The following is a 56,075-nucleotide window of genomic DNA, read 5'->3' on the forward strand; positions in this document are numbered from 1 at the left end:
AGCCCGAAGAGGTCGGGCTGCAGCGTGTCGGCCTCGCCGATGACCTCGAGCTGGACCAGCGTCGTGCCGAAGATCTCTCGGCCCATCCGCGCGGTCGTCACGGCTTCCTTCACCGTATGGCAGCCAGCCGTATTCGGCAGCACCTGAACGCCGAGATCGCGGATCAGGTCCCAGAAACCCTGCCCAGCCTGGGCATTTGCGCTCTCTCGCCGCAGCGATACCGTGACGATCTCGGCCCCCGAGGCCCTGACGGCTTCGGCCATGACCGCCGGCGAGGGATAGAGCGCGGTGCCGAGCATCAGCCGCGAGGCGTAACTGCGTCCGTAGAACTCCATCGACAAGACTCCTAACCTCCCTGCATGGGCGCGACGATCTCGATCGCATCGCCGTCGACGACCGGCGTCGCCGGCCGGTCTTCCTTCGCCACGAAATCGCGATTGCGCGCGGTGGCGACGACCGCGTCCGCCAGCCCGAGTTCGACCAGCAGCGTCGCAAGGGTCGTCGCCGCGACCTCGCGCGCCTCGCCGTTCAGCTTGATCGTCATGCGGCTTGCCTCCCGCTCTTGCCGAGGGCGAGATCGGCGGCCCGCCCCGCGACGTCCGGCGCCAGCAGAAAGCCATGGCGGTAAAGACCGTTGACCGAGATCACCCGTCCCTGCCGCGTCACCCGCGGCAGATTGTCGGGGAAGGCCGGCCGAATCCCGACGCCGGTCTCGAGGATCTCGGCCTCAGCGAAGGCCGGGTGCAGGGCGTAGGCGGCCGACAAGAGCTCGACCGCCGAGCGCAGGGTGATCGCCCCCCGGTTTTCGCTCTCGATCATCGTCGCGCCGACCATGAAGATGCCGCCCCCGCGCGGCACGACATAGATCGGCTGGCGCGGATGCAGGAGACGGACCGGCCGCGACAGCATCACCTCCGCCGTGCGCAGCAGCACCATCTCGCCGCGCACGCCGCGCAGCTCGGGCAAGGCCTCGCGGGCGGCAAAGCCACGGCAATCGATGACCGTTTCGAAGCTCGCGGACGCAGCGCGCCCGTCCTCTCCGAAATGGAATGCGACCCCCATCCCTTCCAGCCGCCGGGCCAACGCCTTCAAGGCGCAGCGCGGGCACAGATGCGCCTCTTTGGCGAACAGCAGCCCTGCCTGGACGCGTCCTGCGAGGTCTGGCTCGAACTCGGCGATCTCTTCGGCGCCGACCCGGTCGAAATGCTCGGTGCGCCGGGCGAAGCGGTCGAGCTCCGCCCGGTCGCGCGGCGGCGCCAGGACCAGGCTGCCCTGCCGCGCCACATCGGGGACGCGGGCCGCCCACCAGTCGGCGGCGCCGGCGCCGAGCCGAACCATTTCGGCCTCGGCGCTCTCGCGTTCGCACCACGGCGCCAGCATGGCGCCGGCGAGACGCGACGCTGCGCCTTCGCCGATGGCCGCGCCGCGCTCGAAGACCGTAACCGAGGCGCCGCGCTCGGCGAGCGCCGTGGCTGAGGCGAGCCCAGCGACGCCGGCGCCGAGAACCGCGATCTCCATCGCCCTCACTCCGCCGCCTCGCCGGCCGCGTTCGCCGGCATGTAGAGATCGCCGCCCGCGCGGTACTTGCGGGCCATCTCCTCCATGCCCTCTTTCTGCGCCTCGGCGCGGATGTCGTGGGAGATTTTCATGGAGCAGAATTTCGGGCCGCACATGGAGCAGAAATGCGCCGTCTTGTGCGCCTCCTTGGGCAGCGTCTCGTCGTGCAGCGAGCGCGCCGTCTCCGGATCCAGCGAGAGGTTGAACTGATCCTCCCAGCGGAACTCGAATCTGGCTCGCGAGAGCGCGTCGTCGCGCAGCTGCGAGGCCGGGTGGCCCTTGGCGAGGTCGGCGGCGTGGGCTGCGATCTTGTAGGTGATGACCCCGATTTTGACGTCGTCGCGGTCGGGCAGGCCGAGATGCTCCTTCGGCGTCACGTAGCAGAGCATCGCCGTGCCGAACCAGCCGATCATGGCGGCACCGATGCCGCTGGTAATGTGGTCGTAGCCCGGGGCGATGTCGGTCACCAGGGGTCCGAGCGTATAGAACGGCGCCTCGCCGCAGACCTTCATCTGCAGGTCGACATTTTCCTTGATCTTGTGCATCGGCACATGGCCGGGGCCCTCGATCATCACCTGGCAGTCCTTGCCCCAGGCGATCTGCGTCAGTTCGCCCAGCGTTTCCAGTTCGGCGAACTGCGCCTTGTCGTTGGCGTCGGCGATCGACCCCGGACGCAGGCCGTCCCCGAGCGAGAACGACACGTCGTACATCCGGCAGATGTCGCAGATTTCCTCGAAATGCTCGTAGAGGAAGCTCTCCTCGTGGTGATGCAGGCACCATTTGGCCATGATCGAGCCGCCGCGCGAGACAATGCCGGTGACCCGCTCGACGGTGAGCGGGATGTGCCGCAGCCGCACGCCGGCATGGATCGTGAAATAGTCGACGCCCTGCTCGGCCTGCTCGATCAGCGTGTCGCGATAGACCTCCCAGGTGAGATTCTCGGCGATCCCGTCGACCTTCTCCAGCGCCTGGTAGAGCGGCACCGTGCCGATCGGCACCGGCGCGTTGCGGATGATCCACTCGCGGATGTCGTGGATGTTGCGCCCCGTCGACAGGTCCATGACGGTGTCGGCGCCCCAGCGGATCGACCAGACCATCTTCTCGACCTCTTCGGCCATCGAGGAGGTCACGGCCGAATTGCCGATATTGGCGTTGATCTTGACCAGGAAATTGCGCCCGATCGCCATCGGCTCGAGTTCGGGATGGTTGATGTTGGCGGGGATGATCGCCCGGCCCGAGGCGACCTCGTCGCGCACCCATTCGGGGGTGATGAAATCGGGGATCGTGGCGGAGAACGGATGGCCGTCCCGTTCCAGCTGGGCCTTGGCCTGCTCGCGGCCGAGATTCTCGCGGATCGCGACGAACTCCATTTCCGGGGTGACGATGCCGGCTCGGGCATAGGCGAGTTGGGTGACGGCCTTGCCGTCCTTCGCCCGCAGCGGCGCATGGGCAACGGGAAAGGCCGGAACGCGCTTGGCGTCGGAGGTCACGCCGTTGTCCTCCGGCCGAACGGCGCGGCCCTCATAGTCCTCGACATCTCCGGCCGCCAGCGTCCAGTCGCGCCGGGTGCGGGCAAGGCCGGCGGCGATGTCGGTCGCGACCGCCTCGTCCGTATAGGGGCCGGAGGAATCATAGACGGTGACGGGCGGCTCGCCGGCCGTCGGATGCACCGAAATTTCGCGCATCGGGACGCGGACGTCCGGGTGGCGCGTACCGGCGCGCCAGATCTTGCGGGATGCCGGCAGCGGGCCGCTGGTCACGGTGGGGGCGGTCAAGGTGGGAGTCAGGGCGTTCATAGGCTCTCCTGTTCGACGAGGAGATCCAGTTCCGCGGTTTGGGTAAGATTGGGCCTTTCACACCGGGGTTTTTCCCGATGCCTCTTCCCGATTGTCGTCACCAGAGAACGCGCCGCGATCGTGGCGGGGTCGTCAGAGGCAAGAACGGATCGGGAAGCGGCTCACTCCATCCCTACGCCAGTGTCAACTGGATCAGGTTCGTAGGGTCGCCGCGCGCTTCTTGAGCCGTCGGCCTCTCAGTTCCTTGCCGGAACTCCCCTTGGACGAGCGAACTCTATCAATTCAGCGGCCAAAGTCAACGGCGATCTGAGCCGACCTGGACACCGGATGGCCGGATGCCGTGGACCCGGCGCCAAAGCGCCGGGAGGGCGGCCTACTCCTTCACCGCGCCGGTCATCGACGAGACGTAATAGTCGACGAAGAAGGAATAGAGGATGACCACGGGGAGCGAGCCGAGCAGCGCCCCGGCCATCAGCGCCCCCCATTCGTAGATATCGCCTCTGACAAGCTCGGTCAGCACGCCGACCGGGATCGTCTTGTTCTCCGACGAGGAGATGAAGGTCAGCGCGTAGATGAACTCGTTCCAGGACAGGGTGAAGGCGAAGATGCCGGCGGAGATCAGGCCGGGCACCGCCAGCGGCAGCACGACCTTGGTCAGAATCTGCCAGCGTGTCGCCCCATCGACCAAAGCGCTTTCCTCCAGCTCGAAGGGAATCGTGCGGAAATAGCCCATCAGCAGCCAGGTGCAGAACGGGATGAGGAAGGTCGGATAGGTCAGGATCAGCGCCAGTCGCGAATCGAAGATGCCGACATTGAAAACGATGAAGGCGAGCGGAATGAACAGGATCGACGGCGGCACCAGATAGGCCAAGAAGATCAACAGACCGGTCACCCGCGCGCCGGTAAAGCGCACCCGCTCGATCGCATAGGCGGCGAAGACGGAGGCCGCCAGCGCGATCGCCGTCGAGGCGACGGAGACCAGCATCGTGTTCCACAGCCAGCCGGGATAGGAGGTCTCGAAGAGCAGGAAACGGATGTGCTCCAGCGTCGGCTGGACCACCCAGAACGGGCTGTAATCGGTGTAGTTGGTCAGCTGGTGGTTCGGTTTCACCGCCGTGATCGCCATCCAGTAGAACGGAAACAAGAGGACGAAGACGAACACCGCCAGCGGCAGATAGACCACGAGGATGCGGCGCGGCAGCGTGTTGAACTGCTGCATGCCTTCGGTGTCGTCATGCGTGGCGACGGTGCGGCCGGGAAGCGTTTCTTGACTCACGGGATCATCTCCTCAATCGGCCGCGCCCTGCTGCCATCTGCGTCGCTGCAGCCCGAAAAACGAGAACAGGATCGCGGCGAGCAGGAAGGGAATCATCGCGACCGCGATCGCCGCGCCCTCGCCCAGCTGGCCGCCGGGAATGGCGCGCTGGAACGAGAGCGTCGCCATCAAATGGGTCGCGTTGACCGGACCGCCGCGCGTCAAGACGTAGATCAGCTGGAAGTCAGTGAAGGTGAACAACACCGAGAAGGTCATCACCACGGCGATGATCGGCGTCAGCAGCGGCAGGGTGATCTTGGTGAAACGCTGCCACGACGTGGCGCCGTCGAGCGCCGCGGCCTCGTTGAGCGATTGCGGGATCGTCTGCAGGCCGGCGAGGAGCGAGATCGCCACGAACGGAATGCCGCGCCAGACATTGGCCGCGATGACCGAGGCGCGCGCCTTGTTCGGATCGCCCAGAAAATTGATCGGCGCGTCGATCCAGCCCCACTCCATCAGTACCCAGGAGATGATCGAGAACTGCGAATCGTAGATCCACCAGAAGGCCAGGGCAGACAGCACCGTCGGCACGACCCAGGGCAGAAGGATGACGGCGCGGAAGAAATTCTTGAACGGCAGATGCTCGTTGAGGATCAGCGCCAGCCAGAGGCCGAGCACGAATTTTAGCACCGAGGCGACGAAGGTATAAAGGATGGTGTTGTAGACCGACAGCCAGAACACGGGGTCGTCGAACAGCCAGGCGTAGTTTTCCAGACCGATAAAGACGCCGTTGCGCCCGATGGTCGTATCGGTGAAGCCCAGCCAGACGCCGAGGCCCAGCGGATAGGTGAGAAAGAACAAGAGGAACACGCCCGCCGGCAGCATGAACAGAAGGCCGAGACCGTTCCGGCTTTCCACGAACCGGCGCAGGATGGATGGGCGCTCTACCGCCTGGACGCTCGACATCGCTTGCTGGTTCCTCTTTTGCTACCCGGCCCGTCGGGTCGGACGTATTGTCGTCCGCCGCGGCGGACTTGATGGTCGAAAAACGCCGAGGGACGCCGACAATCGCCGGCGCCCCTCGTTTCGTCAGCGGTAGTAGCGCGCGATACGCCGCTCGGCATTGGCGATCGCCTCATCGGCCGTCCGTTGACCGGTGACCGCCTCCGCGAACATGTCGACGACCACATAGTCGGCCATCACGCCGGCCGACGAGGGTCCGAGCGGCCCGGCGAAGCCGTTCGGGCGCAAGCTGGCCGACGCCTTGGAATAGGGCTCGTGGATCGGGTCCGAAGTCCAGATCGGGTTGTCGGCGAAGGCCTTCAGCGGCTGGCAGCAATAGGCGCTGGCACCCTGAATCCAGGCGTTCATCTGATCGGGCTGGTACATGAAGGCGATATAGGCCTTGGCCGCCTCCGGGTATTTGGTGTGCTTGAAGACGTTGATAGTCGAGGTCTGATGCAGCTCCACCGACTTGCCGACCGGGCCGATCGGCATGTTGGTCGTGCGCATATCCTCGGCGATCTCCGCCATCGCCGGGTCTTTCTTGGCGGCGTAGTAGAGCGAGACGCCGTTCGCCGTCAGCGAGATCTGTCCGGCCAGGAAGGCGCGGTTGTTGTTGATGTCGAGCCAGCTCTCGGTGCCGGGGATGAAGGTCGCGTAGAGTTGCTTGGCGTATTCGATCGCTGCCCTGGTCTCCGGACTGTCGATCGCCGGCTTGCCGCTTTCGTCGACGGTCATGCCGCCATGGCTCCACAACAGCCAGTGCGCGTAGTTGTTGCCGTCGCCGACGGCCTTGCCGTGCGGGAAGCCGGCGGGCGTGCCCTTGGCCTGCATCGCCTTGCAAAGCTCCAGGAAGCCGGCCGTGTCTTGCGGGAATTCGTCGAACCCGGCCGCTTTCATGTGGCTGTCACGATAGCAGATGGCGTTGCCGATCGCGGTCAGCGGCACGGCGATGAACTTGTCGCCCTGCTTGGCATAGCCTTCGAGGCCCTCGTACCAGCCGCCGCTCTGCTCGCCGAGCGCGGTGGCGACGTCGGTCACGTCGACGAGCTTGTCGGGATACTGGAACGGATCGTCGAACCAGCTCATCACCATGTCCGGTCCGGAGCCGACATTGGCGGCGACCGCCGCCTTGGGCCGCACGTCTTCCCAGCTTTCCTGGTCGATCTGGACCTCGACGCCGGTCGCCTCGGTAAACGCCTTGGTGTTGGCGTTCCAGGCTTCTTCCTCGCCGGATACGAACGGCACCCAGCGAAGCAGCCTGAGGGTGGCGCCCTCTTCCGGCTTGAAGTCCGGCATGGCCCCTTGCGCGAAGGCGCGGCTATTGCCGAGCATGCCGCCGAACGCCGCGCTGGCGGCAAAGGCGGCCGTACCCTGTAGAAGTGTTCTGCGATTGATCGTCATTGCTATCTCCTCCTCTTGAGCGGAAGCGCTCCCTGCACTCTCCGTCGGCGGCCTCCCGCTGCCGTGACGGCCTGTCTGGTTTGGCCTCTCATTGTTGGCATCGACGGGCCCCTTAGGCCAGCCGCGTGCCGATTGAGATCACTCCGAGACGCGCGCTCCGGACTTGGCATCGAACAGATGCACCGCGTTCGGGTCGATCGACACCCGCAGCTCGTCTCCCGGCCCTTCGGAAATGCGCTCACGGAAGACGCAGATCATCTCGGTCTGGCCAAGCTTGGCGATGACGTGGGTCTCGGAGCCCGTCGGTTCGACCACCTCGACCTTGAGCGGCACGTCACCGCCGAGACTCATCCCCTCCGGTCGCACGCCATAGATCGTTTCGCGCCCCGGCTCGACCTTGCCGGGCCGCGCGATCGGCAGTCGATATCCGTCTCCCGTGACGAAATGCGTCCGGTCGTCGGGATCGGTCGCGCCGGTCACCATGTTCATCGCGGGCGAGCCGATGAAGCCGGCGACGAAAAGATTGTCGGGATGGTCGTAGAGCTCGAGCGGCGTACCGACCTGCTCGACGATCCCGTCGTGCATGACGACGATCTTGTCGGCCATGGTCATCGCCTCGATCTGGTCGTGGGTGACATAGACCGTCGTGGTCTTCAGGCGCTGGTGGAGGTTCTTCATCTCGGTGCGCATCGAGACGCGCAGCTTGGCATCGAGGTTGGACAGCGGCTCGTCGAACAGGAAGACCTGCGGCTCGCGCACGATCGCCCGGCCCATGGCGACGCGCTGGCGCTGGCCGCCGGAGAGCTGGCGCGGATAGCGATCGAGCAGATGCGTGAGACCGAGAATTTCGGCGGCCGGCTTGACCCGCGCTTCGATCTCGCTCTTCGAGGCACCCTTGAGCATCAGCGAAAACGCCATGTTCTGCGCCACGGAGATGTGCGGGTAAAGCGCATAGTTCTGGAAAACCATGGCGATATCGCGGTCCTTCGGCGGCAACGCGTTGACCACGCGGTCACCGATCAGGACCTCGCCCGCGGAGATGTTTTCCAGCCCCGCGAGCATGCGCAGCAGCGTCGATTTCCCACAGCCCGACGGCCCTACCAGAACGACGAACTGCCCCTCGTCGATATCGATCGAGACGCCATGCAGCACTTCCACCGGGCCAAACGACTTGCGCACGTCCCGGAACGTCACCGATGCCATTCACTTCCCCACAATGGATTCATTTGGTCGGCGGCATACTGTCCGCTTCGTGGGCACAACGCAATCGGGGCGCATAGGGTTTTTGTATACTTTAATGCCGGCGAACCGCGATTGCGCTGCTTTCGCAAGGCTGTTCCCGGGCACCGCGTCTTTCGATCGAGGAATCCGCTGTCGATGAAGCGGCCGTCTCGTCAGGGCATCGCGTGGCTTGGCGCGCATCAGCGGACGGCGACCCGTCAGCGAAGGCGGCGACGGCAGGCGCGCCGCGAGGTTCCATGGCGCAGGAGCGGGTTTTCACGTCTTACAAAGGGACATCGCCCGATCGGCAGCGCGCCGAAGTCAGCGCTCGGCGAACCTTGCGGCGCCAAGATATTCGTCGATGAGCGCGATCACCTTGGCGTCTCGGTCTCTGCCCTTCTCGCCGCCCATGACGACGACGATGATCCGCCGCCCGCCGCGCTTGGCGGTCGCGGCGAGATGGAAGCCGGCATCGCGGATATAGCCGGTCTTCAGGCCGTCGACGCCCGCCACCTTGCCGAGGAGCTTGTTCGTCGCCTTGAAGCGCCTGCCGCCATATTCGAACTCGGTCACGCTGAACAATGGCGCATAGTGGGGAAAGCGCGACAACAGGGCGCGGCCGAGCGTCGCCATGTCGCGCGCCGTGGAGATCTGGCGCGGATCGGGCAGGCCCGAGGCGTTGGCGAACAGCGTCCGGCTCATGCCGAGGGAGCGGGCCTTCGCCGTCATCGCCGCCGCGAAACCTTCTTCCGTGCCGCCGAGATTCTCCGCGATGACCGTCGCGACATCATTGGCGGATTTCACCGCGATCGCCTGGGCGGCATCGCAGACGCGGATCGTCGTTCCGGGCTTGAGGCCGATCTTGGCCGGCGGCTTCGACGCCGCGTTCTCGCTGACGACAAGCTCGCTGTCGAGCGATAGCCGCCCCTCGCCGATCGCCTCGAACAGCAGGTACAGCGTCATCATCTTGGTCAGCGAGGCCGGATAGCGCAATCCGTCCGCCGCTTCTTCGTGGAGAGTACGCCCGCTGGCGTAGTCGAGAACCAATGTGGACTGGCCGCGGATCTCCGCTTCGCTGGCGAGGGAACTGGCCGCGCGTGGGGCGCTCGCCGACATCAAGCCGGCACTCGTCAACTCCGTCGACTGGCAGGCGACGAGCGCCAGCGCCATGATCGCCGACAGCATCGCTTTCAGGGGGGCGAGAAGTCCGGGCCGGGCGAAAAGGCGGGATGTCACGGGGGCGGGGCTCGCGATTGGGTTGCCGGGAGCTAGTTGGCCGCGGCGCTGTCTGTCAAACTAGCCCGTCGTTCTTGAATCTTGTTTAACACCCAATGTGTTGCGGCGGGCACACCGCGGCGACGAGCGCCGGAAACGTCTGGCCGGGTGTTGGCGTCGCCGTTTCGCATCGACAGAACCGGGCGAACCGGCCATGCTCGTGGTCGATCGAGGAGCCAGGACCGCCGATGACCGACGCCGATATTTCCGTCGCCCTCTATTCCGACATCGCCTGCCGGCTGGGCGAGGGCCCCACCTACGATCCGGCGACCGACACCGCCTGGTGGTTCGACATCGAGGGCCGATCGCTGCTGGAAAAGCGCGGCGACGCGGCGGAGACGACCGTCCACCCGCTGCCTTTCATGGCCAGCGCGCTGGCGGTGATCGATGGCGAGCGGCAGCTCATCGCGGCGCAGGACGGTCTCTATATTCGCGAGACGGCGACCGGCAAGCTGTCGCTGCATCGCCCGCTCGAGGCCGACAATGAAGCGACGCGCTCCAATGACGGCCGCGTTCATCCATCCGGCGCGCTGTGGATCGGCACCATGGGCAAGGCGCATGAGAAGGGCGCCGGCGCGATCTACTGGTATCGCGGCGGCGAACTGCGGACGCTCTATTCCAACGTCAGTATCCCCAACGCGATCTGCTTTTCGCCCGACGGCCGCCTCGCCTATTTCACCGACACCGCCGTCAACCGTTTGATGCGCGTCGCGGTCGATTCGCAAACCGGCTTGCCCACCGGCGAGCCGGCCCTGTTCTTCGACCAGCGCGGCGGCAAGGGCGGGCTCGACGGGGCGATCTGCGACGCCGACGGCCTCATCTGGAACGCCCGCTGGGGCAATGGCACGGTCGACGCCTATTCGCCGGACGGGACGCGCATCCGCACCATCGCGATCGATACCCGCCAGGTCACCTGCCCCTGCTTCGTCGGCCCGAAGCTGGACCGTATGATCGTCACCTCGGCCTGGTCCGGGCTGTCGGAAAAGTCCCGGATGAACGATCCGAACGCCGGCAAGACCTTCCTCATCGACCTTGCGGTTCGCGGTCGCCCCGAACCGAAACTCCTGCTGTGACGGACCGACCAATCGGCGCGGCTTCACGCCGGCAATCGGGACCGTCGGTTGATGACCTCAGATCGGATGCTCAGCGTCGTCGTCGTCGGATGGCTTTCCTCGCGCGCGGTGAAGCCGTAAGAGGACCTTGGCAATCGGTGTGCAGACGCCGACGCAGTGGCGCGCCGCCGCGAAGAGGGAGGAAACGGTGAACCGACATTTCATGTTCGAGAACGCGGCGAGCGGTTCGACCATCCAGATCGCCGGGCGATGGTCCGCCGCCGACTCACGTGAAACCATCGACGTGATCGCGCCGTCGACCGGGGAAGTCGTGGCGACGATCGCTGCCGGCGGCGAAGCCGATGTCGATCGCGCCGTCAAAGCAGCCCGCGAGGCTTTCGAGCGCGGCGCCTGGGGCCGGCTTTCGGCGGTCGAGCGCGGCCGGCTGCTGATGAAATTCTCCCTCCTCATCACCGAAAACGCCGAGGAACTGGCACAGCTGGAAGCGCTCGACTGCGGCAAACCGATGAAGCAGGCGCGGGCGGACATCACCGCCTGCGCCCGCTATTTCGAGTTCTACGCCGGCGCCGCCGACAAGGTGCATGGCGAGACGCTGCCCTTCATGAACGGCTACACGGTCATGACCCTGCGCGAGGCCAAGGGCGTCACCGGCCATATCATCGCCTGGAACTATCCCGCGCAGATGTTCGGCCGGACCATCGGCGCATCGCTGGCGATGGGCAACGCCACGGTCATCAAGCCGGCCGAGGAGGCCTGCCTGACGCCGATCCGCCTGACCCAGCTGGCGCTCGAGGCCGGTCTGCCGGAGGGCGCGATCAACCTCGTCACCGGCTATGGCGAAAAGGCCGGCGCTGCGCTCGCCGCCCATCCCGGCATCGACTTCATGTCCTTCACCGGCTCGCCCCAGGTCGGCACGCTGATCCAGCAGGCCTGCGCCATCAACAATGTCGGCTGCACCTTGGAGCTCGGCGGCAAGTCGCCGCAGATCCTCTTCGACGACGCCGATCTCGACAAGGCCTTGCCGTTCATCGCCGGCGCGATCGTCCAGAATGGCGGCCAGACCTGCTCGGCCGGCAGCCGTCTGCTCGTCCACAAGCCGATCCTCGATCAGGTGCTGGAGCGGGTGACGGCAAAGTTTGAGAGCCTCGTCGCCGCGCCCCATGACGAAGACGCCGATCTCGGCGCCCTGGTCAGCGCCAGGCAGAAGGCGCGCGTCCAGTCCTTCCTCGATCACGCCGCCGAGACCGGTATCGAAACGCTGGCGACCGGCCGGATCTCGCCCAACGCGCCGCCCGGCGGCTTCTATGTCGCGCCGCGCGTTCTCGGCCTGGTGCCGCCCGAACATCGCCTGGCCCGCGAGGAGGTCTTCGGCCCGGTGCTCGCCGTGACGACCTTCGAGGACGAGGCGGACGCCGTCCGCATCGCCAACGGCACCGATTACGGCCTCGTCGCCGGAATCTGGACGAATGCCGGCGACCGGCAGATGCGCATGGCCAAAAAGGTCCGCGCCGGCCAGGTCTACGTCAACGGCTATGGCGCCGGCGGCGGCATCGAACTGCCCTTCGGCGGCGTCAAGAAATCCGGTCACGGCCGCGAGAAGGGCTTCGAGGCGCTCTACGAGTTTTCGGAGCTGAAGACGGTCGTGTTCAATCACGGCGAATAGCGAATAGATGGACGATCGATCGGGAGGATCATTCATGCGTCTGGCCAACAAGCGCGCCCTCGTCACGGGCGGCGGCTCCGGTTTCGGCGAAGGCATCGCCAGGGCCTTCGCCAGGGAGGGCGCCAAGGTCGCCGTGCTCGACATCAACGAGACGGGCGCCAGGCGCGTGGCCGGCGAACTCGGCGAGGGTCATGTGGCGATCGCCTGCGACCTCACCAACGGCAAGGCGGTCGAGGCGGCGTGGGAAACGGCGAGCGCCGCGCTCGGCGGCATCGACGTGGTCGTCAACAATGCCGGCTGGACCCACCGCAACAAGCCGATCCTCGAGGTCACCGAGGAGGAGTTCGACAAGGTCTACGCGGTCAATGTGAAATCGATCTTCCACATGACCCGCGTCTGCGTCCCGGCCATGCGCGACGCGGGCGGCGGCGTCATCGTCAATATCGGCTCGACCGCCGGCTTGCGTCCGCGTCCGGGCCTGACCTGGTACAACTCGTCCAAGGGCGCGGTGAACACGCTGACCAAGTCCCTCGCCGTCGAGCTGGCGCCGATGAAGATCCGGGTCTGCGGCATCGCCCCGGTGATCGGCGAAACGGGTCTGCTGTCGGAATTCATGGGCGTTCCGGACACGCCGGAGAACCGCGCCAAATTCATCGCCACCATCCCGCTCGGCCGGATGAGCCGGCCCGACGACATCGCCAACGCCACGGTCTTCCTTTCCTCCGACGAAGCCGCGATGATCACCGGCGCCGTCCTCGAGGTCGACGGCGGGCGCTGTATCTGAGGTTACCGCGATGAAGCTTCTGAAGAACCCCACCTCCCCCTTCGCCCGCATCGCCCATGCGGCGCTGATCGAGGCGGGAATCGAGGAGCTCGAAATCCAGAACGTCGATCCATGGGCCGACGAGGCGGAGCTCCTTTCAGCCAACAGCGCCGGGCGCGTGCCGTGTCTCGTTCTCGACGACGGCACGGCGATCACCGAGTGCCTGCTCATCGCGGCCTTTGCCGAGCGGCAAGGCAAGGGCGCCCTCTCGGCCAGCGACGCCAAGAGCCTCGCGGTCGCCGGCATCGGCATCGGAGTCTGCGACGCCGCCGTGCAGATCCTCATCGGGCGGCGGATCGTCAGCGGGAGTTTCGCCGACACCGCGTTCGACTCGAACCCGATCGCGGAACGGCGACGCCGCGCCGTGGCCGACGGATTGAAACGGCTCGATGCCAAGGTCCTCGACGCGCCCGGCGAGCGTCTGGATCTCGGCACCATCGCCGCCGTCACCGCGCTCGACTATGTCGCGCTTCGCTTTCCGGGTGCCGATTGGGTCCCGGCGACGCCGCGTCTCGCGACGTTGCGCGAGGAGGCCGCTGATCGGCCGGCGCTGGCCGCGACCCGCCCGCCGAGCTGAGCAAGGAGTTTCACGATGCAGGATCCGATCGTCATTCTCGGCGGCGCCCGCACGCCGCTCGGCGGCTTTCAGGGCGAGCTGGCCGGACTCGCCGCCACCGAACTCGGCGCGAAAGCCATCGCCGCCGCAATGGAACGCGCCGGCGCGTCGGCCAACGACGTCGCCGAGGTGACCATGGGCTGCGTGCTGCCCGCCGGCCTCGGCCAGGCGCCGGCGCGCCAGGCGGCGATCGGTGGCGGCCTGCCGAAATCCGTCCCCTGCGCGACCGTCAACAAGATGTGCGGCTCCGGCATGATGGCGGTGATGATGGCCCATGACAGCCTGCATGCCCGCCCGGACGGCATGCGCGTCGCCGGCGGCATGGAGTCGATGTCGAATGCGCCGTATCTGCTGCCCAAGGCACGCGCCGGCCTGCGCCTCGGCCACGGCCAGGTGATCGACCATATGTTCCTGGACGGCCTGGAGGACGCCTACGACAAGGGCCGGCTGATGGGCACCTTCGCCGAGGACGCGGCCGAGGCCTACCAGTTCACCCGCAAGGAACAGGACGCGTACGCCGTCGCCTCGCTGACCCGCGCCCTCGACGCCCAGAAGAGCGACGCGCTCGGCGCGGAAATCGCCCCGGTCGACGTCGCCACCCGCAAGGGACCGGTGACCGTCACCCGCGACGAACAGCCGGGCAAGGCCGACGCCGCCAATATCCCGACCCTGAAGCCCGCCTTCCGCGCCGGCGGCACGGTCACCGCAGCCAATTCCTCGTCGATTTCCGACGGCGCCGCCGCGCTGGTGCTCGGCCGCGAGAGTGGCGCCGAAAAGCGCGGCCTGACGCCGCTCGCGCGGATCGTCGCGACCAGCCAGTTCGCCGGCGAGCCGGCGAAATTCACCTCCGCGCCGGTCGAGGCGATCCGCCGCGTGCTGAATAGCGCCGAATGGCGACTGTCGGACGTCGATCTCTTCGAGGTCAACGAGGCCTTCGCCGTCGTCCCGATGATCGCCATGCGCGAGCTCGCCATTCCGCTCGACATCATGAATGTTCATGGCGGCGCCTGCGCCCTCGGTCACCCGATCGGCGCGTCCGGCGCGCGCATCATCGTTACCCTGATCGCCGCCCTGCGCGAGCGCGGAGAGCGGCGCGGCGTCGCAGCCATCTGCATCGGCGGCGGCGAGGCGACCGCCGTCGCGATCGAGATGCTGCAATAAGCTGCGCACCGGCGACCCGAACCAATCCGATCTACCCCTGAAGCAAAGAGGCCCCATGTCATCCAACAGTCTGAAGATCGCCGTCATCGCCGGTGACGGCATCGGCAAGGAAACCATTCCCGAGGGCCTGCGCGTGCTCGAAGCGGCGGCGTCGAAATTCGACCTCGACCTGCGCTTCGACACCTTCGACTTCGCCTCCTGCGACTACTACGCCAAGCACGGCGAGATGATGCCTGAGGATTGGAAGGCGCAGATCGGCGGGCATGACGCGATCTTCTTCGGCGCCGTCGGCTGGCCGGAGACGGTGCCCGACCACGTCTCGCTCTGGGGTTCGCTGATCAAGTTCCGCCGCGAGTTCGATCAATATGTGAATCTTCGCCCGGTCAAGCTGATGCCGGGCGTCAAGAGCCCGCTCGCCGGCCGCGAGCCGGGCGACATCGACTTCTTCGTCGTGCGCGAGAACACCGAGGGCGAATATTCCTCGGTCGGCGGCCGCATGTTCGAGGGCACCGACCGGGAGTTCGTCACCCAGCAGACGGTGATGAGCCGCGTCGGCGTCGACCGCATCCTGAAATACGCCTTCGATCTCGCCCAGCGCCGCGACAAGAAGCACCTGACTTCGGCGACCAAATCGAACGGCATCTCCATCACCATGCCCTATTGGGACGAGCGGGTGGAGGCGATGGCGAAATCCTATCCCGACGTGCGTTGGGACAAATATCACATCGATATCCTGACGGCGCATTTCGTGCTCAACCCGGACCGGTTCGACGTGGTCGTCGCTTCCAATCTCTTCGGCGACATCCTCTCCGATCTCGGACCGGCCTGCACCGGCACGATCGGCATCGCGCCTTCGGGCAACATCAATCCGGAGCGGAACTTCCCCTCGCTGTTCGAGCCGGTGCATGGCTCCGCGCCCGACATTTTCGGCAAGGGCATCGCCAACCCGGTCGGCCAGATCTGGGCCGGGGCGATGATGCTCGATCATCTCGGCCATGCGGAAGCCGGCGCGGCGATCGTGAGCGCCATCGAGACGGTGCTGGCCGAGGAAAAGCTTAGGACCGGCGACCTGGGCGGCCCGCTCGGCACCGAGGATTGCGGCAAGGCGATCGCCGACGCGCTGGGCTGATACCGGCGAGCCTTTGACGGAAATCGGCCGGCCTCGTCGCGAGGCCGGCCGTTTTGGTTAGACTGGATCGCGGAGAGAGCTTTCGCGCTCCCGTGAGATCAACCGCTCAACGGCGGTCGGGACCACGGCCGTCGTCACCGCCACGGTGATGATATCCGCCTTCGGAACCACCCCCGTGCCCGTGCCCGTGACCGCGGCGCATGTCGCCGCGTCCGCCGCCATGGCCGCGCATCTCCATCCGGCGTTCGGCATGCGCATCGCGCATCATCGAACGAACGATCCCGTGGGCGGCCGTGATCTGCTCGGGGGTCAGCACGCCTTCGACTTCGGCGATCGCGCTCTTCAGAGCTTCGGCGTCGCCGGCCTTGGCGATCGCCCGATCCGCCATGCGGTCGAGCATCCGGAAAGCGCGGAATTGCGGAGCGGCCTGGCCCGCAGTGCTGGTGCTGTCGTCGCTTTCATCCTCCATCACCGCGTCCGAGGCCGCCGTGTCGTCGGTCTCCTCGGCGGTGTCGGTATCGTCCGCCATCGCGGTGTCGGCATCGGAGGTGTCGGTGCCGGCGTTCGGCATCATCATGCCGCGTCCCTGCCCCATGCCCATGCCCATACGCGGCGGCTGCGAGGCGTCAGCGAAGGCGACCACGGCGGCGGTGAATGTGCGCCATGCCTCCATCTGGTCCGGACGGACGCCGATACCGGTCTCGATCGTCGACAGCGCGTCGGCGACGCGCGCCGGCGTAAACATGCGCGCCATCATGCCGGCGTGACGTCCGCCCCCGCCCATGCGTTCCATGCCCTGCATGCCACCCCTACCGCCGTGGCCCTTGAAGTTCTTGCCGCCGCGCTCGCCACGTTGTCCGGACATGCGCGGACCATCGCCGCGGCGCATCGTCGAACCGTCGCGGGAGTCCGAAGCGGCCGCGGCGGAGGGCTGCGATGGGGAGGGGGTCTGCTGGGCAAACGCCGTGCCGGCGGCAGTGCTGGCCATGAGCGCCGCGGCGGCGATGGCGACGAACCGTTTGGGGCGTGACGTGGTGCGATTGTGTAGGTGAGTCATATCGATGTCCTCTGGTTGGATGACGTCTGGACCCTCAATCTAGGTGCCACTTGTTGCCGCGATGCGGCGGAATGTTACGAAAGATCGCCCGGATCCGGAGAGTTGTTGCAGAACGTATCACAGCGCCCAGGGGCAACGTCCCGTTACAAAATTCGCCTCGCGCCGGCGTCACGGAGTCGGCAGTGAGGAGAGCAAGCTGAAGGACGCCCACCGCATGAGCCTGCCGCACATCCTCGTCGTCGATGACGACCCTGAAATCCTGCGCCTGCTGGGAAAGTATCTCGAAGGCCAGGGGTTCCGCTGCTCTCTCGCCGCCAACCGGCGCGCCTGCGAGGAGAAAATCGCCGATTCGCGCGTCGCCCTCGTGGTACTGGATGTCATGCTACCCGATGGTTCCGGCCTCGACATTTGCCGCGACCTGAAGGAGCGGCGGCCGGAGATCGCGATCATCCTCCTCACCGCCCTGAAGGAGGACGTCGACCGGATCATCGGTCTGGAGCTGGGCGCCGATGATTATCTCGGCAAGCCGTTCAACCCGCGCGAACTCGCCGCCCGCATCCGCGCGGTGCTGAGACGCAGTGGTGAGAGCGCCTCGGAGCGTCCGGCGGACCCTGGCCTCTACACCTTCGAGGCCTTCACCGTCGATCCGGAGCGCCGGCTGGTCGGCGCCCCCGATGGTGAGGAGATCGAACTCACCGGCGCCGAATTCGATCTCCTGATGATCTTTCTCGAACGGCCCGGCCGCGTTCTCTCCCGCGATATACTGATGGATCTCCTGCACGGACGGACCGCCGACCCCTTCGACCGCTCCGTCGACGTGACGATGAGCCGGCTGCGGCGCAAGTTCAACGACAACGGCGTCTTCCGGCTGTTCAAGACGGTGCGCAATGGCGGCTATCAGTTTGCCGCGCGGGTCGAACGGCGCGCGGGCGGTCCGTCATGAGATCGCTGCGCTCCCGGCTGGCCATGCTACTTGTCCTCGCCATCGTCGGCGTCGTGGTGATCGCTGCGCTGGTTTCGGTGCAGGTTCTCGAACGGCCCGACCGCGACAGCTTCCGCGCGGCGTTCGTCAATGAGGTGCGCATCGTCGCCACGATCCTCGCGTCCGACCCGGGTGCGGCCGAACGGCTCGGCATCGTCGTCGGCGACGCGCCGGTTCCCGGCAACGGCGTGATGGTTCACGAGGCGCGCCGCATGGCCGAGCGTTTGGCCGGCGAGGGCCTTTCCATTCCGGTTCGCTTGGTCGGCGACATGCGCACGCATACGCCGCAACTCGCCTTCGAGTTCGCGCCGGGGCGCTGGGCCTATCTGCCGCATCCGGGCCTCAGAACGCGCAATTGGCCGGCCTTCGTCTCCTACATGGCCTTGGTCGTTATCGGCGCGGCTGCAGTCTCCCTCTTCGCCGCCACCAAGATGACGCGGCCGCTTCGCATATTGGACGAGGCGGTTTCGACGATCGGTCCGGACGGGCTGCCCGCCCATGTCCCGGAAGACGGCCCGGCCGAGGTCCGCGCCACCGCAGCGGCGCTCAACCGGCTGACCAGCCGCGTGCGCGAGGCGATCGAAAGCCGCATGCGTCTCGTCGCCGCCGCTGGCCACGATTTACGCACGCCGATGACGCGCATGCGCCTGCGCGCCGAATTCCTGCCCGACGAGGAGCGGGAAGTCTGGCTCAAGGATCTGGCCGAGCTCGACCGCATCGCCGACAGCGCCATCCGCCTCGTGCGCGAGGAGGTCGACACCGCGCCCGACGAGCCGATCCGGCTCGATCGGCTGCTGAACGAAATCGCGGCGGAACTGCGCGAGATCGGTCATCCCGTGGACGCGATGCCGGCGGGTGGGCCGCCGCTCCTGGTGGTCGCCCGGCCGCTGGCGCTGAAGCGGGCTTTGCGCAATCTCGTCGACAATGCCGCCATACATGGCGAAGGCGCACGGATCGCGCTGGCCCGCACGGGGGGCGAGGCAGTGATCACCATCACCGACAATGGACCCGGCATACCGAACGAGATGATCGACCGAGCCTTCGAGCCGTTCTTCCGGGTCGATCCCGGTCGCCGCAAGTTCAAACCGGGAGCCGGGCTCGGCATGGCGATCGCCAAGGAAATTATCGAGCAGGCCGGCGGCGCGATCGCTGTGGCCAATCGCGAGACGGGCGGCCTGCGGCAAACCATCCGCCTGCCGCTGGCTACGTAAGGAGAAGGCCCGGCTCGTTCGGTCCATGATGGCGGTGCGTCGCCCGCCGATTGAACCTCTCAGCCCGTCGTCTCCCGCTCGAAGCGCCGTTCGAGTTCGCTATCGAGCGGCCGTGGCGACAGGTCGACCCCCTCCGCGAGCCGGTCGGCGATTCCGGTGAGGGCCGCCACCCGGGCGTACTTCTTGTGGTTGGCGGAAATGACCTGCCATGGCGCGGCCGCGGTGTCGGTGCGCTCGAGCATGTCGTTGACGGCCTCTTCGTACTGGTCCCATTTGTCGCGGTTGCGAAAATCCTCGAAGGAAAGTTTCCACCGCTTCAACGGATCGCGCAGCCGCTTCTCGAACCGCGCCAGCTGCTCGTCCCTGTCGATATAAAGAAACACCTTGGCGATCCGCGTGCCGGCGTCGGTCAGCATCGCCTCGAACTGATTGATCTCCTCATAGGCCCGTCGCCATTCGGGCTCCTCCGCATATCCCTCGACGCGTTCGACCAGAACCCGTCCGTACCAGGAACGGTCGAACACCGCGATCTCGCCCTTCGCCGGCAGCCGCTCCCAGAATCGCGCCAGGTAATGCCGGGCCAGTTCCTCGGCGGACGGTGCTCCGATCGGCCAGACCCGAAAGCCGCGCGGATCCATTACGCTCGCCATCCGCCGGATCGCGCCGCCCTTGCCGGCCGCGTCCCAGCCCTCGAAGACGATGACGGCCTCGTCCTTCGTATGCAGGTAGGCCTGCTGGATCTGGCGGAAGCGCGTCTGCACCGCTTGCAGCCGCGATTCGTACTGATCCTTGGCAATCCTCGTATCCATATCGAGGTCGGACAGCCGCTTGGGCCGGGATTTACGATTGGCCATGGAGCCTCCTCACCTGATCTCGCCGGTCACATAGGGCGGTCGTCTGGCTCCGCGACAAGAACCGCGCCGGGCGGCCGCCGATCTACCGTGCGCCCGACAGTTCGGAGCGGCCCCCGACCGGACACGCGGCGTCTGTCCGAACAGACGTTTCGCTGCGTTAATCGATCGGCTACACAAGCTCCGGCGGCGCGAACGGCTCGTCGACGGATCCGGTTTTCGCCATGCACCCGACCAATCGACTTCTTCTCGGCGGTTTCCTGACGCTGGCGATCGTCATGGGCGTCGGCCGTTTCTACTACACGCCGCTGCTGCCGCTGATGCAGCACGACCACGGCTTCGGCGTCGACGTCGCGGGCCTGATCGCGGCCGCGAATTTCGCCGGCTATCTCGCCGGTTCGCTGCTTGCCAGTTTCGTTCCGCGCGGCGCGCCACGTCTCGCCGCCTTCCGCCTTGGCGTCGTGGCCAGCGTCATGACCACGCTGGCGATGGGGCTCACCGACGAGCTCGGCGCCTGGCTGGTGCTGCGCACCCTCTCCGGGCTCGCCAGCGCCTTCGCGATGATTTCGGCCGCCGGCATGGTCGCCGAGGCGCTGGCCGCGGTCGGCGCCGAGGCACGGCTCGGCTGGGTATTCGGCGGCGTGGGGATCGGCATCGCCGCCTCCGGCCTGCTCGTCCTGTTCGCAGCGCCCTTTCTCGATTCCGCCGGCCTGTGGATCGCCGGCGGCCTGCTGGCGGCCATTTTCGCGCCGGTCGTCCTTGCCGCGGTGCGCGACCGGACTCTGCCGGCGCGGACCGACGCGCCGGACCCGCGGCGCCGCGTGCCTCGCCCGCTGCCCTTCTGGCCGCTGCTGATTAATTACAGTTGCGAGGGGCTGGGCTATTCGGTCTTCGCCACCTTCATCGTGGCGATCGTCAAATCCCGGCCCGGACTGGAGGCGATGGGCGACTGGGTGTGGATCATCGTCGGTCTCGCCGGTCTGCCGAGCTGCCTGATCTGGTCGCGGATCGCCGAACGGATCGGCTTTTCGGCCGCGCTCGCCGCCGCCTACGCGGCGCAGATCGTCGGCGTCCTCCTGCCGGCCGTCAGCAGCTCAGGCATCGCGGCGCTGGTCGCCGCCGTCCTCTTCGGCGGCACTTTCATGGCCATCACCGTCTTGACCATGCCGCTCGGGCGGCACGGTCTCGGCGGCCGCGGCTTTGCCATCCTCACCGCCGGTTTCGGCCTCGGCCAGATGCTCGGCCCGCTCGCCGCCGGCTTTCTCGTCGCCGGCGAGGGTGACTACAATCTGGCTCTGATCGGCTCGGCGGCCATCCTTGCTCTCGGTCTGTCGGCACTCGTGGTCGCGATCAGGCGGCGACCGGAAACACCGGTCGCCGCCTGAACCGGGTCGCCGATCATTCGGCGCCGGCAGCCTCCTTGGCGATCTCGTCGAGGACCGCGTTGATTTCGCCGATAGCGGCTTTGGATTCGTCCGAGCCGATCTCGTCGAGGCGGCGGAAACCGACCGTCACGGTGCCGGCTGTCTCGGCGTTCTCATAGACGAACACGCCGTAGGGGCAGAAGGAAAGATTCATGATGTCCGCCTCCATCGCCTTGCGCGACAGGACGGCGGAACAGAATTGCATGACGTTGGCGTTGCCGTCCTGGAAGAGGGTCTTCTCGGCCCCGACGTCGCCACCGGTGCGCGCCAGCATTTCGCCGACGAACGCCTCGTAATCGATCACATAACCGCGGTTGACGATGGCGTCCGTCAGATCCTGCCGGACCTCGTCGAATGGCGCGTCGGTCTCATAGGAGGTGATGGTCTCCGCCGCGGTAGCTGGCATGGCGGCGAGACCGGCGAACAGAAGCGCGATTGCGCCTCCCTTGATGGCAGTCCGTTTCATTGCAACTCTCCTTCGGTTGAGGTCTCGGGTGTTCACGGGGTCGCGGCGATGTGCTCCGCGACAAGGTCGGCGGCGTCTTCCGCGAAGAAGTCCAGGAACATATGATCGGCCCCCTCGACGGTCTCCAGGCGAATCTTCGTCCCGTCAACGATGGGCGCCAGCCGCTCCGGAAGATCGGTGACCACCTCGTCCTCGCCGCCGGCGATCACCAGAACCGGCATCGAAACGCCCCGCGTCAGCAGCGTCGGTGTGTCCCGCTCAGGGTTCTCCGCGTGATAGGACAATACTGATTGTGCCGCTGCCTTGGTATCAGAGCAGTAGACGAGGCCTGGAACATCAAGTATCTGCCCCGGCTCGGCGGCCTTTGCCTCGGCAAGGACATCCGCCAGCTTCGCGCCGAAGCGCTGTTCGTAGCTTTCCGCCGCGGAGCCATCCTCGGTCGCCGGCGCGATCAGGACGGCGGCCGGAATATCGGCTCGTTCGCCCTGCCGGCTGAGCCAGAGCGCGACCTGCGCGCCGCCGCGACTGTGCCCGAGCGGAACGATCTGCGCGTAGCCCTCGTCGCCGAGCCAGTCGACCCAGGCGCTGATCTCGGCCACCGCGTCCTCATGCCGGTGGGTCGAGGGCTGGTTGCAGTCCCACATGCCTTCCCGTCGATCCTGCCCCAGCGACAGGGTCACGGCGAGCGAGGCGATCTCCCGCTCGGCCAGCGCGCCCTGCAGCGCCTCGATCAGCTCGAGGTCCTTGTGGGCAAACGTGCCGTGGACGAGAAGAACGATCGGCTGACTCGTATCGACATCGTCGGGACGCACGAGATCGCCGGTCAGCGTCAATCCGTCGAAGGGGATCTCGACCGCCGCTGTTTCCGCCGCGCTTGTGGGGGATACGCCGAGCGCCGCCACCGCCAACCCAGCGGCAGCGAGACACGACACGAATGGCCGGCTAGACGCGCCGCCGGTCAAACCACGCGTGAACGCGACTGCCCCGCACCGAATTTTCACGACGAGAGATGAAAGCCCTCCTACCGGAGCGGCACCGTCGACTTGTTTCATAACACCTCCCAGTCGCGTCATCGTGAACCCGATATATTCGCATTCATGAATATCAACGTAGACATCAAGGACCGCTTCGGCAACACTGTCGCCGCAAACGGTGCGCGGATTTGACAGCCGTGTCCCATCGGATCGCAACGGGAGGAATATAAATGAAAATCGCAATGACGCGTTTCGCGGCCCTTGCCGTCCTGGCCTTCATGCTCGCGGCGCCGTTTACCGGCGGTGTGACGGGGGCCCAGGCGGCGGAACCGCACAAGGTTGCGATCCATGTCGATGAGAACGACCCCAAACGGATGAACCTGGCACTGAACAATGTTCAGAACATCAAGGCCTATTACGACGAGAAGGGCGAGGAGGTGACCATCGAGGTGGTTACCTATGGTCCGGGCCTCCACATGCTGCGCGCCGACACCGCGCCGGTGGCCAATCGGATCAAGATGATGTCGATGGAGATCGCCGGTCTGAGCTTCGCCGCCTGCGGCAATACCCGCAAGGCGATGGCCAAGAACGAGGGCAAGGAAATTGCCTTGCTTGAGGACGCCACCGAAGTGCCCTCGGGCGTGGTACGCCTGATCGAATTGCAGGAGGACGGCTACGCCTACGTCCGTCCATAGGTCTTTGAGACTCGGCGGAGCTGAACGCCTCCGCCGAATCTGACCCGCGCCGCGGGTCAGTCCACGCCGCTGTTCTCGAGCGCACCGAGAAAGGCGTCGCACCAGTTCGACGAGGGTCCCGCGAACACCGCCTCGCGCATCGCCCTCCAGCGGCGATCGCGCTCGTCGAAGGGCATCGTCAGCGCGCGCTGCAAGGCCCGCGCGACATCGTCGGTCGAATACGGATTGACGATCAGCGCATCGGGCAATTCGGCCCGTGCGCCGGCGAAGCGCGACAAGACCAGCACGCCGGGATCGTCAGGATCCTGCGCGGCGACGAATTCCTTCGCCACGAGGTTCATGCCGTCGCGTAACGGTGTCACCAGGCAGACGCGGGCGGCGCGATAGATGCCCGCCAGCGCCCGGCGGGTGAAGCCGCGGGTCATGATCTGGATCGGCGTCCAGTCCAGCGTGGCGAACCGGCCGTTGATATGGCCGGCGAGCTCCTCCAGTTCCCGACGCAGCTCGACATAGGCGTCGAGCTCCGAACGGGACAGCGGCGCCACCTGCAGAAACTGTACCTTGCCGCGATTCTCCGGGTAGTCTTCCAGCAGCCGCTCGAAGCCGCGAAAGCGCTCGACCAGCCCCTTGGAATAATCCATCCGGTCGACCCCGACGATCTGCAGTCGGTCGCCGGCGATTTCCCGCAGCATCTCCTCATGCTCGCTGGCCTCGGGCGAGACGGCGAAACGCTCGAAGCCGGGCGCGTCGATGCCGATCGGAAAGGTATCCGCCCTCACGACGCGGTCGCCAACCCGGACCCTGTGGCCTTCCAGTTTTTCGCCACCTAGCTCGCGCAGGCAGAACCCCACGAAGTTGCGCCGGTCGGTATCGGTCTGGAAGCCGACGACATCGTAGGCGAGCATGGCCCGGACAAGGTCGTGGCTGGCCGGCAGCGCCGTGAAGATTTCCGGCGGGCAGAACGGAATGTGCAGGAAGAAGCCGATCTTGCCCTTGAACCCGCTCTGGCGCAGCTCCGAGCCGAGAAAGAAGAAATGATAGTCGTGGACCCAGACCAGATCCTCGTCCTCGATCAGGGGCGCCAGCCGCGCCGCGAAGCGTTGGTTCACCGAGCGATAGGCGCGCTCGGACTGGCGATCGAAGTGCGCAAGATCGAGGCGGTAGTGCAACAGCGGCCACAAGGAGCGGTTGGCGTAGCCGTAGTAAAAACCCTCGAGTTCCTCCTCGGTCATGTCGATGGTGGTCATCGACACCTCGCCCTGGACTTGAGTCTGAGCTTCCTTGAAGGTGCCTTCGTCCGACGTCTCGCCGCTCCAGCCGAACCAGAGCCCGCCGCGCCGTCTGAGCGCATCCGACAGGCCGACGGCAAGACCACCCGCCTTGCCCTCGTCATTCAGTGGACCGACCCGGTTCGAAACCGCAACCAGTCGCCGCTGCCCCTCAGCCATCGTCTCCCTTCCCCTGCCTCCGGTCGGCGGTGCACCGACGTCTCTTCGTTTGCGATTCCGCTGCCAGCCAAGACCGGTGGTCAGGCCGAAGCTGCCAGCCAGCGATGGACCGCGGCGACGCCCGCCAGCCGGAATTCCGCGACGCTGCGCTTGTCCCCGACCTTGACCGAAACGCCGCCGGCGTCGCGCACGTGCTTCAGCGCGAATTCGTCAGTGGTGTCATCCCCGACATAGACGGGAACACGGCCCGCGAAGGGCGCATCCCGCATCATTGCGGCGAGCGCCTTGCCCTTGTCCATGCCGGTCGGATGCACTTCGACGATGTTGTCGCCATTCATGACGTTAAGATCGTGACGGCCTGCCGTCGCCTCGGCCATCGCGCGCTCGGCAACGGCCTTCAGATCCGGCGCCGTGCGATAGTGCAGGACCAGCGCCGTGCCTTTGTCCTCGAGTTTCAGCCGCGGATTGTCCCGCAGCGGCCCGCCAAGCTTTTCGCGCACATCGTCGAGCACCTCCGGGCCCGCGAGCCGTTCCGTCGCTCCGTCCGGGCGCACCCGCCGTTCGAGCCCATGCACGCCGGCCGCCGCAAAGCGCATCGGCGCCAAGAACCGGTCGAGGTCGGCGATCCTGCGGCCGCTCACCACCGCCAGTGCTCCGCCGAGCGCGGCCTGCAGCGCCTCGAGCCGCTCGAGCGCCGCCGGCGCGATGGCGACCGCCTGGGGATCGTCGACAAGTTCGACGAGCGTCCCGTCGAAATCGACGAAGACGGCGTGGCGATGCGGATCGATCAAAGGAGGCAAGGACATGACGATATCACATAGAGCTGCCCTTGTTCGAAGCCAGACATTCCTTCACCGGCAATGTTCCGGCCAACGCTCTTGGAAGCAGCCGGATAAGGGTCGCCCCATCTGCGATTCCGGAAGAATCCAGTCCGTCGGCGCGCTGAAACGCCATCAGCCCCGCCTCTGTCGCGGGACCGAAAATACCGTCGACGGCCAAATCATGTTGGCCGTGATCGAGCAGCGCCGCCTGCAACCATCGCACCGCATCGCCGCGCGCGCCGCGCCGCAGTTCGCTCGGCGCATCTGGCGACCGTAAGATCAGCCGCCGGGCCTCCAGCCACGCCGCGCCGATCTTCTCGTCATAACGGTTGCGGCGATATCCCGGGCCGTTGTAGCGGCGCGCGAAGCCCGCGAGGTCGCCCCCGGCAAGCCGTTTCGCGAGACCGCCGAGCTTGAGAAACCTTGCGGCGATCTCGAACTGGCCGTCGACCGATGCGCGAGCCATGTCGGCGAAAGCCTCCGCGCTCCGGAAACCGAGGCGCTGCCAATGGGCGCCCATCACCTGGCACAATCCCCAGGAGACCGACTGCGCCGCGGCCGCGAAGTCGATCGCCGCCGCCTTGCCGAACAGCCGCCAGCGCGCCGCCTGCGAGGCCGGATTGCGGATTCGACCGGCGCGGGGATCGGCCAGCCCCGCCGCGCGGGCCCGCTGCCGGTCCGCCGGAGCGAGCAGGCGGTCGAAATAATGGCCCTCGAAACGGATCAGCGGTTCGCGCCGCTCGCCTACCCGCCCAAATGCGACGGCGCCGGTCTCGACCAGGGCGACGGCCACCAGCACCGCCGCCTCGACGCCGGTTTCGGCTTCGACACGTCGCGCGGCCACCAACACATCCGCTTCCACCGCCATCGTTTGCTCCCGCGTTCGCTTCGACGTGTTCATTGTCGCAGCGGCGCGAAGGAAGGGGAAAAAATTGCCGCGGCGGCGTCAGGCCAGCCGGCGGCCGCTCTCGGCGTCAAAGCGGTGCAGGGCGTCGAGCGGGGCTGCGGCCTGGACCTTCGTCCCCGGCTCCAGATGCGAATAGCCGGGCACCCGCACGGCGATCTCCGGCCCCTTGTCGGGCAGCGCGCCATAGACGTAGCTTTCCGCCCCGACAACCTCGACGCCGGTGACGGTGAGGTCGGCGAGCAATTCTCCGGGGACATCCTCGGCTTCGTCGACGAGGCGCATATGCTCCGGGCGGATGCCGAGCGTCTGCCCGACGGACGCACTAATCGCCTGACCCTCCAGCCCGGTAAGCCCCGCAATGCCGCCGCCGCTGGCACCGACCGGGACGAGATTCATCGCCGGTGAGCCGATGAAGGTGGCGACGAAGATGCTCGCGGGCCTCTCATAGACCTCCATCGGCGTGCCTGCCTGCTCGATTCGCCCGCCATTGAGCACGACCAGCCGGTCGGCCAGCGTCATCGCCTCCAGCTGGTCGTGGGTGACGTAAAGGCTGGTGGTCGCAAGCTTGCGCTGAAGCCGGCGGATTTCCGCGCGCATCTGCACCCGCAGCTTGGCGTCGAGATTGGAGAGCGGCTCATCGAACAGAAAAGCCGACGGCTCGCGGACGATGGCGCGGCCCATCGCCACACGCTGGCGCTGCCCGCCCGAGAGCTGACCGGGCTTGCGCGCCAAAAGCGGCGCGATTTCCAGAATCCCCGCCGCCTGGTCGACCCGCCGGGCGATCTCGGACTTGTCCATCCTGCGGTTCTTCAGGCCGTATTCGAGATTCTGCCGCACGCTCATATGCGGATAGAGCGCGTAGTTCTGGAACACCATGGCGATGTCGCGCTCGGCCGGCTCCAGATCGTTGACGACACGATCGCCGATGGAGATCGTGCCGGCGCTGATCGTCTCCAGCCCGGCGACCATCCGCAGGAGCGTCGACTTTCCGCAGCCGGACGGGCCGACCAGAACGACGAATTCGCCGTCCGGAATGTCGAGCGAGACGCCCTTCACCGCTTCCACCCCGCCGGGATAGACCTTGCGTATGTCGACGAGTTGGATGCCTGCCACGCTCTACTTCTCCGCTTCCACGAGGCCGCGCACGAACCATCGCTGCATGAGGACGACCACCAGCACCGGCGGAACGATCGCCAGGATCGACGTCACCATGACGAGGTGCCAGGGCGTATCGGCGTCGGCGAACGACACCATCTTCTTGAGCGCGATGACGATGGTGTTCATCTGGTTGTCGTTGGTGACCAGCAGCGGCCACAGATACTGCGTCCAGCCATAGATGAAGAGGATGACGAACAGCGCCGCGATGTTGGTCTTCGACAGGGGAATCAGGATGTCCCAGAAGAACCGCATCGGCCCGGCGGCGTCGACCCGCGCCGCCTCGACCAGTTCGGACGGGATCGTCATGAAGAACTGCCGGAACAGAAGCGTCGCCGTCGCGGAAGCGATCAGCGGCAGGATCAGACCGGCATAGGTATCGATCATGCCGCGGTCGACCATCACCTTGTAGGTCGGCAGGATGCGCACCTCCACCGGCAGCATCAAGGTGATGAAGATCAGCCAGAAGAAGGTCATGCGCAGCGGGAAGCGGAAGAACACGATGGCGAAGGCCGACAGGATCGAGATGACGATCTTGCCGACGGCGATGCCGAGCGCCATCACCGTCGTGTTGAACATGAGCGTCCACACGTTGACGCCGCCGATCCGGCCGATTCCGCCAAACAGCGCTTGCCCGTAGTTCTCGGTGAATTCGCCGCCCGGCGTCAGCGGCAGCGGTGGACGCAGGATCGCCTGCAGCGTCTGCGTCGACGCCATGAAGGTGTAGTAGATCGGAAAGGCGACGATCACGATGCCGAGGACCAGCATCACATGCGCGACCGGGCGGCCGATGGAATGCCGCTCGATCATCGTCCGGTCACCGTCGCATCACGCATAATGCACCCGCTTCTCGACATAGCGGAACTGGAAGGCAGTCAGCGCGATGACGATCGCCATCAAGATCACCGACTGCGCCGCCGAGCTGCCGAGATTGAGATTGACGAAGCCGTCGACATAGACCTTGTAGACGAGGGTTTCCGTCGCGCGCGCGGGCCCGCCGCCGGTCACCGAATCGATGATGCCGAAGGTATCGAAGAAGGCGTAGACGGTGTTGACCACGAGCAGGAAGAACGTCGTCGGCGCGATCAGCGGGAAGACGATCGTCCAGAAGCGCTTGGTCGACCCGGCGCCGTCGATCGCCGCCGCCTCGATCAGCGATTTCGGGATCGACTGCAGCGCCGCGACGAAGAACAGGAAATTGTAGCTGATCTGCTTCCAGGCCGCCGCGACGACGACGAGCAGCATCGCGTGATCCCCGTCGAGCAGCGGGTTCCAGTCGAAACCATTGCGTCGCAGCATGTAGGCGAAGGTGCCCATCACCGGATTGAACATGAACATCCACAACAAGCCCGCCACGGCCGGCGCCACCGCGTAGGGCCAGATCAGCATCGTGCGGTAGAGACCGCGTCCGCGCACCACCTTTTCGGCGGCGGTCGCCAGTAGCAGCGCCAGCGACATCGACAACGCGGCGGTCGAGATGCTGAAGATCGCCGTCACCTTGATGGCGTTGAGATAGGCCGGGTCCGACAGGACCGACTGGAAATTGGCGAGACCGACGAATTTCGATTTCAGGCCGAACGGGTCCTCGTGCAGAACCGACTGATAGAGCGCCTGGCTCGCCGGCCAGTAGAAGAAGACCAGCGTGATCGCCACCTGCGGCGCGACCAGCAGATAGGGCAGCCATTTGTTGGGGAAGACGGCTTTAGACACAGCGATCACGGGTCCGAAACGCAGGCCCCACGCGAAGCGAGGCCCATGGAAGGTGACGGGCGGGTCGAGCCGCCCGGCGTTGTTGTCGGCTCGGCGCCTTACTGCGCTTCGGCGATCGCCTCGTTGCCCTGCTCGACGATCTTGTCCATCGTCGTCTGGGCATCCTGGTCGCCGGCCAGCATCGCCTCGAATTGCTCGTTGGCGATGTCGCGGATTTGCGGCAGATTCGGCAGGCGGACGCCCCTGGAATTGGCGGTCGGCTCCTTGCCCATCATCTGCGTGATCGGCGTCTCGCGGCCGGGGTTTTCGTCGTAGAAGCCGGACGTCTTGGTCGCCTCGTAGGCTGCCTTGGTCACCGGCAGATAGCCGGAGGCCTGATGCAGGCGGCCCTGGATGTCGGTCTGCGAGAGGAAGTTGAAGAACTCGGCGATGCCCTTGTATTCCTCGTCCGACTTGCCGCCGAACACCCACAGGCTGGCCCCGCCGGGAATGGTATTTTGCGGCGCGCCCTCGGCGTTCTCGTCATAGGGCAACTGGCCGATGCCGTAATTGATGCCGGACTTGACGACGTCGCCGAGCCCGCCGGAGGATTCGGTCAGGATGCCGCATTCGCCCGAGAGGAACAGCTGCTTGGCTTCCGAGGTCCGGCCGCCATAGCGGAACACGCCCTCCTTGGCGAGATCGGCGAGCGCCTGGAAATGCTCGACATAGACCGGCTCGTTGAGCTTCAGCTCGACATCCGTGCCCGCCAGCCCGTTCTCCTGGGTGCCGTAGGGAACGTCGTTCCAGGCGGCGAAATTCTCCAGATGTATCCAGGTCAGCCACGTCGAGGTGTAGCCGCAATCCGCCGCGCCGGATTCCTTGATCTTGCGCGCCGCCTCGAACACCGCCTGCCAGGTCTTCGGCGGGTTATCGACGTCGAGACCGGCCTTCTCGAAGATGTCCTTGTTGTAATAGAGAATAGGCGAGGACGAGTTGTACGGGAACGACAGCATGGTGCCATCCGGCTTGGAATAATAGGCGACGATGCCCGGCAGGTACTGCGATTTGTCGAAGGTGTAGCCGCCCGCCTCGAGCACCTCGGCGATCGGCTTGACCGCGCCCTCGGCGCCCATCATCACGCCGGTGCCGACATCGAAGACCTGGATGATCGCCGGCATCTGCTTGGCCCGGAAAGCCGCGATCCCCGCATTCAGCGTTTCGGGATAGGTGCCCTTGAAGACCGGGGTGATCGTGTACTCGTCCTGGCTCTCGTTGAATTCCTTGGCCAGCGTCTCGACGACCTCGTTGTTGGCGCCGGTCATTGCGTGCCACCATTGCAGTTCGGTCGCGGCGAAAGCCTGGCCCGCGCCGGCGATCATCGCGCCAAACGCGACGGCTGCGCTGAGAAGTTTGCGATTCATCTGATTTCCTCACCCGTTGATGCGACTCTCGGGCCCTGTTGCCGAGCTTGTCGAAGACGCGCGGTAACACTGCTTCAAAACCGGTTCGTGACGCAATGACGAAGGTTCCGTGACGGCGCAAAAACCGGCAACCCGCCGATTCTTTCACAGCCGGCGCGCAGCCGGCATGATCGGGCCATGGGGGAGGTTGGGCAGCCAGATCCGTCTCGTAACGAGGGATACGTCACTCGCCGCGCGGAAACCGCTGGTTCTCCTCAAGCACGTTGAGATCCATGTGATTGCGCATGTAGCGCTCCGAGGCCTTTTGCAGCGGCTGGTAGTCCCAGGGGTAATAGGCGCCGTTGCGCAGCGCCTCGCAGGTGACCAGACGCCGCTGCTGGCTCTCGCGCACCGCGGTGTCGAAGGCCGCAAGGTCCCAGCGCGCTTCTGCCTCGCGACGCAGCCGCTCGAAGGCCTGCTTGGCGGCTGAACCACCGTAACCCGGCTCCGCCGCCAGATTGCGGGCCTCGCCGGGATCGGCCTCCACGTCGAAGAATTCCGGCGGATCGAGGTCGCAGAGGTTGAGCTTGAAGCGCCCATCCCTCAGCGAGACCATCGGCGCCTCGGAGCCTTCGGCGGCATATTCCATCGGCACCGGTTCGGAACGGCTTCCGGCGCGCGCCGTCTCGAGCAGACTCTTCCCCTCCGCGAAGGGCGCGATATCGGCGGGATCGATGCCGGCGAGTTCCCCCAGGGTCGGCATAACGTCGAGGGTCGAGACCGGCGCCGTCACCAGCCCGGCTTCACCGCCCGGCACGCTCAGCATCAGCGGCACCCGCGACGAGCCCTCGCGGAAGCTCATCTTGAACCACAGGCCGCGCTCGCCCAGCATGTCGCCATGGTCGGAGAGGAACAGTACGACGGTATCGTCGGCCATCCGGCAGTCCTTCAGGATGCCGAGCAATTCCCCGATCTTTTCGTCGAGATAGGAGATGTTGGCGAAATAGGCGCGGCGCGAGCGCCGGACGTCCTCGGGCGTGATCGCGAATTTTTCGAAGGCGGAGGCTTTCAGCAGCCGCCGCGAATGCGGATCGTGCTCGGCGAAGGGAATAGGCCCCGTCGCCGGGTCGAGATGGGCGCAATCCTCGTAGAGTTCCCAGAAGCGGCGCCGCGCCACATAGGGGTCGTGCGGGTGGGTGAAGGAAACGGTCAGGCAGAACGGCCGCTCGTCCTGCCCCCGCGCCAGATCGTAGAGCCTGGCGCCGGCGTGATGGGCGACCTCGTCGTCATATTCGAGCTGGTTGGTGATCTCGGCAACGCCCGCGCCGGTGACCGAGCCCATATTGTGATACCACCAGTCGATCCGCTCGCCGGGCTTTCGATAGTCCGGCGTCCAGCCGAAATCGGCGGGATAGACGTCGGTGGTCAGCCGCTCCTCGAAGCCGTGCAGTTGATCCGGGCCGACGAAATGCATCTTGCCGGACAGGGCGGTGCGATAGCCCGCGCGCCTGAGATGATGGGCGAAAGTCGGGATCGCGGAGGCGAATTCCGCCGCGTTGTCGTATACGCCGGTGCGGCTCGGGAGCTGCCCGGCCATGAAGGCGGCCCGCGCCGGCGCGCAGAGCGGGCTCGGCGTGTAGGCGTTCTGAAACCGAAGCGACCGGGACGCGAGCGCGGCAAGATTCGGCGCGTGCAGAAATGCCGCCGGGCTGTCCGGAAACAGCGTTCCGTTCAACTGATCGACCATGACGATCATGATGTTTGCCTGACGCATTGGCCGACCCTCATTGCGATTCACGTGAAACCGCTAAAAATCGACGTTGCGGCCTTCACCATCCCGCTCCTACCACGGCAACCGGGGCCGCGCACGGCATCGAGCGGCCCTGCGGCGGGGAACCGAGCGATTCCGGAGACATCACGGTTTTACGCCCTGCCAAACCCGCGACTGACCGTTTGCGCCCCCTTCGCGGCGCGGCTATGGTCCCGTCGCGACCGGCGTTGGAGAGGAACCGCATCATGAATCAGGGGCTTGCGGAGCAACTCAATCCGACCGACGACGAGCGGGCGGAGCTGCACGACCCGCTGTCCTCCGGGTTCCCGGCCAGTCTCGAGGGCCGGCTGCTGTTCTGGATCGCGTTCTTCTTCTCGATCTTCCAGCTCGCCACCGCGTCGCATCTTCTGGACCTGCCGAGCCAGATCGTGCGCGCCGTCCATGTCGGTTTCCTCTGCCTGCTCGGCTTGCCGCTGGTCGCCGCGATCAAGCACGAGAATCCGCTGTCGCGCGCGCTGTTCTGGGCGCTCGGCGTCGCCGGCATGGGCGTCGCCGTCTATCAATGGTGGGAATACCAGGCGCTGATCTTTCGCGCCGGCATGCCGCTGCCGATGGATACCGCCGTCGGCGTCGCGGCGCTGGCGATCCTGTTTGTGGCCACCTGGCGGATCATGGGGCCGGCGCTGCCGATCATAGCCGGGGCCTTTCTCGCCTACAGCCTGTTCGGCAACTATCTCCCGGCGCCTTTCGTCACCCGCGGCTATGATTTTTCGCAGGTGATCGACCACATGGCCTTCGGCACCGAGGGCATCTACGGCATCCCGACCTACGTCTCGTCCTCCTACATCTTCCTGTTCATCCTGTTCGGCTCGTTCCTCGAGCGCGCCGGGATGATCAAGCTGTTCACCGACATTTCGCTCGGCCTCGTCGGCGGCGCCAAGGGCGGCGCGGCCAAGGTGGCGGTCATCTCTTCCGGCCTGATGGGCACGATCTCCGGTTCCGGCGTCGCCAATGTGGTGACCACCGGACAGTTCACCATTCCCCTGATGAAGCGGTTCGGCTACCGCGCCGCCTTCGCCGGTGGCGTCGAATCCACCGCCTCGATGGGCGGGCAGATCATGCCGCCGGTGATGGGCGCCGTCGCCTTCATCATGGCCGAGACCATCGACGTTCCCTACACCGCTGTCGTTCAGGCGGCCGTGGTGCCGGCGATCCTTTATTTCGGCTCGGTGTTCTGGATGGTGCATCTGGAGGCCGGCAAGCGCGGCCTCCTCGGCCTGTCGCGCGCCGAATTGCCGTCGCCGCTGAGGGCGCTGAGGAACGGCTGGTACCTGCTCCTGCCGCTGATCGTCCTGGTCTGGCTGCTGTTCACCGGCTACACGCCGCTGTTCGCCGGCACTATCGGCCTGGCGCTGACGGCACTCCTGATCCTCGGCGCGCCGCTCGCCGGCCGCATCTCGGTCACGGCGCTGCGCTATGTGTTCTGGATCGGCCTCGGCCTGTCCGCCGCCGCCTTCTTTCAATACGGCATCATGCCGGTGGTCGTCGCGCTGGCGATCCTCATCGCCCTCTCGACGCTGTTCAAGGGCGGCCGCGAGACCCTGCTCCTGACCCGCGACGCGCTCTCGGAAGGCGCCAAGACGGCGCTGCCGGTCGGCATCGCCTGCGCCATCGTTGGCATCATCGTCGGCACGATGACCCTGACCGGCGTCGCCAACACCTTCGGCCAGTATATCGTCTCGGTCGGCGATACCTCGCTGTTCCTGTCGCTGGTGCTGACGATGATCACCTGCCTGATCCTGGGCATGGGGATTCCGACCATCCCGAACTACATCATCACCTCCTCAATCGCCGGCCCCGCCTTGCTCGCTCTCGGCGTGCCGCTGATCGTCTCCCACATGTTCGTCTTCTATTTCGGCATTCTCGCCGATCTGACGCCGCCGGTGGCGCTCGCCTGTTTCGCGGCCGCGCCGATCGCCAAGGCGCCGGGGCTGAAGATCTCGATGGAGGCGGTCAAGGTAGCGCTCGCCGGCTTCATCATCCCGTTCATGGCGGTCTACACGCCGGCGCTGATGTTGCAGGATGGCGGACCATTGGCCGAAGCGATCGGCTACTGGCCGGCCGTCGCCTATGTCGTCTTCAAGGCGTGCCTCGCCATCGGGCTGTGGGGCGCCGCCGCGATCGGCTTCCTCGTCGCGCCGCTCAAATGGTGGGAGCGGCTTCTGGCAGCCGTCGCCGCCTTCACGTTGATCGCCGCCCTGCCGCTGACTGACGAAATCGGCTTTGGCCTCGCCGCCCTGATGATTGGCTGGCATTTGTGGCAGGTGCGCAAATACGGCGTGCCGAAGCCTGTGAACCAGACCGGCGGCCCGGGCGCTCTCGTCGACCGTCCCGCCACCGCCGCGGCCGCCGACGAGACCGCGACGCCGGCCGAATGATCTGCGTCCTCGCCGCCGGCAAGACGGTCGTGCTCGCCGCCTCCGCCTTCACGCTCGCCTGGACCCATTCGGTGGAAAAGACCGGCTGGAAGGAGCGCTGGACCGCCGGGCCGGACGGGCTGACGGTGGTCGAGGGCCGGATCGAGGGCTCCGGCGCCGGCATGGAGCCGCCGCCGGACGCGGTGCTGACGAACGGCGCCTATGTCTACAAGCCGCAACTGTTGCCGATCCCGGAACTCGTCCTCGCCGCCTCCGGCGCGACCGGGGCGGGTTGGACGTTGTGTGCGGAGGAAGGCTTAAGGGAGCCGGCCGGCGATTGCCTGACGCTCGGGGCCGAGGCCGCCGCGCCGGTGGTGGTCCGCTGGTGCAAGCGTCCACCAGACGCGGCGGACGCGTCCGTGCGACCCTAGTGGATTGAAGTTGACATTGGACACACGCTTGCGGCGAATCCGCCATCAAATGTCAAATTTGAAAAATCCACGAGAGTCATAAGGTCGCTGGTGGTCCCTCACCCGCTGGGTGCACGACGACGCGCGGAAAGATCCCGACCAGATCGTCAGCTGCTCTGCGGAATCAGCCAGCTGGTGATGAAATATCCGCCGCTCGCGGCGATCGCCGTCAACACGGTGCCCCAGGCCATGTCCACGACGCTCATGGAAATCGACCAGCCCTTGAGCGTGGCGAGGTTGGTCATGTCGTATGTCCCGTAGGCGACGAGCCCGAGCAGAGCGCCGCTGAAAAGGGCGGTCGGCCAACTGCCGGCATTGAGGGCGGGCAGAACCGCGAAATAGACGATTCCCACGACGTAAAAGACGTAGAAGGCGCCGGCAACGGCGAAATTCGGTTGGTCCATCAGCAGATCGCCGATTTTCCTGCGGTAAAATCCGCCGGACATGGTCGACAGCCAGATGAAATCCAGGACGAAGAAGACGACGGCGGTCGCGAGATAGGCAACGGCGTATTTGATCATGACTGATACCCCATCCTGACTGGATCGACGAAGACTTAAATATCCAGGATCGGCTGGATCGCCCGCACCAGCCAGCTGCGAAAGCGCAACGGTGCGTCGGTCACCGCGAGACAGATGCAATCCGCCTCTGGCGTGGCGACCGGCTGATGCGTCAGATCGCCGTCGGCGTCCTCGATATCGCCACGTGCGAACACCTCGTCGCCGTCGCGAAAACTTCCGCTCAACACCAAGGTCAGTTCGCGCCCGCCGTGGCCGTGCTCGGGCACCGGTTTTCCCGCCGGAATCCGCAGCAGCCGCACCTTGGTTTCAGGATCGGCGGTCCTGATGTGGATCTGGGACGCACCCCGGCCGAGCGATCGCCACTGAAGCGAGGCGATGTCTCCTCCCGCGTAGGAGCGCAGCGGCTCGGGCAATACGACGCCGCGACCTTCCGTCGACGCCCCGACCGGTTTGGCGGCGGGACGTTGGGGCGGTTGATGCAACCGGGCGCTCACAGCCGTCCACGATTCGACCGCGACCGCCTCCGCCGGCATCGACTGAAGCAATTCGCCGCCGATATGTTCGGCCGCGGCGAGGCGTCGCCGACAGGATGGGCAAAGGGCCAAATGCGTGGCGACGGCCACGCTCCAGCCCTCGGCGAGCGCGCCTGACGCATAACTGACGATCAGATCGTCACTGACGTGGTGACGAATGGTCAAGACGGGTCTCCGGTTTGGTCGAGCGCGGCACGCAGTTTCGCGAAGGCAAGGCGCATGCGCGACTTTACCGTGCCCAGCGGAATGTCGAGGATACGGGCGATGGCGCGGTGCGAATGATCTTCAAAATAGGACAGCCGCAGCAAGGTGATCTGTTCGGCCGGAAGCTGGGCGATTGCCTGATGCAGCTGGTCGGATGCCTGCCTTTCCTGGATCTCCATGTCGGCCTGCGGAACCTCGTCCGGCACGAAAGCGGGATCGTTCTGATCGAAGTCCGGCCGCCTTTCACGCCGGAACGCGTCGATCCGCAGATTTCGGGCAATGGTGAAGATCCAGGTGGAGACCCCGCCTCTGCTGGGATCGAACCGGTCCGCCTTGTTCCAGACCGCGACCATCGTTTCCTGCATCAACTCTTCGGCGAGTGGTCCGTCGCCGGCGAGACGGATCATGTAGCCTTTCACCCTGGGGGCGAAGTGCCGGAAGATCACCTCGAAAGCCGCGACATCGCGCTGCTTTCCCACGGCACATAGCATTTCCGACATATATTGCGCTGCCTTGTCTTCCTTCGGACGGCTCATCACCACGCTTCCTGGATCCGCATGCGAAGGCGTTGAATAAACCCGACGCAGCCCTGTCGGAAAACAGTACTGCCATGGACCAGCCGTCGTGGGAATAATCATGGTCATGGCGGTGTTACGCCGGTTCTGGGAATTCGGATCATCGCGCCGCGTGATTTTTCGCTATCGATCGATCCAAAGCGCCACCCTTCACGTATCGCTCGTCAGGCACTCGATGGTGGAGGGCAACAGACGTGAGTGACGTGAGTTTCGAACACAAAGCGGCTAATTCGGATTCGGCGCGCGGCGTCGCGGTGATCGGCTCCGGGATATCCGGTCTTTCGGCGGCCTGGCTGTTGAGCCGCAGGATGCACGTCACCGTCTACGAGGCCGACGCGCGCCTGGGCGGACACTCGAATACCGTGGCCGTACCGGCCGCTGGCGGCACGCTTGCCGTGGATACCGGCTTCATTGTCTACAACGAACGCAACTATCCCAATCTCGTCGCCCTGTTCGAGCATTTGGGGGTGGAGACCGCCGAGTCCGAAATGTCGTTTGCCGCCTCTCTGGACGGCGGGCGGCTGGAGTATTCGGGGTCGGGCCTCAACGGCCTGATCGGGCAGCGCGGCAATGTCGCGCGCCCCCGCTTCTGGCGGATGATGCGCGACATTCTTCGCTTCTACCGGGAGGCACCGGCGGCGCTGGCGCGCCCCGAATCCGTCGACATCAGCCTTGGCGACTATCTCGAGCGCAACAATTACGCGGCCGCCTTCGTCGAGGATCACCTCCTGCCGATGGGCGCCGCCATCTGGTCGACGACGGCTCGCGAAATGCGCGAATATCCCCTTCTGGCCTTCATCCGCTTCTTCGACAGTCATGGGCTGTTGAGCCTGACCGACCGGCCGCAATGGCGTACCGTCGCCGGGGGCAGCCGCGAATATGTCCGGCGCCTGTGCCAGGACGGAAATTTCGATGTCCGTCTCGGCGTCGGCGTCACCAGCATCAGACGCGAGAATGGGAGCGTCGTGATCACCGATACCGCGGGTCATTCGGATCGCTTCGTCGATGTGGTCGTCGCGACCCATGCCGATCAGGCACTGAAGCTGCTTGCCGACCCTGACGAGCAGGAAAAGGCCTTGCTGGGAGCGTTTCGATATACCGATAATACAGCGGTGCTGCATTCCGATGTGGCCCTCATGCCTCGCCGCAAGCGCGTATGGTCGAGCTGGAACTACATCGGTGAAAGCGGAAACGACGGCGCCAGCCCGCTCTGCGTCACCTACTGGATGAATCGGTTGCAGACCCTCGATCTGAACCATCCGCTCCTGGTAACGCTCAATCCGAGCCGCGCGATCAAGGAAAATCGTATCATTCAGAGCTTTCAGTACGCCCATCCGCTGTTCGACCAGCCCGCGCTCGATGCCCAGCAGCAGCTCTGGCGGCTGCAGGGCCGGCGCAATACCTGGTTCTGCGGCGCCTATTTCGGCTATGGATTCCACGAGGACGGTCTGCAGGCGGGCCTGGCCGCCGCCGAAAGCCTTGCCGATGTCCGGCGCCCCTGGCAGGTGACCCGCCAATCCGGGCGGATCGTGAAGGCTCCGCGTCTCGAAGCGGCCGAATAAGAATGCAATCCGCGATCTTCCTCGGCGAAGTCATGCATCAACGCGTCAGGCCGCGCCGGCACGGCTTGCGCTATCGCGTTTTCTCGATGCTTCTCGACCTCGACGAGCTGTCCGCGCTCGATGCCTCGTCCTGGCTGTTCGGCTACAACCGCCGGGCAGCCTTGAGCTTTTGGGATGCCGATCATGGCGATGGGCGCGCCGGGGCCTTGCGCGACTGGGTAAACGCGCATCTCAGCCGTTCCGGCTGTTTCGAGGAGGGCATGCGGATCGGCGTCCTCTGCTACCCGCGCATGTTCGGCTATGTCTTCAATCCGCTGACCGTCTATTTCTGCCACGCCCCCGACGGCGAACTGCGCGCCATCCTCTACGAGGTGAGCAATACGTTCGGCGAACGCCACACCTATGTCATCGCCGTCGACGACGATGCGAAGGGGATCGTGAGGCACAGCTGCGCCAAGGAACTCTACGTCTCACCTTTCATCCCGATGACTTGCCGCTATCGCTTCCACATCGAGCCGCCCGGCGAGAATGTCGTGATTCGTATCGATGAAACGGACGCCGACGGTCTGCTGCTGATCGCGTCCTTTGCAGGCAGCCGTCGATCCTTTTGCGACCGCTCTCTGCTCGGCGCGCTCCTGCTCTACCCGCTGATGACGCTGAAAGTGACCGTGGGCATTCATTGGGAGGCCGCGCGCCTTTGGAAAAAGGGCGTACCGCTCCATCGTCATCGCGCCGCCGCCACGCCAATCGCCAGCACCATCGTTACCAGCCCGCCCAAGGACGCGCATTTATGAGTCATGCTGACGAAAAACCGATCCCGGCGCGGGCTTTCCACATTCCGCTGTGGTCGCATCTCCTCTGCCGTTGGGCCGACAGGATCGCCGTCGGGCACCTGACGCTCGAATTTCCAGACGGGCGCCGCCACCATGTCCGGAGTTCCTTGCCGGGCCCGTCGGCCAGCTTGCGGATTCGACGACCCGCAAGCCTGGTCAGGAAACTCGCGACCGGCGGCAGTCTCGGGCTTGCCCGCGGTTACGTGGACGGCGATTGGGATACGGCGGATCTGGGCGCCCTGCTCAAATTCGGGCATGCCAACGAGGCCGCCCTCGCACCGGTTCTGCAAGCACCCCGGCTCGCCAAGGCTCTTGCTTATCTGCGACATCGCACCCGCTCCAACACACGCGGCGGAAGTCGGCGCAACATCGCTTTCCACTACGATCTCGGCAATGATTTCTACCGCCAGTGGCTCGACGAAACGATGACCTATTCGGCCGGCCTTTTTTCCAGCGCCGATCAGTCGCTGGCCGGGGCCCAGCGGGCCAAATATGCCCGTATCGTCGATGAACTGGGAATCGGCCCGGACGATCAGGTGCTGGAGATCGGTTGCGGCTGGGGCGGGTTCGCCGACTATGCGGCGCGCGAGATCGGCTGCCGCGTCACCGCCCTGACGCTGTCGAGGGAGCAGGCCGAGTTCGCGCGCGACCGCCTTGCGGCGGCCGGCCTATCGGACCGGGTCGAGATCCGGCTGCAGGACTATCGGGATTGCCCCGGCGAGTTCGATAAGGTCGTGTCGATCGAAATGTTCGAGGCCGTCGGCGAGGAGAACTGGCCGGTCTATTTCGACGTCGTGCGAGAGCGTCTGAAGCCGGGCGGCCGCGCCATGATCCAGGTCATCACCATCGCGGACGCGCATTTCGCGCATTACCGGCGTAATGCCGATTTCATCCAGACCTACATTTTCCCGGGCGGCATGCTGCCCTCATATGGTGCCTTCGCCGCAGTGGCGGCCGATTCCGGGCTGACGATCCGCGATTCGCATTTTTTCGGCGCCGACTACGAGCGGACACTCCTGCATTGGGACCGGTCTTTCGCCGCGGCATGGCATCGTATCGAGAATTTGGGCTTCGACGCGCGTTTCAAGCGGATGTGGCGCTATTACCTCCACTATTGCGCCGTCGGCTTCCGGACCGGACGGATCGATGTCGGGCAATTCCATCTCGAACGGGCCTGACCGGCGCCGTCATTCCGGCACCTTCCTTCGCGAGCGTGCTCAGTGCCGGACCATCCTTCGCGTGACGGCGAAGCGCAGCCGCGCGGGCAGGGCGGCGAGTAGCTTCGTCGCCAGCACCATTTGCCAGGGGAACGCGATCTCGAATCGCTTCGATTTCAACCCGTTCATGATATGATCGACGGCCTTGTCCATCGATATGATGAACGGCATTGGAAAATCGTTCTTTCGGGTCAGCGGCGTGTCGACGAATCCCGGATTGATGATGCTCAACTGGACATTATGAGCCTGAAGCTCGGGATGAAGCGCCTCGCACATCGCGATGAGAGCCGCCTTGGTGGCGCCATAGCCCGCCGCGCCCGGCAAACCGGTATAGCCGGAGACCGAACCGACGACCGCGATCCGTCCGGATCGGCGTTCGATCATGCCGGGCAGAACCGCGGCCAGGCTGTGGACGCTACCCATGATATTGACGTCGACCATGACGCCGAACGCCTCTGCGTCGAAACGCGTCGCGGATTCGCGCCGATAGGTGCCGGCGTTCAGCACAGCCAGATCGAGCGGACCGAGCTTGGCCTCGATCGCCGTGACGGTGTTGCGCGTCGGCTCCCCGTTCGTCACGTCGAGAGGAAAAGCGTGGATCTGACCCGGCACTTCGGCGGCAAGCGAGTCAAGATCCTCCTTGGTGCGCGCGCTCACCGCCACCTGCCAGCCCTCGCGCGCCAGGCGTCGCGCCAATGTCCGGCCGATACCCGTTCCGGCCCCCGTGACCCACGCGACACGGCCGGCTGGCGTTTTCGGGTAAGGGTTGTTGTCTGACATCGCCAAGGCCACCGTCTTTTCTTTGCAAACCAAACGCTGAACGGTGATACGCGAACGACGGACCGATGGATCATCGACGTGGCACTGATCGGCGCGCGGAGCCGTCGATCGGGTCGTCGCGCTCTGGGAACGAAACGGCATCGCCTGCCCCTCAAGCGGCAGGGGCGGCATTCCAGGGCCGCCGCAGTCCTTGTGCGGCAAGACCGCTGGCGCGGCCGCCAACCCTGCGGCATCCTGCGGGCCATCACATCGAGGCAATACGGCACAACCATCTGGTCGAGGCGAACATGAACTTCACCCAATCCGTCCATTCGGTCTTTTCCCATTACGCAACCTTCCGGGGCCGCGCGCCCCGTTCGGAATTCTGGTGGTTCGTGCTGTTCACGCTGATCGCCAATCTGGCCCTCAGCATCGTCGACAGCCTGATCGTCGCGCCGATCCTCGGCTTCAGCCCATTCAGCGACAATGGCGCGCGGCCGCTGAGCGCCCTGTTTAGTCTGGCGATCTTCGTACCGTCGCTGGCGGTCGGCGCGCGGCGGCTGCACGATACCGGCCGCTCGGCCTGGTGGCTGCTGGTCGGCCTGATCCCGCTGATCGGCTGGCTGATCTTCGTCTATTTCGCCGTGCAGCCGAGCGAACAGGTGACCAACGAATACGGCCCGCCGCCGGTGGAAAGGCCGCCGTCCTCTCGTTGAAGGCGGCGACGCAATGGCTTCGATAAAACGATAGCAGGCGAACGAAAAAATCTTGGAACAAGGCCGCGCCTATCCTGTTGGATTCGGATCGAAACAGGAAAGGAGAGCACGACATGACGAAGCTTATGCTGAGTACCGCGACGGCCCTCGGACTGTTCCTGACGCCGACGCTTGCCGAGCAGGCGAAGACCGATGCCACGGCGGCCGGTAACGCCCAGATCGAGAGCCAGGCCGGCGACGGCGCCGCTGCGGCGACGGCGACCGGCGCGGACGGCAGCGCGACCTCCGCGAAGTCCGACCGGATGAACGACGCCAGCGCGGACGCCAGCGCGGACGCCTCGGTGTCGACGCGCACCGCGGCGAATGAGGTCGACCGCCAGGCCCGCGACAACGCCACCAGAAGCGCCACGCAGGCCGGGATGACCAATGTCGCCGTCATCGACCGGGCCTTCGTGCTCGAAGGCACCAATTCCGCCGGCAACAAGGTCTATATGATCGTCAACCCGCCCGGCGTGCTGGTCGGCATCGGCGGTCCGGTCGAGACCGCCAGCGCGGACATGAACTCGGGGAGCGCCCCCTCGGATGCGTCCGACACCGCGGCGAAGGCCAACGCCGACATGACGGTCACCGGCAGCATCTCCAAGGACGATGCGAGCGACGAGCCGCAGGCGGGCGAGCCCGCCGACAGCGGCTACATGGCCACCCAGGCGCAGCCGGCTTCGCCGGCGATGTGGGATATCGAAGCCATGGACCGCGACATGAAGCGCTTCGGTCTGGACAAGTCGGCCCAGTAAGCCGGCTTGTTTCGGAAACACCGCCGCCGGCCGGGTTCAGCCCCGGCCGGCTTTTCTGTGCCCTCAATCGGTCCGGCGGCTCAGCGCTGCTTCTCGCGCCAATCCGGGCTGATCCAGGCACGCAATTCGGGCTCCGGCGCTAGCATTCCCTCGCCCAGAATATGATCCGCCGCCTTTTCGCCGACCATGATCGACGGGCCGTTGAGATTGCCATTGGTGATACGTGGGAAGATCGAGCTGTCGGCGAGCCTGAGATTGTCGGTGCCGGTCACCCGGCATTCGGGATCGACCACGGCGTGCTCGTCACTCGCGGCGCCAAGCCGCGCGGCGCCGCAGGGGTGATAGGCGCTTTCGGCGTGGTGGGCGATGAAGCCGTCGAGATCGGCATCGCTCTGCAAGGCCGTTCCCGGCTGGATCTCCGGCCCGCGATAGGCGTCGAAAGCGGCTTGAGCGAAGATTTCGCGGGTCAGCCGGATCGCCTGGCGGAACTCGGTCCAGTCGTCCTCATGCGACATGTAGTTGAAGCGGATCGCCGGCTTGGCACCGGGATCGGCGCTGGCCAGCCGGATATGGCCGCGCGATTTCGAGCGCATCGGCCCGACATGGGCCTGGAAACCGTGGCCGGGGGCCGCGGCCTGGCCGTCATAGCGGATCGCGCCGGGCAGGAAGTGATACTGGATGTCGGGATAGTCGACGCCTGCGCGCGAGCGAATGAAGCCCGCCGCCTCGAAATGGTTGGTGGCGCCGTAGCCGGTGTGCAGCATCATCCATTCGAGCCCCACCCGGCCCTTGGAAAAGAGGCCTAGATAGCCGTTGAGGGTGATCGGCTGGGTGCAGCTCTGCTGAATGTAGAGTTCGAGATGGTCCTGCAGGTTTTGCCCGACGCCCGGGCGGGAAAGCCGCGTGTCGATGCCGACGCGCGACAGCTCGGCCGGATCGCCGATGCCCGAATGCATGAGGATGAGCGGCGAATTGATCGCCCCGGCGGCAAGCACCACCTCGCGGCGCGCCTTGACGAGAGCGGTCGTGCGGCCGGAGCGCTTGACCTCGACGCCGGTGGCGCGGCTGCCGTCGAAGGCGACGCGCATGACATTGGCCTGGAGCAGACGGCAATTGCCCCGCGCCATGGCGGGCCTGAGATAAGCGTTGGCGGCGGACCAACGCCGGCCGCGCCAGATCGTCTGCTGCATCGGGCCGAAGCCTTCCTGCTTGGCGCCGTTATAGTCGTCGGTGACCGGGTAGCCGGCCTGCCGCCCGGCCTCGATGAAGGCGCCGTAAAGCGGATTTTCCATGGCACCGCGCTGGACATTGAGCGGGCCGGAGCCGCCGCGCCATGCCGGATCGCCGCCCTTGCCGCCCTCGAAAGCCTCCATCCGCCTGAAATAGGGGACCACGTCCGCAAAAGACCAGCCGGATGCGCCGATCTCGGCCCAATGGTCGAAATCATGGGCGTGGCCGCGCACGAACACCATGCCGTTGATCGAGGACGAACCGCCGATGACCCGGCCGCGCGGGGTGGCGAGACGCCGGCCGGCGAGCGCCGGCTCGGGCTCGGAGCGGTAACCCCAGTCGTAGCGGGCCATGTTCATCGGGAAGGACAGGGCGCCCGGCATCTGGATGAACGGGCCGGCGTCGGTGCCACCGGCCTCGACGACGACGACGTCGTAGCGGCCCGATTCCGACAGGCGGTAGGCCAGCGCCGAACCGGCCGAGCCGGAGCCGACGACGACGTAGTCGGCTTCCTCGATCACCTTCATGCGCCGATCTCCGCGTCGATGTAGCGTTCAACCATCCGGACGGCCGCTGGACCGTCGGGGGCGGTGAGCGGGGTCAGCGCCTGGCGCAGCCAGACGCCGTCGATCATCGCGCCGGCCGCGGCGGCGACCGAAATGGCGGCCTCGGGGCCGAGAAGTGGCGCGAGTCCGGAGATCAGGTTGGTCTCCAGCCGCCGGAAATACAGGCGCAACAGCCGCGCCGCTTCGGACGAGCGGCGGGCGTAGAGATAGAAGACCAGCCAGGCGGCGATCGCCTCGCGGGAGAACTGGCTGGGATCGAAGCAGCCTTCGACGACGGCGCCGACCCGCTCGCGCGGCGTGCCCGCAGCGGCAAGCCGGCGTGTCACCCCGTTGCGGAACTCGCGCAGCAGATGGCGCATTGCCGCGATCATCAGATCGTCCTTGGCGCCGAAATAATGATGCACCAGCGCCGGCGACACCGAGGCGCGGGCGGCGATCTGGGCCATGGTGGTCGCCTCCATCGAGCCGGTTTCCTCGATGGCGGCGATGGCGGCGGTGATCAGCGCCTCGCGGCGGGCGGCTTCGAGGCTTGTCGGCGCGGGCCGTATCCGGGTCCATTGGTTCATGGCCGGCAGCATAGAATTATTGACTGATCAGTCAATCAACGGGCGCTCACACCTCGGTGCGAACTCACCGGCAGCTTATGGCGGCGTTCTGGCCCGGCGCGGTCCATGCCGCGAAAACCGCTAGGAAAGCATCATGAACCGCGCATATGATCGCGGCGCCCCACGACCAACGCCCGCCGGGAGATGGATCGCAACCGACCCTGGCTCCCGCCTGATGGGAAAGGATCCGACATGCGACTGCTTTTCGCTTCCGCCGCCGTGTTGGCGCTGACCGCCGCCAGTGGCGGCGCCGCGCTGGCCGAGTACAGACTGACGATCCTGCACACCAACGACTTCCACAGCCGCATCGAGCCGATCAACAAGTACGATTCGGGCTGCGGCGAGAAGGACGCGGCCGAGAACGCCTGTTTCGGCGGCTCGGCGCGGCTGGCGTCGGGCATCAAGGCCGCGCGCGAGGCGTCGGAAAACTCGATTCTCGTCGATGGCGGCGATCAGTTCCAGGGCTCGCTGTTCTATACCCAATACAAGGGCAAGGCGGCGGCCGAGCTGATGAACACGCTCGGTTACGAGGCAATGACCGTCGGCAATCACGAGTTCGACGACGGGCCGAAGGTGCTGCGCGCCTTCATGGAGGCGATCGACTTCCCGATCCTCTTGGCCAACGCCGATATCAGCGATGAACCAGAGCTGGCCGACGCGCTGAAACCCTCGACGGTGATCGAGAAGAACGGCGAGAGGATCGGCCTGATCGGCATTACGCCGGCCGACACCGCCGAATTGTCGAGCCCCGGCCCGAATGTCAGCTTTACCGATCCGGTCGAGGCCCTGAAACGCGAGGTTGCGGCGCTAACCGGCGAGGGCGTCACCAAGATCGTCGTTCTGAGTCATTCCGGCTACGAGGTGGACAAGCGCATCGCGGCCGCGGTGCCCGGTATCGATGTCATTGTCGGCGGCCATACCAACACGCTTCTGTCGAATACCGACGCGAAGGCCAAGGGTCCCTACCCGACCATGGTCAAGGGGCCGGAGGGCGACGTCGCGATAGTCCAGGCCTATGCCTACGGCAAATATCTCGGCCAGCTCGCCGTCACCTTCGACGATGCCGGGACCGTCACCGCCGCTGCGGGCGAGCCGGTCATCATGGATGGCGAGATCGTCGAGGACAGCGCGCTGAAGGCCCGGATCGCGGAACTGGCGAAGCCGCTGGAGGAAATCCGTCAAAAAGTGGTCGCCCGCGCGGCCCGGCCGATCGACGGCGGCCGCGACGCCTGCCGCTCCGGCGAATGCGCGATGGGCAATCTCGTCGCCGAGGCGATGCTCGACCGGGTTAGGGACCAGGGCACCCAGATCGCCATCACCAATGGCGGCGGACTGCGCGCGTCGATCGATTCCGGCGAGATCCCCATGGGCGAGGTCCTGACCGTATTGCCGTTCCAGAACACGCTGGCGACCTTCAAGCTCACCGGCGCCGACCTCAAGGCGGCCTTGGAGAACGGCGTCTCCGAGGTCGAGGAGGGGGGCGGCCGCTTCCCGCAGGTCGCGGGGCTGAAATTCACCTGGTCGAAGGCCGGCACGCCGGGCGAGAACCGGGTGACATCGGTCGAAGTCAAGGAGGGCGAGGGTTTCGTGCCGCTCGACCCGGAAAAGACCTACCTCGTCGTCTCCAACAACTTCATGCGCGGCGGCGGCGACGGCTACAAGATCTTCGCGGAAAAGGGCATGGAGGCCTATGATTTCGGCCCGGCGCTGGACGAGGCGGTGGCCGATTACCTCGCCAAGGACAACGCCGCCTACGAGCCCGCCACCGATGGGCGGATCACCGAGGCCGAGTAGGCGCAAGCCTGCGACGCTACAGGACGGGAGGCCGGCCGGGCGCGCCGGCCTTTTCCTGTCGAGGAGCACCATGCCCACAAAGACCGCCCCGACCGCCGGGTATTCCCGGTCGCACGCCCTGATCGGGCTTGTCGTCGTCGCGCTCGCGGCGCTCGTCCTCTACGCCATGGGCCGCGAGCCGATCTGCACCTGCGGCACGGTCAAGCTCTGGCATGGCGTCGTGCAAAGCTCGGAAAACTCCCAGCATCTGTCGGACTGGTATTCGCCCTCGCACGTCATCCACGGCTTCCTGTTCTTCGGGCTCGGATGGCTGGTCTTGCGGCGCTGGTCGCTCGGCGCCCGGCTGGTCCTGGCGCTCCTCGTCGAAAGCGCCTGGGAAATCACCGAGAACACCGACCGGGTGATCCAGCATTACCGCGAGGCGACGATCTCGCTCGACTATTTCGGCGACAGCATCGTCAATTCCGTCGCGGACATCGGCTTCATGGCGCTCGGCTTTTGGCTGGCCGGCCGCCTGCCGGTCTGGCTGACGGTTCTGATCGCCGTCACCTTCGAGCTGTTCGTCGGCTGGATGATCCGGGACAATCTCACGCTCAACGTTCTGATGCTGCTTTGGCCACTCGAGGCGGTGAAGGCTTGGCAGGGCGGGGCTTAGCGGCGACGGCTGACTGAGTTGCGACCGCATAGGCCTTGACGCGAAACCATCCGATCGCAATATGACTAGTGTAGTCATTAGAGCATCGTAAGGTTCTGATCATGCGCGAGATTCAGTTACGGGACGCCAAAGCGATCCTGTCCGCCGTCGTCGACGATGCGGTGCGAGGCGAGCCGTCGGTGATCACCCGGCACGGCCGCAAGCAGGCCGTCGTCATGTCCTGGGCGGAATGGGAGCGGCTCTCCACTGTACCGAGCTTCGGCCGGCTCTTGATGGCGTCGGGGCTGGCCGTCGACGACCTTCCAAAGCGCAGCGAAATCCCGCTCCGCGACGCCGGGTTCTGATGTATCTGGTCGACACCAACATATTGTCGGCGACGGCGCCAACCACGAAGGTTCCCCTCGCCGAACTGGTGGATTGGTTGGACGACGCGTCGGAAAGCCTGTTCCTGTCGGCCGTGACGGCAGCCGAAATCCATGACGGGATCGCCAAGCTTGAGCGTCAGGGCGCCGCGCGCAAGGCAGCGATCTTGAGCGAGTGGTGGGCGGCAGTGGAGCATCTTTATGGGGACCGAATCCTGCCGTTCGATCTCACGACCGCGCGGTTCGCCGGCGCGCTCATGGACCGCGCCCGGGGACGCGGCTTCACCCCCGGATTTGCCGATATCGCAATCGCCGCAACGGCCAAGGCCCATGGCCTGACCGTGCTGACGCGCAACGTCAGGGATTTCGAGCCGCTTGGCATAGCGTTGCTTGATCCCTGCGAAGCGTTGCCGGCGCTGTCGATTCGGGATGGATGATCCGCGACAACCTCACGCTCAACGTTCTGATGCTGCTTTGGCCACTCGAGGCGGTGAAGGCTTGGCAGGGCGGGGCTTAGACTTTCCGGCCGTTCTCTGCGACCATGGGCCGATCGCCGGGGCCAGCCCCGGCCGAGGAGGGAGCGATGTCAGGCAATCCGCTCAAGAGACTCGCGGCGGCCACCGCTCTTGTGCTTGTGGCGACTGGCGGCGCTTTCGCGCAGAGCCAGGGTTGCACCTCGACCACGCTGCGCGATCCGCCGCGCCTCGCCATTCGCTGCGCCGGCGGTCTCTTGATCGAAGCCGAAGCGGCAGCCCGCCTTGAGATCCGCGCACCGGCGGGCGGCGGACCGCCCCACGCCGTGACCTTGGACGGGCGCGCCGCGCTGATCACCGTCGAGCCCGGCCGGCCGTTCCAGATACTGACACCGCACGCCATCGCCTCCGTCCGCGGCACCGTTTACGCGGTCGACGCCGACGCCGGGGCCACCGCCGTCTTTGTCGCAGAGGGCCGCGTCCACGTCGCCCGGCGCGGCGGCTCGGACGCGGTCACTCTCGGCCCCGGCGATGGCGTCGACGTCAAGCCCGGCGAACCCTTGATCGTGAAGCGCTGGCCGCAAGAGCGGGTGTCGCGCCTGTTCGCCCGGTTCGCTCGGTGATCACGGCGCGGCTCGCGCGTCTGCCATTGTCGGCCGTAGCCGCCGCCACTCTTCTTGCGGGAATCTGGGCCGGATGGCTTGGTGTCACGCATCTCGCCGCCGAGCGCAGCTTTGTCGACCGGATCGAGGAACCGCTCGCCGACATACGGCTCCTGATCGCCGGCCCCCGGCCCCCGCCCGCCGCGGTGATCATCGTCGCCATCGACGACGAAACCGTCGCGGCCGAAAACGGCTACCCGCTTGCCCGCGACCGCATCGCCGAGGTGGTCCGCGGCATCGCCGCCGCCGGAGCGCAAGCGCTCGCCGTCGACATCCTTTTCATCGCCCCCTCCACCGCCTTTGCCGATCGAGCGCTCGCCGATGCGTTGGCGGCCGTCCCCTCCGTCATCGCCGCCGCAGGACAATTCGACCGCACGCGGGAGCAGGCGATCGCCGCCCCGGCGACCGCCGATGAATTGTGGCCGCTCGCCCCGCTGACCCGCGTGGCCTCGGTCGGGCTGGTCAACGTCTCGACCGATGCCGGCGGCACGCCGCGCCACCTGCCGCTGGTCGTCGGGACGACGCGTGGTCCCGTGCCGGGCTTCGCGCTTGCGGCCACCGCGCTCTATCACGGCACCGAGCCGGTGCTCGGTTCGGCCTCCGTCACGGTGGCCGGGTCGCGCATTCCGCTGGACGCGGGCTGGCATCTTCCGCTGCGCGTCCACGGTTCGGCGAAGACGATCGCCACGGTCAGCGCGCTCGACTTCCTGTCCACGTCCGGCGCGCGGCCGCCATCGCTCTCCGGCCGCATCGCCGTCCTTGGCGTGACCGCGACAGCGGTCGGCGATACATTCGGAACCCCCTTCGACCCGGTCACGCCCGGGGTCGAGATCCAGGCGACCGGCATCGCGCAGTTGCTCGGTGGCGCCGGTCTCGTCCGCGACGATCGGGTTCGCCGGGCCGATGCGACGCTGGCCGTACTGCTTGCCCTGGGAGGGACCTTGCTGGTTGCACTGGTGCCATTGACCTATGCGCTGCCGGTCGTCGCTTTCGTCCTCTTCCTGATTCTCGGCGCGACGGCGGTTCTTTTCGGTCACGGCATCTGGATGAGCGCCGCCCTGCCTCTGGCCGCAAGCATGCCGCCGATCGCGCTGACCGCCTTCGCGCGGCAGATGCACGAGCGCCGCCAGGCCGGGCTGATGCTGCGGACGGAAGAGGCCTTGCGCAGGTTCCAACCGGCAGCGCTGGCCGAACGCATCGCCGACGATCCGACCTTCCTGAACGCGCCGCTGGAGCAGATGGCGGCGGTCCTGTTCGTCGATCTCGCCGGTTTCACCAGCCAGAGCGAGCGGCTCGGCCCTGCCTTGACGCACGCGTTCCTGAAGCAGTTCCACACGCTGGTCGTCGACGACATCAACGCCCATCAGGGCGTCGTCATGAATTTCATGGGCGACGGCGCGATGATCGTCTTCGGCGTTGCCGACGACACGGCGGACCCCGCCGGCCGGGCCTTCGCGGCGGGATTTGCGCTGGCAAATGATGTCAGCGCCTGGCTCGAACGACAGGGCGCCGGTGGCGGCGGACCGGGCATCCGGCTCGGCCTCCACTTCGGGACTGTCAGCTTGTCCAGGCTGGGCCACGAAATCCACCAGCAGATCAGCGTCAGCGGCGACACGGTGAATGTGGCGAGCCGGCTGATGGAAGTCGCCAAATCCGCCGGTGCGACGATTGCCGCCTCGATGGACCTCATCGAGGCGATGGACGGAACGATCGATGATGCCGGCGAGCCGGACGAGGTACGCATGGTCGATATCCGGGGTCGTCGGCAGAGCGTGAACGTCGCCCTGTGGCGTCAGGCGAATTTGGATGCGCGGCATCGATGAGGCTGGCGCCGCCGGCAGTCGCAACTGTGAGGAAATGCGCTCCTCAATCCTCCGCGTAGAGCACCCGATGGTCGAGCGGATAGCGCGCGAACAGCGCCAGACTGGCCGCGCCCATCGCGCGGGCGATCGAGCCGAAACTGCCGGGCCTGATTTCCAGCGGCGTCAGGCCCAGGCGCTTGAGGCTCATCATGGCCCGCTCGGTTTCCTCGATGAGCCGGGTCCGCACCGCCGGCGGAAAACCGCCGTCGATCATCGCGCATTCGAAATCATAGAGCGAACTGGCCGCGACGAGGGCATGGGCAAGTCCCTCTCCGGCGATCGCCAGCCAGCGGTCGAGACTATCGCCGAGCCCGTCCCAGGCCGCATCGCTTCGCCAGATTTCCAGCGGATCGCCGCCTTGTTCCGCGATCATCTTCTCCAGAACATGGATCGAGGCGACGTTGATCAACTGGTCGAAGCCGGCCGCGTCGGAGCCGGCCGTCCTGGCGCGGGGCACCGGCATCGGGCCGAGCGCCCCGGCATTGCCGGTACGGCCGGTGACGAGGGTGCCGTCGATGACGAGGCCGCCGCCGACGAAGGCGCCGACGAAGACATAGAGATAGTCCGAGGACCGGGCGGCGCCGAAGACGTTCTCGGCGGCGCAGGCCGCCGTCGCATCGTTGGCGAGATGGACGGGCAGGCCGGTCGCCTCGCCCAAGGCTCCGGCGATGTCGGCGGTTCGCCATTCGTCCATGCTAGCTGCCGGCGCGCCGATCTCCTCGGCCCAGGACCACAGTTCGAAGGGCATGGCGATGCCGAGGCCGACGATCCGGGTCCGCAGCTTCGGGTCGATCGCGGCGACGACGCGCGCCTCGGCGGCGCCGACGAAATCGAGTACGGCGTCGAGGCGCGGATACGCATAGGTCTGGCGCTCGCTCGCCCGCACCCGGCCGACGAAATCCATCAGCACCAGCTCGGCCGAGCGCCGGCCGATCTTGAGCCCGAGCGAGAACGCGCCGTCCGGATTGAGCCGCATCGGCACCGACGGCTGGCCGACCCGGCCGCGCCGGGGTTTTTCGCGCAAAACCAGTTGATCGGCCTCGAGCACCCGCATGATCACCGAGGCGGTCTGCGGCGACAGGCCGCTGCGCCTGGCGATATCGGCCTTGGCCAGTTCGCCGTGGCGGCGGATCAGCGTCAGCACCGCGCGCTCGTTCTGGGCTCTCATTCCAGCCTGGCTGGAGCCGTGCATTCGCTCGTCGCGGCGTATCGCCTCGGCGGCCTCGCGGGGCGTGGTCTGGTCCATGCGTTCCTCCCGACCCCGGGGACCGCAGGCAGCCCGTGGGGTGGCACCGGCCAGGCTCATCATGCCGATACCGGCTCCACTGTTTCACCGACCGACACCTCCGTCAATAAATAAATCCACTTGATTTATCTTCATTGACAAGCGCTTCGCCCTGGTGTTTCGTGCTAGACGATCGGGCGGCGAGGAGGCCGCCCGGCATCGCCGACCGGGCTTCGACATCCGGCACGGGAATTTCAACTGGGAGGTTTCGTCCGTGACAATTCGCACGCTTCTTGCATCCACCGCCATCGTCGCCGCCACGGCCTTCGCCTTGACCGCACCCGCCGCCGCGCAGGACACCACCAAGGCCTGCCTGATCACCAAGACCGACATCAACCCGTTCTTCGTCAAGATGAAGGAAGGCGCCACCGCCAAGGCCGAGGAGCTCGGCGTCGAACTGTCGACCTTCGCCGGCAAGGTCGACGGCGACCACGAGACCCAGGTCCAGGCGGTCGAGAGCTGCATCGCGGCCGGCGCCAAGGGCATCCTGATCACCGCCTCCGACACCAAGGCGATCACCGACGTCGTCAAGCAGGCGCGCGACCAGGGCGTTCTGGTCATCGCTCTCGATACGCCGCTGGAGCCGATCGATGCGGCCGACGCCACCTTCGCCACCGACAATTTCAAGGCCGGCGAGCTGATCGGCCAGTGGGCCGCCGCGACCCTCGGCGACGAGGCCCAGAACGCCAAGATCGCCCTTCTCGACCTGGCGCCCTCGGCCCCCTCGGTCGACGTGCTGCGCGATCAGGGCTTCCTCAAGGGCTTCGGCATCGACATCAAGGATGAGAAGAAGATCGGCGACGAGGACGATCCGCGCATCGTCGGCCACGACGTCACCGCCGGCAACGAGGAAGGCGGCCGCACGGCGATGGAGAACCTTCTGCAGAAGGACCCCGACATCAACGTCGTCTACACGATCAACGAGCCCTCGGCCGCTGGCGCCTACGAGGCGCTGAAAGCCTTCGGCAAGGAAGACGGCGTGTTGATCGTCTCCGTCGACGGCGGCTGCCCGGGCGTCAAGAACGTCGAGGAAGGCGTCATCGGCGCCACCTCGCAGCAAGACCCGCTGGACATGGCTGCCAAGGGCATCGAGGCGATCGCCCAGTTCGCCGAGGACGGGACCGTACCGCAACCGACCGAGGGCAAGGACTTCTTCGACACCGGCGTCAACCTCGTCACCGCACAGCCGGCGGAGGGCGTGGATTCGATCGACGTCAAGGAAGGCACCGACCGCTGCTGGGGCTGAGTTAGCCGGCCCGGGCGGCCCCGAAGCGGGCCGCCCGCTTGACCGCGCCTTTTCTTCGCGCGTTGATGCGTTATTGGCCCTGGCCTTCCGGAGCGACACGCCATGAGTGAAACGACCGACAAGGGGGAGGATTTCGAATCCTCCCTCAGCCAGAGCGACACCGCCGTCGCCGCCTTCGGCCATCGCCCGCGCGGCGCGCTCGGCAACCTGCAGCACTTCCTGCACGGCAATCCGACGATGGTGCCGGTGATCGTTCTCCTGCTGTCGGTGCTGGTGTTCGGCTTCGTCTCCGACAATTTCTTTTCCGCGTTCAACCTGTCGCTGATCATGCAGCAGGTGGCCATCGTCGGCATATTGGCGGCGGCGCAGAGCCTCGTCATCCTCACCGCCGGCATCGACCTGTCGGTCGCCGCCGTCATGGTGATGGTTTCGGTGATCATGGGCCGGCTGTCGACCGAATTCGGCCTGCCGGTGCCGCTGGCGATCCTGGTCGGCCTCGTCGTCGGCGCGCTGACCGGCCTGCTCAACGGCGTTCTGGTTACCCGCGTGCGGCTGCCACCCTTCATCACGACGCTGGGCACCTGGAACATCTTCCTGGCGCTGAACTATTATTTTTCCAATCGCGAGACCATCCGCAGTCAGACGCTCGACGCCGAGGCGCCGCTGCTGAAGCTGTTCGGGGAGCGCTTCACCGTCGGCGGGGCAGTATTGACCTGGGGAGTCGTGCTGATGATCGCGATCTTCCTGATCCTTTGGTACGTGCTCAACCGCACTGCCTGGGGCCGGCATGTCTACGCCATCGGCGACGACAAGGAGGCGGCGGAACTGTCGGGCATTCGCACCGACCGCACGCTGGTCTCGGTTTACGTGCTCTCCGGCTTCATCTGCGCAATCGCCGCCTGGGCCTCGATCGGCCGGGTCGGCTCGGTCAGCCCGACATCCTTCTTCGAGGCCAATCTGGAATCGATCACCGCCGTGGTCATCGGCGGCATTTCGCTGTTCGGCGGTCGCGGCTCGATCCTCGGGCCGATGATCGGCGCGTTGATCGTCGGGGTGTTCAATTCCGGGCTGCGGCTCGGCGGTGTCGATGTGCTCTGGCAGGTCTTCGCCACCGGCTGGCTCATCATCATCGCGGTCGCCATCGACCAGTGGATCAGGAAGATCTCCGCATGAGCGCCTCCCAGACCCCCGTCCTGTCGGCCCGCGGCCTCGTCAAGAACTATGGCCGCGTGACCGCCCTCGACCATGCCGATTTCGACCTCTATCCGGGCGAGATCCTGGCGGTCATCGGCGACAATGGCGCCGGCAAGTCGACGCTGATCAAGGCGCTCTCAGGCGCGGTCGTCGTCGACGAGGGCGACATCCGGCTGAACGGCGAGTCGGTGCGGTTCACCGCGCCGATGCAGGCGCGCGAAGCTGGCATCGAGACGGTTTACCAGAATCTCGCATTGTCGCCGGCGCTGTCGATCGCCGACAACATGTTCCTGGGACGTGAAATCCGCAAACCCGGCCCGCTCGGCAAATATTTCCGCATGCTCGACCGAAGGGCGATGGAGAAGATCGCCCGCGACAAGCTCTCCGAGCTTGGTCTGATGACCATCCAGAACATCGCCCAGGCGGTGGAGACGCTGTCCGGCGGCCAGCGCCAGGGCGTCGCGGTGGCCCGCGCCGCGGCCTTCGGCTCCAAGGTGCTGATCCTCGACGAGCCGACGGCGGCGCTCGGCGTCAAGGAATCGCGCAAGGTTCTGGAACTGATCCAGGACGTGCGCTCGCGCGGCATGCCGATCGTCCTGATCTCTCACAATATGCCGCATGTCTTCGAGGTCGCCGACCGCATCCACATCCACCGGCTGGGACGGCGCCTGTGCGTCGTCGACCCGAAGAACGCGACGATGAACGACGCGG

53 protein-coding genes, 2 pseudogenes and 1 riboswitch (1 of these 56 running past the window's edge) are annotated in these 56,075 nt (G+C 66.1%); of the genes and pseudogenes, 27 read left to right on the plus strand and 28 right to left on the minus strand.

Translation table 11 applies throughout. The features are described from left to right. From MJ956_RS12935 to MJ956_RS12975, 9 genes and pseudogenes are all read right to left on the minus strand, one after another. Positions 1-335 (minus strand): annotated as a pseudogene (locus MJ956_RS12935) (thiazole synthase); the annotation flags it as partial. Between the two features lie 11 nt (positions 336-346). Then, a complete protein-coding gene (gene thiS / locus MJ956_RS12940) occupies positions 347-544 on the minus strand; it encodes a sulfur carrier protein ThiS (RefSeq protein WP_253964866.1) in 198 nt (65 codons plus the stop codon). After that, complete coding sequence (thiO, locus tag MJ956_RS12945) at positions 541-1,518, minus strand: glycine oxidase ThiO (RefSeq protein ID WP_253964867.1); 978 nt, start codon at positions 1,516-1,518, stop codon at positions 541-543. The genes thiS and thiO overlap by 4 nt, the downstream gene beginning before the upstream one ends. A 5-nt stretch (positions 1,519-1,523) precedes the next feature. Continuing rightward, complete coding sequence (gene thiC, locus MJ956_RS12950; protein WP_253964868.1) at positions 1,524-3,353, minus strand: phosphomethylpyrimidine synthase ThiC; 1,830 nt, start codon at positions 3,351-3,353, stop codon at positions 1,524-1,526. A gap of 152 nt (positions 3,354-3,505) precedes the next feature. After that, positions 3,506-3,623, minus strand: a riboswitch (TPP riboswitch). 103 nt (positions 3,624-3,726) lie between these two features. Then, positions 3,727-4,572 carry a carbohydrate ABC transporter permease gene (locus MJ956_RS12955; RefSeq protein WP_253964962.1) on the minus strand — a complete coding sequence of 282 codons (846 nt, stop codon included), beginning with the start codon at positions 4,570-4,572 and terminating at the stop codon, positions 3,727-3,729. A gap of 69 nt (positions 4,573-4,641) precedes the next feature. Next, entirely contained in the window at positions 4,642-5,574 is a 933-nt protein-coding gene (locus MJ956_RS12960) for a carbohydrate ABC transporter permease (RefSeq protein ID WP_253964869.1), read from the minus strand. A gap of 123 nt (positions 5,575-5,697) precedes the next feature. After that, a complete protein-coding gene (locus MJ956_RS12965; RefSeq protein WP_253964870.1) occupies positions 5,698-7,014 on the minus strand; it encodes an ABC transporter substrate-binding protein in 1,317 nt (438 codons plus the stop codon). 138 nt (positions 7,015-7,152) lie between these two features. Further along, positions 7,153-8,217 (minus strand): ABC transporter ATP-binding protein, encoded by a 1,065-nt coding sequence (locus MJ956_RS12970; RefSeq protein WP_253964871.1) that lies wholly within the window; start codon positions 8,215-8,217, stop codon positions 7,153-7,155. A 339-nt stretch (positions 8,218-8,556) separates the two neighbouring features. Next, positions 8,557-9,471 carry a D-alanyl-D-alanine carboxypeptidase family protein gene (locus MJ956_RS12975; protein ID WP_253964872.1) on the minus strand — a complete coding sequence of 305 codons (915 nt, stop codon included), beginning with the start codon at positions 9,469-9,471 and terminating at the stop codon, positions 8,557-8,559. A gap of 227 nt (positions 9,472-9,698) precedes the next feature. Between MJ956_RS12975 and MJ956_RS12980 the strand changes: the two genes are divergently transcribed. From MJ956_RS12980 to MJ956_RS13005, 6 genes are all read left to right on the plus strand, one after another. Continuing rightward, positions 9,699-10,583, plus strand: coding sequence for an SMP-30/gluconolactonase/LRE family protein (locus tag MJ956_RS12980; RefSeq protein WP_253964873.1), 885 nt, complete (start codon positions 9,699-9,701; stop codon positions 10,581-10,583). A gap of 202 nt (positions 10,584-10,785) precedes the next feature. After that, complete coding sequence (locus MJ956_RS12985; RefSeq protein WP_253964963.1) at positions 10,786-12,246, plus strand: aldehyde dehydrogenase family protein; 1,461 nt, start codon at positions 10,786-10,788, stop codon at positions 12,244-12,246. Between the two features lie 34 nt (positions 12,247-12,280). Beyond that, positions 12,281-13,030 (plus strand): glucose 1-dehydrogenase, encoded by a 750-nt coding sequence (locus tag MJ956_RS12990; protein ID WP_253964874.1) that lies wholly within the window; start codon positions 12,281-12,283, stop codon positions 13,028-13,030. 10 nt (positions 13,031-13,040) lie between these two features. Continuing rightward, positions 13,041-13,646: a glutathione S-transferase N-terminal domain-containing protein gene (locus MJ956_RS12995; protein WP_253964875.1), complete on the plus strand. Its 606-nt coding sequence runs from the start codon at positions 13,041-13,043 to the stop codon at positions 13,644-13,646. Between the two features lie 15 nt (positions 13,647-13,661). After that, complete coding sequence (locus MJ956_RS13000; RefSeq protein WP_253964876.1) at positions 13,662-14,846, plus strand: acetyl-CoA C-acyltransferase; 1,185 nt, start codon at positions 13,662-13,664, stop codon at positions 14,844-14,846. Between the two features lie 55 nt (positions 14,847-14,901). Beyond that, the gene (locus MJ956_RS13005; RefSeq protein WP_253964877.1) at positions 14,902-15,975 is read left to right on the plus strand and encodes a tartrate dehydrogenase; all 1,074 of its coding nucleotides are present in this window, start codon (positions 14,902-14,904) and stop codon (positions 15,973-15,975) included. Between the two features lie 106 nt (positions 15,976-16,081). Here MJ956_RS13005 and MJ956_RS13010 read toward each other — a convergent pair whose 3' ends face one another. Further along, positions 16,082-17,032 carry a hypothetical protein gene (locus tag MJ956_RS13010; protein ID WP_253964878.1) on the minus strand — a complete coding sequence of 317 codons (951 nt, stop codon included), beginning with the start codon at positions 17,030-17,032 and terminating at the stop codon, positions 16,082-16,084. Positions 17,033-17,246: 214 nt separating this feature from the next. Here MJ956_RS13010 and MJ956_RS13015 point away from each other — a divergent pair, with 214 nt between their 5' ends. Both MJ956_RS13015 and MJ956_RS13020 read left to right on the plus strand, forming a co-directional pair. Beyond that, positions 17,247-17,975: a response regulator gene (locus MJ956_RS13015; protein WP_253964879.1), complete on the plus strand. Its 729-nt coding sequence runs from the start codon at positions 17,247-17,249 to the stop codon at positions 17,973-17,975. Further along, positions 17,972-19,225 (plus strand): ATP-binding protein, encoded by a 1,254-nt coding sequence (locus MJ956_RS13020; RefSeq protein WP_253964880.1) that lies wholly within the window; start codon positions 17,972-17,974, stop codon positions 19,223-19,225. Before MJ956_RS13015 ends, MJ956_RS13020 begins: the two co-directional genes overlap by 4 nt. A gap of 59 nt (positions 19,226-19,284) precedes the next feature. On the opposite strand, the gene MJ956_RS13025 is transcribed toward MJ956_RS13020, so the two are convergent. Then, a complete protein-coding gene (locus tag MJ956_RS13025; RefSeq protein ID WP_253964881.1) occupies positions 19,285-20,079 on the minus strand; it encodes a polyphosphate kinase 2 family protein in 795 nt (264 codons plus the stop codon). Between the two features lie 221 nt (positions 20,080-20,300). Here MJ956_RS13025 and MJ956_RS13030 point away from each other — a divergent pair, with 221 nt between their 5' ends. Beyond that, positions 20,301-21,461, plus strand: coding sequence for a YbfB/YjiJ family MFS transporter (locus tag MJ956_RS13030; protein WP_253964882.1), 1,161 nt, complete (start codon positions 20,301-20,303; stop codon positions 21,459-21,461). A gap of 13 nt (positions 21,462-21,474) precedes the next feature. Here the strand turns inward: MJ956_RS13030 and MJ956_RS13035 are convergent, their stop codons facing one another. Both MJ956_RS13035 and MJ956_RS13040 read right to left on the minus strand, forming a co-directional pair. After that, positions 21,475-21,966, minus strand: coding sequence for a DUF302 domain-containing protein (locus tag MJ956_RS13035; protein ID WP_253964883.1), 492 nt, complete (start codon positions 21,964-21,966; stop codon positions 21,475-21,477). A gap of 32 nt (positions 21,967-21,998) precedes the next feature. Continuing rightward, on the minus strand, positions 21,999-22,898 hold the full coding sequence (locus MJ956_RS13040; protein WP_253964884.1) for an alpha/beta hydrolase: 900 nt from the start codon (positions 22,896-22,898) through the stop codon (positions 21,999-22,001). A 272-nt stretch (positions 22,899-23,170) separates the two neighbouring features. Between MJ956_RS13040 and MJ956_RS13045 the strand changes: the two genes are divergently transcribed. Beyond that, positions 23,171-23,635: a DsrE family protein gene (locus tag MJ956_RS13045; RefSeq protein WP_253964885.1), complete on the plus strand. Its 465-nt coding sequence runs from the start codon at positions 23,171-23,173 to the stop codon at positions 23,633-23,635. A 56-nt stretch (positions 23,636-23,691) separates the two neighbouring features. Here the strand turns inward: MJ956_RS13045 and MJ956_RS13050 are convergent, their stop codons facing one another. From MJ956_RS13050 to betC, 8 genes are all read right to left on the minus strand, one after another. Then, positions 23,692-25,083: an alpha,alpha-trehalose-phosphate synthase (UDP-forming) gene (locus tag MJ956_RS13050; RefSeq protein ID WP_253964886.1), complete on the minus strand. Its 1,392-nt coding sequence runs from the start codon at positions 25,081-25,083 to the stop codon at positions 23,692-23,694. An 80-nt stretch (positions 25,084-25,163) separates the two neighbouring features. Continuing rightward, positions 25,164-25,889 carry a trehalose-phosphatase gene (gene otsB, locus MJ956_RS13055; RefSeq protein ID WP_253964887.1) on the minus strand — a complete coding sequence of 242 codons (726 nt, stop codon included), beginning with the start codon at positions 25,887-25,889 and terminating at the stop codon, positions 25,164-25,166. Positions 25,890-25,896: 7 nt separating this feature from the next. Further along, the gene (locus MJ956_RS13060) at positions 25,897-26,772 is read right to left on the minus strand and encodes an N-acetylmuramidase domain-containing protein (RefSeq protein ID WP_253964888.1); all 876 of its coding nucleotides are present in this window, start codon (positions 26,770-26,772) and stop codon (positions 25,897-25,899) included. Positions 26,773-26,850: 78 nt separating this feature from the next. Next, positions 26,851-27,924: a sn-glycerol-3-phosphate import ATP-binding protein UgpC gene (locus MJ956_RS13065; RefSeq protein ID WP_253964889.1), complete on the minus strand. Its 1,074-nt coding sequence runs from the start codon at positions 27,922-27,924 to the stop codon at positions 26,851-26,853. A gap of 3 nt (positions 27,925-27,927) precedes the next feature. Continuing rightward, positions 27,928-28,776: a sn-glycerol-3-phosphate ABC transporter permease UgpE gene (gene ugpE, locus MJ956_RS13070; protein WP_253964890.1), complete on the minus strand. Its 849-nt coding sequence runs from the start codon at positions 28,774-28,776 to the stop codon at positions 27,928-27,930. A gap of 18 nt (positions 28,777-28,794) precedes the next feature. Next, positions 28,795-29,676: a sn-glycerol-3-phosphate ABC transporter permease UgpA gene (gene ugpA, locus MJ956_RS13075; protein ID WP_253964891.1), complete on the minus strand. Its 882-nt coding sequence runs from the start codon at positions 29,674-29,676 to the stop codon at positions 28,795-28,797. A gap of 98 nt (positions 29,677-29,774) precedes the next feature. Continuing rightward, entirely contained in the window at positions 29,775-31,079 is a 1,305-nt protein-coding gene (ugpB, locus tag MJ956_RS13080; RefSeq protein ID WP_256477868.1) for a sn-glycerol-3-phosphate ABC transporter substrate-binding protein UgpB, read from the minus strand. A 223-nt stretch (positions 31,080-31,302) separates the two neighbouring features. Further along, positions 31,303-32,832, minus strand: a complete 1,530-nt coding sequence (gene betC, locus MJ956_RS13085; protein ID WP_253964892.1) for a choline-sulfatase — start codon at positions 32,830-32,832, stop codon at positions 31,303-31,305. Between the two features lie 242 nt (positions 32,833-33,074). Here betC and MJ956_RS13090 point away from each other — a divergent pair, with 242 nt between their 5' ends. Further along, positions 33,075-35,267: a TRAP transporter permease gene (locus MJ956_RS13090; protein WP_253964893.1), complete on the plus strand. Its 2,193-nt coding sequence runs from the start codon at positions 33,075-33,077 to the stop codon at positions 35,265-35,267. After that, complete coding sequence (locus MJ956_RS13095; protein ID WP_253964894.1) at positions 35,264-35,677, plus strand: DUF1850 domain-containing protein; 414 nt, start codon at positions 35,264-35,266, stop codon at positions 35,675-35,677. Before MJ956_RS13090 ends, MJ956_RS13095 begins: the two co-directional genes overlap by 4 nt. Positions 35,678-35,823: 146 nt before the next feature. Here MJ956_RS13095 and MJ956_RS13100 read toward each other — a convergent pair whose 3' ends face one another. The 3 genes from MJ956_RS13100 to MJ956_RS13110 are packed head-to-tail and all read right to left on the minus strand — an operon-like array spanning position 35,824 to position 37,510. Continuing rightward, a complete protein-coding gene (locus MJ956_RS13100; RefSeq protein WP_256477869.1) occupies positions 35,824-36,237 on the minus strand; it encodes a DUF2177 family protein in 414 nt (137 codons plus the stop codon). Between the two features lie 35 nt (positions 36,238-36,272). After that, the gene (locus MJ956_RS13105; protein ID WP_253964895.1) at positions 36,273-36,935 is read right to left on the minus strand and encodes a ChrR family anti-sigma-E factor; all 663 of its coding nucleotides are present in this window, start codon (positions 36,933-36,935) and stop codon (positions 36,273-36,275) included. Further along, the gene (locus tag MJ956_RS13110; RefSeq protein ID WP_253964896.1) at positions 36,932-37,510 is read right to left on the minus strand and encodes a sigma-70 family RNA polymerase sigma factor; all 579 of its coding nucleotides are present in this window, start codon (positions 37,508-37,510) and stop codon (positions 36,932-36,934) included. Before MJ956_RS13110 ends, MJ956_RS13105 begins: the two co-directional genes overlap by 4 nt. Positions 37,511-37,752: 242 nt before the next feature. Between MJ956_RS13110 and MJ956_RS13115 the strand changes: the two genes are divergently transcribed. From MJ956_RS13115 to MJ956_RS13125, 3 genes are read left to right on the plus strand one after another with little or no spacing between them, the layout of a single operon-like run. Further along, positions 37,753-39,111, plus strand: coding sequence for an NAD(P)/FAD-dependent oxidoreductase (locus MJ956_RS13115; protein ID WP_253964897.1), 1,359 nt, complete (start codon positions 37,753-37,755; stop codon positions 39,109-39,111). A 2-nt stretch (positions 39,112-39,113) separates the two neighbouring features. Then, positions 39,114-39,905: a DUF1365 domain-containing protein gene (locus MJ956_RS13120; RefSeq protein WP_256477870.1), complete on the plus strand. Its 792-nt coding sequence runs from the start codon at positions 39,114-39,116 to the stop codon at positions 39,903-39,905. Beyond that, complete coding sequence (locus tag MJ956_RS13125) at positions 39,902-41,122, plus strand: SAM-dependent methyltransferase (protein ID WP_253964898.1); 1,221 nt, start codon at positions 39,902-39,904, stop codon at positions 41,120-41,122. Before MJ956_RS13120 ends, MJ956_RS13125 begins: the two co-directional genes overlap by 4 nt. Before the next feature lie 39 nt (positions 41,123-41,161). Here MJ956_RS13125 and MJ956_RS13130 read toward each other — a convergent pair whose 3' ends face one another. Continuing rightward, entirely contained in the window at positions 41,162-41,941 is a 780-nt protein-coding gene (locus MJ956_RS13130) for an SDR family NAD(P)-dependent oxidoreductase (protein WP_253964967.1), read from the minus strand. Between the two features lie 287 nt (positions 41,942-42,228). Between MJ956_RS13130 and MJ956_RS13135 the strand changes: the two genes are divergently transcribed. Then, positions 42,229-42,636, plus strand: a complete 408-nt coding sequence (locus tag MJ956_RS13135; protein ID WP_253964899.1) for a DUF805 domain-containing protein — start codon at positions 42,229-42,231, stop codon at positions 42,634-42,636. A gap of 113 nt (positions 42,637-42,749) precedes the next feature. Beyond that, on the plus strand, positions 42,750-43,430 hold the full coding sequence (locus MJ956_RS13140) for a hypothetical protein (RefSeq protein WP_253964900.1): 681 nt from the start codon (positions 42,750-42,752) through the stop codon (positions 43,428-43,430). A gap of 80 nt (positions 43,431-43,510) precedes the next feature. Here the strand turns inward: MJ956_RS13140 and betA are convergent, their stop codons facing one another. Both betA and betI read right to left on the minus strand, forming a co-directional pair. Then, the gene (gene betA, locus MJ956_RS13145) at positions 43,511-45,187 is read right to left on the minus strand and encodes a choline dehydrogenase (RefSeq protein WP_253964901.1); all 1,677 of its coding nucleotides are present in this window, start codon (positions 45,185-45,187) and stop codon (positions 43,511-43,513) included. Then, a complete protein-coding gene (gene betI, locus MJ956_RS13150; RefSeq protein WP_253964902.1) occupies positions 45,184-45,792 on the minus strand; it encodes a transcriptional regulator BetI in 609 nt (202 codons plus the stop codon). The genes betA and betI overlap by 4 nt, the downstream gene beginning before the upstream one ends. A 231-nt stretch (positions 45,793-46,023) precedes the next feature. Here betI and MJ956_RS13155 point away from each other — a divergent pair, with 231 nt between their 5' ends. The 7 genes and pseudogenes from MJ956_RS13155 (at position 46,024) to MJ956_RS13185 (ending at position 51,600) form a co-directional block, all read left to right on the plus strand. Continuing rightward, the gene (locus tag MJ956_RS13155; protein WP_253964903.1) at positions 46,024-47,625 is read left to right on the plus strand and encodes a bifunctional metallophosphatase/5'-nucleotidase; all 1,602 of its coding nucleotides are present in this window, start codon (positions 46,024-46,026) and stop codon (positions 47,623-47,625) included. A 70-nt stretch (positions 47,626-47,695) separates the two neighbouring features. Next, positions 47,696-48,280 (plus strand): DUF2585 domain-containing protein, encoded by a 585-nt coding sequence (locus MJ956_RS13160; RefSeq protein ID WP_253964904.1) that lies wholly within the window; start codon positions 47,696-47,698, stop codon positions 48,278-48,280. 101 nt (positions 48,281-48,381) lie between these two features. Further along, positions 48,382-48,624, plus strand: coding sequence for a type II toxin-antitoxin system Phd/YefM family antitoxin (locus MJ956_RS13165; protein ID WP_253964905.1), 243 nt, complete (start codon positions 48,382-48,384; stop codon positions 48,622-48,624). Then, positions 48,624-49,079, plus strand: a complete 456-nt coding sequence (locus MJ956_RS13170) for a type II toxin-antitoxin system VapC family toxin (protein WP_253964906.1) — start codon at positions 48,624-48,626, stop codon at positions 49,077-49,079. Before MJ956_RS13165 ends, MJ956_RS13170 begins: the two co-directional genes overlap by 1 nt. Continuing rightward, positions 49,067-49,159, plus strand: a pseudogene (locus MJ956_RS13175) (DUF2585 family protein); the annotation flags it as partial. The gene MJ956_RS13170 and the pseudogene MJ956_RS13175, both read left to right, overlap by 13 nt. A 66-nt stretch (positions 49,160-49,225) precedes the next feature. Further along, a complete protein-coding gene (locus MJ956_RS13180) occupies positions 49,226-49,738 on the plus strand; it encodes a FecR domain-containing protein (protein ID WP_253964907.1) in 513 nt (170 codons plus the stop codon). Continuing rightward, on the plus strand, positions 49,735-51,600 hold the full coding sequence (locus MJ956_RS13185) for a CHASE2 domain-containing protein (protein WP_253964908.1): 1,866 nt from the start codon (positions 49,735-49,737) through the stop codon (positions 51,598-51,600). Before MJ956_RS13180 ends, MJ956_RS13185 begins: the two co-directional genes overlap by 4 nt. A 43-nt stretch (positions 51,601-51,643) precedes the next feature. Here the strand turns inward: MJ956_RS13185 and MJ956_RS13190 are convergent, their stop codons facing one another. After that, positions 51,644-52,885, minus strand: coding sequence for an ROK family transcriptional regulator (locus MJ956_RS13190; RefSeq protein WP_253964909.1), 1,242 nt, complete (start codon positions 52,883-52,885; stop codon positions 51,644-51,646). A gap of 253 nt (positions 52,886-53,138) precedes the next feature. Between MJ956_RS13190 and MJ956_RS13195 the strand changes: the two genes are divergently transcribed. From MJ956_RS13195 to MJ956_RS13205, 3 genes are all read left to right on the plus strand, one after another. Continuing rightward, a complete protein-coding gene (locus MJ956_RS13195) occupies positions 53,139-54,170 on the plus strand; it encodes a sugar ABC transporter substrate-binding protein (RefSeq protein WP_423724871.1) in 1,032 nt (343 codons plus the stop codon). 102 nt (positions 54,171-54,272) lie between these two features. After that, positions 54,273-55,343 (plus strand): ABC transporter permease, encoded by a 1,071-nt coding sequence (locus tag MJ956_RS13200; RefSeq protein WP_253964910.1) that lies wholly within the window; start codon positions 54,273-54,275, stop codon positions 55,341-55,343. Continuing rightward, positions 55,340-56,075: the 5' portion of an ATP-binding cassette domain-containing protein gene (locus MJ956_RS13205; RefSeq protein WP_253964911.1), read on the plus strand. It continues 53 nt past the right edge of the window; the window shows 736 of its 789 coding nt (coding positions 1-736); it begins with the start codon at positions 55,340-55,342; its stop codon lies beyond the right edge, outside the window. Before MJ956_RS13200 ends, MJ956_RS13205 begins: the two co-directional genes overlap by 4 nt.

Source organism: Aurantimonas marianensis, from assembly GCF_024195285.1.
GTDB classification, from domain to species: domain Bacteria; phylum Pseudomonadota; class Alphaproteobacteria; order Rhizobiales; family Rhizobiaceae; genus Aurantimonas; species Aurantimonas marianensis.

Excerpts from the sequence above, each read along its gene's own strand:
- MJ956_RS12970 (WP_253964871.1), bottom strand. The coding sequence starts at position 8,217 with ATGGCATCGGTGACGTTCCGGGACGTGCGCAAGTCGTTTGGCCCGGTG.
- MJ956_RS13090 (WP_253964893.1), top strand. The coding sequence starts at position 33,075 with ATGAATCAGGGGCTTGCGGAGCAACTCAATCCGACCGACGACGAGCGG.
- MJ956_RS12995 (WP_253964875.1), top strand. The coding sequence starts at position 13,041 with ATGAAGCTTCTGAAGAACCCCACCTCCCCCTTCGCCCGCATCGCCCAT.
- betA (WP_253964901.1), bottom strand. The coding sequence starts at position 45,187 with ATGAAGGTGATCGAGGAAGCCGACTACGTCGTCGTCGGCTCCGGCTCG.
- otsB (WP_253964887.1), bottom strand. The coding sequence starts at position 25,889 with ATGTCCTTGCCTCCTTTGATCGATCCGCATCGCCACGCCGTCTTCGTC.
- thiS (WP_253964866.1), bottom strand. The coding sequence starts at position 544 with ATGACGATCAAGCTGAACGGCGAGGCGCGCGAGGTCGCGGCGACGACC.
- betI (WP_253964902.1), bottom strand. The coding sequence starts at position 45,792 with ATGAACCAATGGACCCGGATACGGCCCGCGCCGACAAGCCTCGAAGCC.
- MJ956_RS13140 (WP_253964900.1), top strand. The coding sequence starts at position 42,750 with ATGACGAAGCTTATGCTGAGTACCGCGACGGCCCTCGGACTGTTCCTG.
- MJ956_RS13125 (WP_253964898.1), top strand. The coding sequence starts at position 39,902 with ATGAGTCATGCTGACGAAAAACCGATCCCGGCGCGGGCTTTCCACATT.
- MJ956_RS13155 (WP_253964903.1), top strand. The coding sequence starts at position 46,024 with ATGCGACTGCTTTTCGCTTCCGCCGCCGTGTTGGCGCTGACCGCCGCC.
- MJ956_RS12985 (WP_253964963.1), top strand. The coding sequence starts at position 10,786 with ATGTTCGAGAACGCGGCGAGCGGTTCGACCATCCAGATCGCCGGGCGA.
- MJ956_RS13050 (WP_253964886.1), bottom strand. The coding sequence starts at position 25,083 with ATGGCTGAGGGGCAGCGGCGACTGGTTGCGGTTTCGAACCGGGTCGGT.
- ugpB (WP_256477868.1), bottom strand. The coding sequence starts at position 31,079 with ATGAATCGCAAACTTCTCAGCGCAGCCGTCGCGTTTGGCGCGATGATC.
- thiC (WP_253964868.1), bottom strand. The coding sequence starts at position 3,353 with ATGAACGCCCTGACTCCCACCTTGACCGCCCCCACCGTGACCAGCGGC.
- MJ956_RS13045 (WP_253964885.1), top strand. The coding sequence starts at position 23,171 with ATGAAAATCGCAATGACGCGTTTCGCGGCCCTTGCCGTCCTGGCCTTC.
- MJ956_RS12960 (WP_253964869.1), bottom strand. The coding sequence starts at position 5,574 with ATGTCGAGCGTCCAGGCGGTAGAGCGCCCATCCATCCTGCGCCGGTTC.
- MJ956_RS13100 (WP_256477869.1), bottom strand. The coding sequence starts at position 36,237 with ATGATCAAATACGCCGTTGCCTATCTCGCGACCGCCGTCGTCTTCTTC.
- MJ956_RS12980 (WP_253964873.1), top strand. The coding sequence starts at position 9,699 with ATGACCGACGCCGATATTTCCGTCGCCCTCTATTCCGACATCGCCTGC.
- MJ956_RS13025 (WP_253964881.1), bottom strand. The coding sequence starts at position 20,079 with ATGGCCAATCGTAAATCCCGGCCCAAGCGGCTGTCCGACCTCGATATG.
- MJ956_RS13180 (WP_253964907.1), top strand. The coding sequence starts at position 49,226 with ATGTCAGGCAATCCGCTCAAGAGACTCGCGGCGGCCACCGCTCTTGTG.
- MJ956_RS13005 (WP_253964877.1), top strand. The coding sequence starts at position 14,902 with ATGTCATCCAACAGTCTGAAGATCGCCGTCATCGCCGGTGACGGCATC.
- MJ956_RS13030 (WP_253964882.1), top strand. The coding sequence starts at position 20,301 with ATGCACCCGACCAATCGACTTCTTCTCGGCGGTTTCCTGACGCTGGCG.
- MJ956_RS13110 (WP_253964896.1), bottom strand. The coding sequence starts at position 37,510 with ATGAGCCGTCCGAAGGAAGACAAGGCAGCGCAATATATGTCGGAAATG.
- MJ956_RS12955 (WP_253964962.1), bottom strand. The coding sequence starts at position 4,572 with ATGCAGCAGTTCAACACGCTGCCGCGCCGCATCCTCGTGGTCTATCTG.
- MJ956_RS13095 (WP_253964894.1), top strand. The coding sequence starts at position 35,264 with ATGATCTGCGTCCTCGCCGCCGGCAAGACGGTCGTGCTCGCCGCCTCC.
- MJ956_RS13010 (WP_253964878.1), bottom strand. The coding sequence starts at position 17,032 with ATGACTCACCTACACAATCGCACCACGTCACGCCCCAAACGGTTCGTC.
- MJ956_RS13000 (WP_253964876.1), top strand. The coding sequence starts at position 13,662 with ATGCAGGATCCGATCGTCATTCTCGGCGGCGCCCGCACGCCGCTCGGC.
- ugpE (WP_253964890.1), bottom strand. The coding sequence starts at position 28,776 with ATGATCGAGCGGCATTCCATCGGCCGCCCGGTCGCGCATGTGATGCTG.
- MJ956_RS12965 (WP_253964870.1), bottom strand. The coding sequence starts at position 7,014 with ATGACGATCAATCGCAGAACACTTCTACAGGGTACGGCCGCCTTTGCC.
- thiO (WP_253964867.1), bottom strand. The coding sequence starts at position 1,518 with ATGGAGATCGCGGTTCTCGGCGCCGGCGTCGCTGGGCTCGCCTCAGCC.
- MJ956_RS13015 (WP_253964879.1), top strand. The coding sequence starts at position 17,247 with ATGAGCCTGCCGCACATCCTCGTCGTCGATGACGACCCTGAAATCCTG.
- MJ956_RS13135 (WP_253964899.1), top strand. The coding sequence starts at position 42,229 with ATGAACTTCACCCAATCCGTCCATTCGGTCTTTTCCCATTACGCAACC.
- MJ956_RS13035 (WP_253964883.1), bottom strand. The coding sequence starts at position 21,966 with ATGAAACGGACTGCCATCAAGGGAGGCGCAATCGCGCTTCTGTTCGCC.
- MJ956_RS13165 (WP_253964905.1), top strand. The coding sequence starts at position 48,382 with ATGCGCGAGATTCAGTTACGGGACGCCAAAGCGATCCTGTCCGCCGTC.
- MJ956_RS13120 (WP_256477870.1), top strand. The coding sequence starts at position 39,114 with ATGCAATCCGCGATCTTCCTCGGCGAAGTCATGCATCAACGCGTCAGG.
- betC (WP_253964892.1), bottom strand. The coding sequence starts at position 32,832 with ATGCGTCAGGCAAACATCATGATCGTCATGGTCGATCAGTTGAACGGA.
- MJ956_RS13200 (WP_253964910.1), top strand. The coding sequence starts at position 54,273 with ATGAGTGAAACGACCGACAAGGGGGAGGATTTCGAATCCTCCCTCAGC.
- MJ956_RS13170 (WP_253964906.1), top strand. The coding sequence starts at position 48,624 with ATGTATCTGGTCGACACCAACATATTGTCGGCGACGGCGCCAACCACG.
- MJ956_RS13060 (WP_253964888.1), bottom strand. The coding sequence starts at position 26,772 with ATGGCGGTGGAAGCGGATGTGTTGGTGGCCGCGCGACGTGTCGAAGCC.
- MJ956_RS13190 (WP_253964909.1), bottom strand. The coding sequence starts at position 52,885 with ATGGACCAGACCACGCCCCGCGAGGCCGCCGAGGCGATACGCCGCGAC.
- MJ956_RS12990 (WP_253964874.1), top strand. The coding sequence starts at position 12,281 with ATGCGTCTGGCCAACAAGCGCGCCCTCGTCACGGGCGGCGGCTCCGGT.
- MJ956_RS13130 (WP_253964967.1), bottom strand. The coding sequence starts at position 41,941 with ATGTCAGACAACAACCCTTACCCGAAAACGCCAGCCGGCCGTGTCGCG.
- MJ956_RS13160 (WP_253964904.1), top strand. The coding sequence starts at position 47,696 with ATGCCCACAAAGACCGCCCCGACCGCCGGGTATTCCCGGTCGCACGCC.
- MJ956_RS13020 (WP_253964880.1), top strand. The coding sequence starts at position 17,972 with ATGAGATCGCTGCGCTCCCGGCTGGCCATGCTACTTGTCCTCGCCATC.